The following is a 55572-nucleotide window of genomic DNA, read 5'->3' as shown; positions in this document are numbered from 1 at the left end:
GAGGCGGGCCGCGGCACGCGCTTCGATCTCGAGGTGCCGCTCACGCTCTCCGCGTCCGCGGCGCTCGTGTTCCGGGTCGGGCGCGACGTGATCGCGCTCCCCGCGGAGGCGATCGAGCACGTCGTGCTCGTGGCCCCGGGCGACCTCGGCACCGTCGCCGGGCGCACCACGGCGCGGATCGCCGGCGAGCACGTGCCCTACGTTCCGCTCGCGCGGCTCCTGCGCATGCCGGAGAGCGCGGGCCCGCCGGCGCGCCAGCGCGTGGCGCTCGTGCTCATGCACGGCGGCGCGCGCGTCGCCGTCGGGGTGGACGAGCTCGTCGGCCAGCAGGAGCTCGTGATCTCGTCGCTCGGCGCGCGGGTCGCGGCAGTGCAGCACCTCGCCGGCGCGGGGGTGCTCGACGACGGCCGCGTGGTGGGGGTCCTCTCCGCGGCGGAGCTCGTCCGGCGCGCGCAGCCGGGCACGGCCCCGGGCCGCGGCGAGGGCGCGCGGCGCGTGGTCGTCGCCGACGACTCGCTCACCACCCGCTCCGCGATGAAGGCGCTCCTCGAGATGGCGGGGTACGCGGTGATCCCGGCCGCCGACGGCGAGGAGGCGCTCCAGATCCTGCGCGAGTCGGGCGCCGACCTCGTCGTCTCCGACGTGCAGATGCCCCGGCTCGACGGCTTCGCGCTCACTCGCAAGGTGAAGGCCGACCCGCGCCTGCGCCGCACCCCCGTCGTCCTCGTCACCTCGCTCGAGGCGGCCGAGGATCGAGCCGCCGGCCTCGCCGCCGGCGCGGACGGCTACCTCGTGAAGCGCGAGGTCGAGCGCGGCCAGCTCCTCGACCTCGTGCGCCAGCTCCTGCCCCACGCATGATCCGCTGCCTGCTGGTGGACGACTCCCGGTCGTTCCGGGCCCTCCTGCGCGCGCTCCTCGAGCGGGCCGGCATCGCGGTGGTCGGCGAGGCCGCCGACGGCGACGCGGCGGTCGCGCAGGTGACGGCGCTCCGCCCGGACGTCGTGACGATGGACGTGCGGATGCCCGGCAAGGACGGCCTCGTCGCCATCGAGGAGATCATGCGGGTCGCGCCGACGCCGATCGTGGTCGTCTCGGCGGAGGCCGGTCCGGAGCGGCAGGAGCTCGCCTTCTGGGCGCTCGAGCTCGGGGCGGTGGAGGTGCTCGCGAAGCCTCGCGCGACGGACGCGGCGCGCTTCGCGCGCGAGGCCGACGCGATCCGCGACGCGGTCCGCGCGGTCGCGGGGCTCAGGCTCGTCACCCGCCACCGGCGGCTCCCGCTCCGCCCCCGCGCGGCGGCCGCACAGGTCCAGGCGCCGCGCATCGCGGCCGGCGCGTCGAGCGGGGCCGGCGCCGTCGGCGCGGTCGGCGCGAGCGCGCCGCGCGTCCTCGGCATCGCCGCCTCGACCGGCGGGCCGGCAGCGCTGGCGCGCATCCTGCGCGCGCTCCCGCGCGAGTTCCCGGCGCCCATCCTGGTGGTGCAGCACATCGCGCCCGGCTTCGAGGCCGGCCTCGTCCACTGGCTCGGGACCGAGACGCGCCTCGCGGTTAAGCTCGCGGCGGACGGCGAGCTGCTCCGCCCGGGCACGGTCTACTTCGGCGCCGAGGGCCGTCACCTCACCGCGCGCGGCGACCGCGTGCGGCTCGTGGACGGGCCGCCGGTGCGCGGCTTCCGCCCGTCCGGCACGACGCTGCTCGAGTCGCTCGCGCGCGAGTACGGCGGCGCCGCGGCGGGGCTCGTCCTGTCCGGGATGGGCGACGACGGCGCCGACGGCCTCAGGGCCGTGCGCGAGCGCGGCGGCTGGACGGCGGCGCAGGGGCGGGCCTCCGCGGTGGTGTTCGGCATGCCCGGCGCGGCGATCGAGCGGGGCGCCGCCGCCCACACGATCGAGCTCGACGACATCGCCCCGGCGCTGCTCAGGCTCGCCCGCGCGCCTGCCGCCGCGCCCCGCGCGTGATGGCGGGCGCACCCGATCCGCGGTGTACGTTCGCAGGGAGATGTGGTTCGACGCGCTCCTGCACGCGCGCGCGCTCCGGGCGCGCGACCTCGACGACCTCGCCTTCTTCGGGGTGACGGGCGCCCTCGTCCCATCCGACGACACCGTGGTGCCGGCCACCGCCCGCGCGATCCGCGCCGGCTGGGACGAGACCGCCGCCGCCGCGCGCCGCCTGCGCCGCGCCGGCCTCGATGGCCACGCTGCCGTCGGGATCCACCCGCGGCGCATCCCGCTGCGCGGGCTCGAGGCGCTCCTCGCCGATCTCCCCGTCGCGCTCGACCGGCCCGAGGTGACGGCGATCGGCGCCGTCGGCCTCGCGGAGGGCGGGGAGCTCGAGGAGCGCGTCCTCGTCCGGCAGCTCGAGCTCGCCCGCGAGCTGCGCCGCCCGGTGCTCGTCGCGACGCCCTCGCGGGCGAAGGAGCGGATCACCCGCCGCCTGCTCACGCTCCTCAACGAGGCGGCGCTCGACCCGGGGCGCGTGCTCGTGACCGGGGCCGACGGGCGCACGGTGCGCGCGGTGCGCGCCTGCGGATACCTCGCCGGCCTGTCGCTCTCCGCGGCGGACGGCGCCGGGCAGGGGTCCATCGCCGAGGCGGTCCGGCTCGTGCGCGCGCTCGGGCCGGAGGGGCTGGTGCTCGGCTCCGACGCCGGGATCGCCGGGGCCGATCTGCTCGCGCTGCCGCGCGCCGCGGATCGGCTCGCCAAGGCCGGGCTCTCGGACGCGGTGGTGCGGCGGGTGTGCGGGGAGAACGCGCGCGCGTTCCTGGGGCTCGCGGGCGCCGCCCGGCGGCGGGCGTCTTCGCGGCGGCGCGCGGGGCGGGGCGGACGCTAAACGCGGCGGCTTCGGCGCGAGGCCGTGCGGCGGGCGGGCTGCGCGGCGGCATCGCGGCGCCAGTGGCCGCTCCGGCCGCCCTTCTTCTCGACGAGCTCGAGCCCCTCGATGCGCATGCCCTTCTCGTACCGCTTCAGCATGTCGTAGATGGTGAGGCACGCCGCGGCGACCGCCGCGAGCGCCTCCATCTCGACGCCGGTCCGGTCCACCGTGCGCACCGTGGCGGTCACCGCGACGCCGCGCGCGCCCGGCTCCGCCTCGACGTCGACGCCCGAGAGCGCGATCGGGTGGCAGAGCGGGACGAGGTCGGGCGTCTTCTTCGCGGCCATGACGCCGGCGAGCCGCGCCGCCGCGAGCACGTCGCCCTTCTCGACCTCGCCGCGGCCGATGCGGGCGACCGTCTCCGCCGACATCGCCACGAACCCGCGCGCGACCGCGACGCGCTCCGTCTTCGGCTTCGCGCCGACGTCGATCATCTTCATCGGTGCTAGTCCCAGTTCTCGGTCGCGTGCTCGCCGAGGAACCGCTCCGCGTCGATGGCGGCCATGCAGCCCGACCCGGCCGCGCTGATCGCCTGCCGGTAGCTCGGGTCTGCGACGTCGCCCGCCGCGAAGACGCCCTTCACGCTCGTCGCGGTCGAGGGGGACTTCACCTCGAGGTAGCCCACGTCGTTCATGGCGAGCTGGCCGCGGAAGACCTGGGTGTTCGGCTCGTGGCCGATCCCCATGAAGACGCCCTTCACCGGCAGCTCCCGTGTCGAGCCGTCCTTCGTCGAGCGCAGCCGGACCCCGCTGACGGCCTTCGCGTCGCCCAGGATCTCGTCGATGACGGAGTCGAGCACGAGCTCGATCTTCGGGTTCTTCTGCGCGCGGTCCTGCATGATCTTGGAGGCGCGCAGCTCGCCGCGGCGGTGGACCACGTGGACCTTCGTCGCGTACTTCGTGAGGAAGATGGCCTCCTCCATGGCGGTGTCGCCGCCGCCGACCACCGCCACCTCGACCCCGCGGAAGAAGAAGCCGTCGCAGGTCGCGCACGCCGAGACGCCGCGCCCCTGGTAGGCCTTCTCGGTGGGGATCCCGAGCCACTTGGCGGTGGCGCCGGTGGCGATCACCACCGCGTCCGCGGTGAAGAGCCGGTCGTCCTGCCAGATCTGGAACGGGCGACGCGAGAAATCGACGCGGGTCACCTCGCCCATCTCGAAGCGCGTCCCGAAGCGCTCCGCCTGCTTCTTCATGAGCTCCATGAGCTCGGGGCCGAGGATGCCCTCGGGGAAGCCGGGAAAGTTCTCGACCTCGCTCGTGATGGTGAGCTGGCCGCCTGGCTGCATCCCCTCGAAGAGGAGCGGGTTCAGGTTGGCGCGCGCGGCGTAGAGCGCGGCCGTGTAGCCGGCCGGTCCGCTGCCGATGATGACGAGCCTCTCGTGCTGGGCCATGGGTTCCCTCGCTTGGGCGGACGGTTGTTTATCCCCTGAGAGCCCGGGTGTCATGGGGAAGGTTCCGTGCGGCGGGCGGCCCGCGCCATGCCGTCAGGGCGCGGCCGAGCGCCGCGCCCAGAGAAAGATCCGGCGGTACGTGTAGAGGAAGGGCCGCTCGTCGGGGAGCGTCGCGAGGAGGCGCGCCCGGTAGCGCTCGAGGAAGCGGGCGTACGCCTCCGGCGAGAGGCGGCGCTCGTAGTCGGTGAGCAGCGTCCCGCGCACCCACTCCACCACCGCGCCGGGCTCGGGGAGCGCGTGGCCGTAGATCTCCACCCGCACGCGCCGCGACGGGAGCCCGAGCGACCAGAGGAGCCGCGCGTAGGCCTCGGGCGCGAGCACCGGGCTCTCGCGCACGAATCCGCCGAGCAGGGCGGCGAGGTCCGGCTCGCGGGCGACCGCGCGGGCGACCGCGCGGGCGATCGCGTGCGACGGGTGCTCCTCGTTGGCGGGGATCTGGATCGCGAGCTGGCCGCCGGGCGCGAGGAGCGACGCGAGGCGCGCGAGGAGCGCCTCGTGATCCGGGACCCAGTGGAGCGCGGCGTTGGAGAGGACGAGGTCGTACGGTCCGCCGTCCACCTCCGCGAGATCGCCCTGGCGAAACGCCACGCCGCCGCCCGCGCTCGCCGCGGCGCGCTCGAGCATCGCGGCGGAGGCGTCCACGCCCACCGTCTCGCGCGCGCCGAGCCGCTCGTGCGCGAGGCGGGTGAGCTCGCCCGTCCCGCAGCCGAGATCGACCACGCGCATGCCCGCTCGCGGCTCGACGAGCGCGAGGAGATCGAGGAACGGCGCGCGCCGCTCGTCGGCGAATCGCGCGTAGCGATCGGGGTCCCAGACGTCTCGGTCCGCGGCGGGCAAATGCGTTGACCTCCCGGGCGTTTTGGCGGAATCTCGCCCGGTTCGAGAGTATCCCCCGAAAGCCTTTTTCGCCCGGAGTCTCCGCCCCATGAAGAGCCGTCACCTCGTCGTCGCCGCGCTCGCGCTCGCGCTCGCGGCGTGCCAGTCCCCCCGCCCGGCGCAGCAGGCGTCGAACGGTCAGGCGCAGAAGCAGGACCCGAGCGCGCCCGTCGCCAAGATCGGCAGCCAGACGATCACCGCCGGCGAGCTCGACGAGCTCGTGAAGCGCGACCTCTCCCAGCTCGAGCAGCAGTACCAGGAGCAGAGGTACCAGCTCCGCCGCCAGGCGCTCGAGGCGATGATCCGCAAGCGGATCGTGGAGGAGAAGGCCAAGGCCCAGAACGTCTCGCCGGAGGAGATGGTCCAGAAGGACATCGGCGCGAAGGTCGCCGAGCCCACCGACGAGGAGATGCGCGCGCTGTACGACCGCGCCAAGGCCGGCGGCCAGCAGCTCCCGCCGTTCGACCAGGTGAAGCCGGACATCGCGCGCTTCATCAAGAACCAGAAGGCGCAGGGGCTCCTCGCCGACTACTACGAGCAGCTCAAGAAGGACGCGAAGGTGGAGGTGCTCCTGCCCGCGTACGAGCCGCCGAAGGTCCAGGTCGCGGCGACCGGCCCGGCCAAGGGCCCGCAGGGCGCGCCGATCACGATCGTGGAGTTCTCCGACTTCGAGTGCCCGTTCTGCGTGCGCGCCGAGGGCACCGTGAAGCAGGTGCTCGCCGCCTACCCGGACAAGGTCCGGCTCGTGTACCGCGACTTCCCGCTCCCGATGCACGCGCGCGCGCCGAAGGCGGCCGAGGCGGCCCACTGCGCCGAGGACCAGGGGAAGTACTGGGAGATGCACGAGAAGCTGTTCGGCTCGAACAACAAGATCGACGTCCCCGACCTCAAGAAGTACGCGGGCGAGCTCAAGCTCGATCAGGCGAAGTTCGACAAGTGCCTCGACTCCGGCGAGAAGGCGAACGTCGTCGAGGGTCACAAGAAGGCGGGCGAGGAGGCGGGCGTCTCCGGTACGCCGGCGTTCTTCATCAACGGCCGCATGATCAGCGGCGCCCAGCCGATGGACGCGTTCAAGAAGATCATCGACGAGGAGCTCGCCAGCGCGGGCAAGAAGTAGCCCCCGCCGAGCCCATCCCTCGGTTTGCACCGCAGGCGGCCGTGCCCTAGATAGAGGGCCGGCCGCCTCGCCTTTTCGGGGCGGAGAGAGAGGACCTCGAGGCATGGGCGGATACGGTCAGGGCGCTTCGGCGACGCTGGGCGAGCGGCGGAGGACGCGGGGCATCCGGGTCGGCAGCGTGCCGATCGGCGGCGGCGCCCCCATCGCCGTCCAGTCGATGACGACCACCCAGACCGCCGACGCCGCGGCGACGCTCGCGCAGATCCGCGCGCTCGCCGAGGCGGGCGCGGACGTGGTCCGCCTCGCGGTGCCGGACAAGGACGCGGCGAGCGCGCTCGCCGCGATCGTGCGCGCCTCGCCGGTGCCGCTCGTCGCCGACATCCACTTCGACTACCGGCTCGCCCTCGCCGCGCTCGAGGCGGGCATGCAGGGCATCCGCCTCAACCCCGGCAACATCGGCGCGCGCGAGCGCGTGCGGGAGGTCGTGAAGGCGGCGCGCGAGCGGCTCGTGCCCATCCGCATCGGCGTGAACGCGGGCTCGCTCGAGAAGGACATCGTCGACAAGCACGGCTGGCCCACCGCGGAGGGCATGGTCGAGAGCGCCGAGCGCCACATCCGCTTCCTCGAGGACGAGGGCTACCGGGAGATCAAGGTCTCGCTGAAGGCGCACGACGTGGCGATGACGGTGCAGGCGAACCGGCTGTTCTCGCAGCGGTTCGACTACCCGCTCCACCTCGGCGTCACCGAGGCCGGCACGCTCCTCGCCGGCACGGTGAAGAGCGCCGCGGGGCTCGGCATCCTGCTCGGGGAGGGGATCGGCGACACCATCCGCGTCTCGCTCACCGCCGATCCGGTCGAGGAGGTGCGCGTCGCGCGCATGCTGCTCAAGTCGCTCGGCCTCAAGTTCGGCGGCGCGACGATGACCTCCTGCCCCACCTGCGGCCGCTGCTCGGTCGACATGATCCCCATCGCGGAGCGCGTCGAGAAGCGGCTCGGGACCTTGAAGGGCGAGGTGGCGGTCGCGGTGATGGGCTGCGAGGTGAACGGGCCAGGCGAGGCGGCCGCCGCCGACGTCGGCGTCGCCTACGGTCACAACGGCGTGGGGCTCCTCTTCCGCGAGGGCAAGATCGTGAAGCGGATGAAGGCGGAGGAGCTCGAGGACGCGGTGGTCGCCGAGGCGATCGCGATCGCCTCGAGCCGGAGTCAGGGGTAACGGGGGCTGCGCCCCCGCCTCGCCGACGGCTGGCCGCCGCCGCCCATCGCGGCGACGTACACCGCGAGCGCGCGCCGCTCGTCGTCCGTGCCGTGGAACGCCGGCATCGCCGCGGTGACCTGCGGCAGCCTGCCGATGACCTCGTAGGCGCGCTCCGGCGTCCAGCCCGCGACGCGGCGCGCGAGCGGGATGTCGGCGTGGCAGTGCAGGCACCGCTCGCGGAACACCCGCTCTCCGCGGGCGAGCGCCTCGGGAGTCGCGGCGAGCGGGGTCTCTGTGCGGGGGAGGAGCCGCGCGACGCCGAGCGCGGCCGCGGCGCCGAGGGCGCCGAGCGCGAAGAGGGAGCGGCGGGCGCGCGGGCTCACGGACGTCCTCTATCGCGACGATCCCCGGGGCGCCAAGCGCCGGCGCGCGCCCCGTGTTCATGGCGCCCGCCGATGGCCGCGAGGCGCTGCGAGGCCAGCGCCGGGCGGTGTATAACCCCCGGACCATGCCCGTCGTCAGACTCAGCCAGGCGTTCGTCCCCACCCTGAAGGAAGCGCCCGCCGACGCCCAGGTCGCGAGCCACAAGCTCCTCGTCCGCGCCGGCTTCATCCGCCAGCTCGGGGCAGGGATCTACGACTACCTCCCGCTCGCGAAGCGCACGCTCACCAAGATCGAGGCGATCGTCCGTGAGGAGATGGACGCGATCGGCGGCCAGGAGTTCTTCCTGCCGGCGCTCCACCCCGCCGAGATCTGGAAGGAGTCGGGCCGCTGGGAGGTCATGGGCGACAACATGTTCCGGCTCAAGGACCGGAAGGGCGGCGACTACTGCCTCGGCATGACGCACGAGGAGATCTTCACCGCCGTCGCCCGCGACGAGCTGCGCTCGTACCGCCAGCTCCCGCAGGTCTGGTACCAGATCCAGACCAAGTTCCGCGACGAGCCGCGCCCGAAGTCCGGCCTCCTCCGCGTCCGCCAGTTCACGATGAAGGACGCCTACTCGTTCGACGTGGACCGCGCCGGGCTCGACAAGAGCTACGAGGACCAGCGCCGCGCGTACGAGCGGATCTTCACGCGCTGCGGCCTCGACTTCGTCGCGGTGCAGGCGCACTCCGGCGCGATGGGCGGCAGCGAGTCGTCCGAGTTCATGGTCCGCACCGACGCCGGCGAGGACCTCGTCGCCGCCTGCCCGAAGTGCCGCTACGCGGCCAACACCGAGACCGCCTCCTCCCGCCTCCCCGCCGAGCAGGACGGCGCGGGGCTCGCGAAGCCGGAGAAGTTCGCGACGCCGGGCGTCGTGACGATCGAGTCGCTCGCGGCCCCCCCGTACGGCGTCGCGGCGAAGCGCCAGCTCAAGACGCTCGTGTACGTCGGCGACGAGAAGCTCTACGTCGCGGTGGTGCGCGGCGACCAGGAGCTCAACGAGGCGAAGCTCCAGACCGCCACCGGCGCGCAGGTGCTCCGCCCGGCGCACGCCGAGGAGATCCCGCCGCTCATGGGCGCGCGCGCCGGCTCGCTCGGCGCGGTCGGCTTCTCCAAGGTCCACGTGTTCGTCGATCCCTCGCTCGCCGACCGCAAGGACATGGTCACCGGCGCGAACGAGGACGGCTTCCACCTCCGCGGCGTGGACGTGCGCCGGGACGTGCTCACCGGCCCGCACGCGAAGCTCGCGGAGCTGCGCACGGTGCGCGCGGGCGAGGGCTGCCCCCGCTGCGACGGCACGCTCGACGTGTTCAAGGCGCTCGAGATCGGCCACATCTTCAAGCTCGGCACCAAGTACTCTGAGTCGATGAAGGCGACGGTGCTCGACGCGGACGGCAAGGCGGTGCCCATCGTGATGGGCAGCTACGGCATCGGCGTGGAGCGGATCATGGCCGCCGCGATCGAGCTGCACCACGACGAGAACGGCATCCGCTGGCCGCTCTCCATCGCGCCGTTCCAGGCGACGGTGCTCACCCTCGGGCCGGAGCCGGAGCTGAAGCAGGCCGCGGACGAGATCGTGAAGGCGCTCTCGGACGCCGGCCTCGAGGTGCTCCACGACGACCGCGAGGAGCGCGCCGGCGTGAAGTTCAAGGACGCGGACCTGGTGGGCATCCCGCTCCGGATCGCGGTGGGCAAGAAGGGGCTCGCCGAGGGCAAGGTGGAGTGGAAGCTCCGCGGCGACAAGACGGTGGAGCTCGTGCCCGTGGGCGAGGTGGCGCGCCGCGCCGTGGAGCGCGTGCGGGCCGGGAGCTAGGCCGACCGTGCGCGCGCGGCTCACGGTCGGGCGCGAAGGGGAGGTCCTCGTGCCCCCGCGCGAGGCGGAAGCGCTCGGCCTCGCCGGCGGCGGAGAGGTGGACCTCGTCTCCGCGCGCGGGGCGTTCGCGCTGCTCGTGCCGGCCCGTGCGGACGCGCCGCGCGCCTGGTTCGCGGGCTCGCTCGGCGCGCTCAACGTGCCCGAGGTGATCCAGTTCGTCTTCACCTCGCTCAAGACGGGCGTGCTCTTGCTCGCCTTCGGCGAGGACTCGGCGCGCGCCGCCCCCGACTCGCCCGCTCGGCTGCGCCGCAAGAGCATCTACTTCCGCGACGGCCAGGTCGTGTTCGCGTCGTCGAGCGATCCCGCCGACCGGCTCGGCGCGATGCTCCGGCGCGAGGGGCTCGTCGCGGACGAGGAGCTCGAGCGCTGCGCCCGGCACGCGCGCGGGGGGCGCCCGCTCGGGCAGGTGCTCGTGGACGAGGGCGCGCTCGGCGCGGGCCAGCTCTACGAGGCCGTGACGCGCCAGGTCCGCGAGATCGTCCTCGGCGCGTTCGTCGAGACGACCGGCGAGTTCGCCTTCCTCGAGGGCCCGGTGGACGACGCGACCGCGGTGAAGCTCCCGGAGCGCACGCGGGAGCTCCTCCTCGCGGGCATGAAGCGGCTCGAGGAGGCGGAGGCCGCGCGCGCGGCCACGACGCCCGGGCCGGGCGAGCCGGAGGTCACGATCGAGATCGCGCCGCCCGAGCCCGCCGCGCCCGCGCGCGCGAGCGGTCCGTTCGAGACGTACCGGCGCATCTTCCTGCGCGTGCACCGCGCGCTCAGCGAGGCCGCTCACCCCGAGCGTAGCGCCGATGCGCCGGCGTCGGCGCCGAGTCGAGGGGCCGACGCGACCGCGCGGCTCAACGGCTACCTCGAGCAGCTCCCGGAGAAGCGCCGGGCGCCGTTCGAGGGCGTCCGCGTGACCGAGGACGGCGACCTCGACGTCGCCCAGGTGCTCGGCAACGTGAGCGCCGCCGGCGCGTTCCGCGGCGCGGCGGCGCGGGCGCGCGCGCTCGAGGCGCTCGACGAGCTGCTCGCGTTCGCGCTGTTCGAGGCGAAGAGCCGGCTGCCGCGCGAGCAGGCCGAGGCGCTCCTGCGCGAGGTCGGTCGGATGCAGGTGGGGAAGGCGTAGACGAAGGACGAGGCTCCGGCTCCGCCGCGCGCGAGGGGCGGCGGTCGGGGTCGGGGTCGCTCTCGCGGTGAGGAGCCATCACATGCAGCCGAAGGATCGCATCTGCGCCGCCATCGACTTCCCGTCCTGGGCCGCCGCCGAGCCGTTCGCGCGCGCGGTCGCGCCGGAGGTCGGCATGCTCAAGGTCGGCCTCGAGCTGTTCGTCGCCGAGGGGCCGCCGGTGGTGCGCGCCGCGGCGGCGCTCGGGAAGCCGGTGTTCCTCGACCTGAAGCTCCACGACATCGCGAACACCGTCGAGGGCGCCGCGCGCTCCGCCGCGGCGAGCGGCGCGTCGCTCCTCACCGTGCACGCCTCCGGCGGCGCCGAGATGGTCCGCGCCGCCGTGCGCGGCGCCGGCCCCGGGGTGCGGGTGCTCGCGGTGACCGTGCTCACGAGCCTCGACGCCGCGGCGCTCGGCGCGATCGGCCTCGCCGGCCCGCCCGAGGACGCGGTCGTGCGGCTCGCGAAGCTCGCGGTCGGCGCCGGCGCGGGGGGCATCGTCTGCTCGCCGCACGAGGTCGCCGCGGTGCGCGCCGCGGTCGGACTCGGCCCGCTCCTCGTCATCCCCGGCGTCCGCCCCGCGGGCGCGGCGAAGGGCGACCAGGCCCGCGTCGCGACGCCCGCCGAGGCGGTGCGCGCCGGCGCGGACGTGCTCGTCATCGGGCGCCCGCTGCGCGAGGGGGGCGATCCGGCCGCGGCGGCGAGGGCGATCGCGGGAGCGCTCTAGCGGGCGTTTCGAGTCGGGGCGCGTCCGAGGCAGGCCACGGTCGCAGGTTCAAATCGCGCCCTCGCAACATCCGGAGCCCCGGTCGCCGCATGGTGACCGGGGCTTCGCGTCTCGGGCGGATCGGGATCACCTCTTCAGGCGCCTGATCTTCTCTCCCGAGAGCGGGCCCCCCAGCGCAGCACTGATGTAGCAGACGTCGAAGCCACCGGCCGTCAGCGGAAGCACGCTCCAGCCCATCGCCGCGAGACCGAGCGCGTGATTCCGGTAAACGAGCCCCACGGCGAGAAACCCCAGGCCGGCGACAAACCTGAAGACGCGCCCCGGCGTGCTGTTGATGAACTGCGAGAATGCTGAGCGGTTGAACGGTTCGTGAAGGCTCATGAGGTCCTCCTGTCGCGGACCCGGCGAGCGGTGACCGCAGGCGCATGTCTACCGTCGGGTCGCATCGCGGGCGGGCCCTCGATCGGGGCTCGCTGGCGGGTCTGCCCGAAGCGAGGTGCCTGGAGCCTAGGCAAGAAGAATGTGCTGTCGAGAGAGCGGTTCGTTGAGGGCAGATGCACGCCCCCGCAACATCCGAGGCCCCGGCCGCCATGAGGTGACCGGGGCCTCTGCGTTTTGGGGCTGCGCGGGCGCCGCGAGCGGCCATCTCGAATCGGCGGACATGGTTACGCGCGCGCGTTGGCGTGAGGGCCTGGGTTCAAGGCAGGTGATGGGAATTCCGCCGTCAGGCCGGCCACGTCGCGCACCCGAGGTTGTTGCGCGGACCACTGATCTCCGCACGTTTTCGGTTCCCGGCTGCCGCTCGGCCCTTTCCTTCTTGTCCGCTGCAATTACTCTGGGTCGGGGATGCTGTGGTCGGGCCGGTGCCCGAGTGGGAGCGCGGGACGAACGGCGCTTGGCCCCAGGTCATCTGATCGTCGTCCGTCCTTCCTCATCGAATTTTGCTGCTTCGGCGGGCGAGACGGTTCCGAGCCTCGTCAGGAGTGAGGCCGCAGCGTCCGCCTTCCCCGAGGCGCGGTAGGCACGAATCAGGCTCGCCATGACCCAAGGTTGGTCGGGCCGGAGCTGGAGGCTCATGTCATAGGCCTCGATGGCCAAGTCGTACTGCCCGCGGGCGTGAGCTCTGTAGCCCATGGTTGACCACCAGGTGGCCGACCATGGGCAGACGAAGCTGACGCCGAGTGCCAGCAGGATCAGTAGGATCGCCCCGGCCTTCGCCAAGCGGGGCCTCCTTCCCATCACTACGGCTCCCGCAGCCACTGCTCCGAACAGGAGGCCGCCCAGGTGAGCCCCGTTCCCCACCTCGCGCGTCAGGACAATCCAGCATCCGACGAACCATGAGGCGAAGAGGATTCCGGTCTTCGGCGTGAAGATCGATCTCAGCTCGGCGCTCTTGCCCCTCGCCAGCCACCCGAATCCGAACACGGCGAATGTCATTCCGGAAGCGCCCACTCCGACGTTGTCGAAGATGGCCAACTGAAAGGACGAGCTCACGAACGCGGACGTGAGTAGGAGCAGCCCCATCATGAGTGGCCCGAATGCCGCCTCAATCGGCCGCCCGAGCGTCCAAAGCCAGTAGACGTTCAGCGCCAAGTGCCACAGGCCTTGATGGATGAAGGCTGAAACGAGCAGGACCCAAGCCGCTCCGGACCAAACCTGGAACGCGTCGCCTCGGTAACCCCATGACGCGAAAGGCGCCTCGTTTGGCGTGACGGAGATCACTGCGAACAGAGCCACCATCGCGGCGCAGGCCGTGGCTGTGGCCCACGGCACTCGGCGCCTTGAGACCGGTTCCGTCGCAGGTGGTGGACGCGGGGTGCTCCCGCTGACCGGAGCAGTGGCTTCGGGAGCCTCTTGTCTCATGTCGTTCGTCCCCGGCCTCCCGCCGATGGAGTCGCCGCCCACGCTATAGCGCACCGAGCGCGGACGCGAGTCCTACCGTGTCGGCGAGCGAGAACACCCCAGCGCCCCACAGCACCCCGCTAACGCGGGGGCAGTCGCTTCCGTGGAAGAAGCAGTAGACGGCGACGAGACTCACAGCGCTGATCAGTTCCCATGAGCCCCGTATCCGCAGCGCCTCTCATGCAGGGCTAGAACCTTGCGCAACAGCAGCAGCCGCCGGACCGCTGCGGTCGTGACCATCGAGGCATCGGACAGTAGCCATCGGCCTCGTTAATCAGGAACGAACATGACAACTCCCAGAACCTACAGTGCCAGTTGCCATTGTGGTGCCATCCGTTTCACGTTCACTTGCGAGGAGATCACGAGCGGCCGAAGATGCAACTGCTCCATCTGCATCCGCAAAGGAACCGTCATGTCCTCGAACTACTTCAGCCCATCGGATGTCGAGGTGGAAGGTCAAGAGCACCTGGCCCTGTACCAGTTCGGGGACAAGAACGTGAACCACTTCTTCTGCCACACGTGCGGTATATCTCCGTTCAGCACGGTGGCCTCCGTGCCACCCGACTATCAAGGACCCGCAAGACCGGGGGACTATCGCGTCAACCTCGGCTGCGTTCATGACCTTGATGTGCTCTCCCTAGATATCCAGGTCATCAATGGGAAGGCACTCTAGGGCGATGATAGAGCCTCTTGAGATAGCGCTCCCAGCACCACAAGCGTATGAGACGAAAGCCCCGTCATTCCCCATTTACGGGCGCTTGGAATATCGGCGGGCCAATCCCGTCAAACTGGACCAGCACGCCCCCGCAACTTCACATGGAGTCACCAGCCCCTTCCCTTTACGGCAGCGGGGCTTGTGTTTGGTGTGTCCGGCATGGGCGTGAGGTGGAGGTGAAAGTCCTCCAGGGATCCCGGTCGCAGGGACCCCGAGCGAACCGCAAGGCGCCGACCGCCAGAGCGCTGAAGGAAGCGGGGAGCGAATCCGCGAGCCGACGAACAGTAACCGGATTACGAGGCGGCGCCGTCCAGGGCGAGCGGGCCAATGACCGCGAACGACGCTGGCTGCCTCAACGACTCGAACCGGCGGATCCGGACCCGCACGCCCGGTGGTGCAGGAGGGGAGTAGCCGGGATCACCGGCTCCCCCCATCCCGATCAGGAGACGGGGCGGGCTTCGCAAGCTACCGCTCAGCGCGAAGCTCTGATTCCGTCGAGCGTCACCTCGACCAGCCTCCGCACGGCGCTTCGGGTCGGCAGGCAGCCGGCGGCCGTGAGCGCGTGAACGCAGTACATGGCCAGCTCGCCCGGCGGGACATCGTGACGAATCTCACCCGTCTCCACGCACTCGACGAGGAGGCCCTGCAGCAGCTCTCTCAGCTGCTGCTCCGCTCGGGAGACGTGCTCGCCGCGATGCAGGAGCGCCGCGAGCTCGGTGCGCTGACGCTCGTGGCAAATGATCCCGAACGACTCGAGCACCGCTCGGAGCCGCTCGCCAGGCGCTCCGTCACCGCTCCGCACGGAGGCGAGCCTCTCGAGATGGGCGGCGACGTGCCGCTCATGCCACGCGACGAGGATTCCCTCGACGTCCGGATAGTACTTGTACAGGGTCGCGCGTCCGATGCCGGTCTCCTCGGCGATCTGGGACATGGTCACCGAGCGAACCCCGTGCTTGGCCACGAGCGCGGCGGTGGTGTCCAGGATCGCGTCCCCGACCTCACGACGGTGCTCCTCGATCGTGTCGCTCCAGAGCTTCGGCACGACGCCAGTATACCCCAGACGGCAATCGATACACGGTGACTTGACCAAGACATGCTGTATCGATAACGTGCCTGCACTGGAGGCACGCGATGATGCGTACGTACTCGCACGCCGCGACGTGCAGGGCGCGGGATAGAAGCGGGGGGAGGAGGTCCGCTCGTGGCCGCGCATCGTGACCCTTTCCCGGCCGAAGCCGCGAGTCCGTTCGGGACGCATGACGAGAGGCGGGAGGAGCGCTTGCGGACGGATTGCGTGCGCGTCGACTGGTCTGAGCCGCAGGGACGTGTGCGAGCGGGGCCGCTCGCCGTCCGGGTTCTCGGCAGTGGCACCCCGACGCTCCTGCTCCACGGACTTCTGGGATCGAATCGGTACTGGGGCGGCGCCTTCGACCGGCTCGCGGACGGAGGGACCTTGCTCGTCCCGGACCTGCTCGGTTTCGGCGCATCGCCGCGGCCGCTCTCCGGGTATGGGCCGGAAGAGCATGGGCGCGCCGTGATCGCGTCGCTGCGTGATCTGAACGTCCGGGAGCCATCGCTGGTCGTGGGCCACTCCCTCGGGGCGTTGGTCGCGATCTGGCTGGCGTGCAACCATCCGGAGCGGGTGAGGGGCGTGATCGCGTTCGCGCCGCCCCTCTTCCGTGACGCTCGGCATATGCGCCGGCAGATCGCCAAGCAGGGCGTGCTCCAGCGGGTGTTCGGGCTTCAGAATCCAGCGGCGACCTGGCTCGCCAGGCTGGCGTGCCGCAACCTCTGCTCTGCGCGCCCGCGGCTGGCGACGCGCCTCTACTCCGCGCTCCGCCCCGCCCTGCCGACCCCGGTACTGGAAGACGCGACGCGACATTCGTGGATCTCGTACTCGGAGACCGTGACGCGGGTGATCCTCGCTGCAGATGGGGCGAAGTGGGTGGCAGCGGCACTCCCGCCGATCGTCATCGTGGCGGGAACCCAGGACCGGTACCTGGATGTCGAGTTCCTTCGCGAGCTGGTCGATGGACGTCCGCATCACCGCCTGGAGGTCTGGGATGGCGAGGGACACGATCTCCCCCTCACTCGGCCAGATCGATGTCTCGACCTGATCGAGCGCTGGCGTCGCGTCGCGGCGCGAAGCTGAGCGCCCGGCGAGGAGACCGACGTCGGCGCGCTGCCGTTCGGGGCCCGGTCTGCGCGACGCTTCTGCTCATGGACGGCGCAGCTACGACGCGGTGGCGGCCGAGACACGCGACGGATCGCCGCCGCGCCCGCTCGGCGGCGCGAGTGGGCGACCATCGTCCGAACGCTCGGCCGTAGGGCCGGCAGCGGCGCTCGCGGGTCGACGTCCCGGCGGCCGGCGAGCGCGCGACGCAGGAGCTACATGGCCGGCATGAGCTGGCGGTTCGGAGTGTACGAGCTCGACGTGCCGCGACGCGAGCTGCGAGTCGCCGGGGAACCTCGGCCGCTCCAGCCGCAGGTCTTCGCGGTGTTCGCGTATCTCGTCCGGAACCGCCATCGCGTCGTCCCCAAGGAGGAGATCCTGCGGGAGCTCTGGCCGGACGCGGTCGTCACGGACGCGTCGCTGCAGCGCGCGGTGAGCCTCGCGCGCCGCGCGCTCCGTCCGGCGGATCGCGGGCTGCTGCGCACGCACGCGAGGCAGGGATACCGGTTCGTGGGCGAGCTCGCTGAGGTCGAGCCGGACCCGGCGGACGCGGCGGCCGACGCGCCCCCGAGGTACGTCCGCAGCGGCGATGTCCACGTCGCGTACCGCACCGTCGGGTGGGGGCCGCTCGACGTCGTCCTGGTGCTCGGGTGGTCGCTCGGCATGCGCGCGGCGCTCGAGCTGCGTGGGGTCTCCGAGATCGTCCGCGCGCTCTCCGCGCGCGCCCGGGTGCTCCTGTTCGACAAGCGCGGGACGGGCGCGAGCGATCGCGTGAAGGCGCTGCCGCAGCTGCCGCAGCGGGTGGAGGACCTCGACGCCGTCCTCGACGCGGTGCGATCCCCCGGGGCGGTGCTGGTCGGGTTCTCCGAGGGAGGTCCGCTGGCGCTCACCTTTGCCGTGACGCGCCCGCTGCGCGTGCGCGGCCTCGCGCTCGTCGGCGCCTTTGCCCGCATGTTGGCCGCGCCGGACCACCCTGCCGGCTGGAGCGAGGTCGAGGTCACGACGCTGCGCGAGTACATCGCGCGCGGCTGGGGCTCCGGCGCGACGCTGCGCGCGCTCGTCCCCGCCCGCCACCTCACCCCGCCGCTCCACGCCTGGGCGGCCCGGGCCGAGCAGGAGGGCGCGAGCCCCGGCGCGGCGCTCGAGCTGCTGGGGATGAACCTTGGGATCGACGTCCGGCCGCTGCTGCCGCGCGTGCGGACCCCCACCGTCGTGCTGCACGCGACCGGCGACCGCGTCGTGCGCGTCGGCAACGGGCGCGCGCTCGCCGCCGCGATCCCGGGCGCGCGCCTCGTCGAGCTTCCCGGCGAGGACCACGCGTTCCTGTTCGGCGGTCGTCCGACCCTCGAGCGTGAGCTCGTGGCGCTCCTCGAGCGCGCGGCCGCGCGGCCCGGTGCGGCGGTCACCTGACCGCGACCGCCGCGATCTGCGACCGGACGGGCAGGAAAGCCGTGCGCAGCGTGAACGGCGTGATCTCGACGGCGGCGAATCCGGCTTCCCGCAAGAGCCCGGCGACGTCGCGGTGCGTGTCGCACCCCTCGAAGAACCACCGCCACGGTCGCTTCACGAGCCGCTGCACGCGCGAGATCCGGCTCCCCTCCGGCGCCGCGACGTGCTCGACGCACCAGAAGCGGCCACCAGGTCGGAGCACGCGCCGGACCTCCGCGAGCGCGCGCGCCGGATCAGTCACGGTGCAGAGCACGAGGCTCGAGATCACCGCGTCGACGCTCCCGTCCGCCAGCGGCAAGCGCTCCGCGACCGTGGCGAGGACGTTCACCGTGACGCCGTGCCGAGCGGCCGCCGCCCGCAGGCTCGCGTGCATGTGGACGTTGGGCTCGACCGCGATCACGTGCGTTCCCGGCTGGAGGTAGCGAAAGTTGGCGCCGTCCCCGGCCCCGATCTCGAGGATCGTGCGCGGCAGGCCTCCGAAGAGCTCGCGCTTGACGTGCCGGTACTTCCGGTGGACATAGCCGTCCATCGCGCGGAAGAACCACGCGTTGATTCGGGCGCGGATGGGGTGGTCGAGGAACTCGCTCGCGCTCATCGTGTCCGTCAGGTGCAGGTACATATCCGTCCTCCTCGTGCGCACGTCGGCGTCACGGGCGAGAACGTACGGAGGGCGTCCCGCTCACGTCCTGACCGAACCCTGATCTCGCGCGAGCCCGCCCTTCCTGACCGTTTCCTGGTCCCGCGCCGCTCAAATAGCCGTAGCGACCGCAGTGGACCTACGAGCCCGTCGCGGAGAACACCGAACGGCTGCGCGCGACAGCCCCTGTTAAACTTGCAGCGTGTTCATCGTGATTCAAGGTCAGCCCCGCAACGGCGACACGAGGGTCCTCGACTCCGCTGCGGGCCACCAGAGGACGTTCGACGCGCTCGCGGCGTTCCTCTCCAGCCCCACGCCTTCCATCGAGATCGATAATGGCGGCACGTGTCATCTCTGCCCCGACTACCCGGCGCTGCGAGCGTTCCGCATGGTGAAGACGAGCGACAAGCTGCGGACGGAGGAACTGCCGGACGGCGTGCTTCAGGTGTCCGGCCGCCCAGAGCTGCTTGCCCGCTACATCGAGGCGTTCCGGTTCGCGCCAGGCGCGGAGGACCACCGGCACCCCGAGCAGCGGCTGGCGCTCACCGGCGAGCTCGATCCACGCTCCGCGAGCATCATCATCGAGGCGGACGACTACGCGGCCGACCCGGAACGCTGGGCGGCCGACAACCGCGAGTGACCACCGCGTGCGACCGTTCGTCATCGAGGAGATCTTCTGGAGCTCCGCCACGCACGCGTTCCTTCGCGCCATCGGCGTGTCGCGTCGGAACGTCTACCGCGTGATGGTCCGGGCGGAGCCCGTGTGGCTCAGGGACGTGGAAAGCGGACGGCGAACGGCAGCGGGTTTGTTCGCGACCAGAGTCGTGATCGCGAGCTCCGAGGCGCGAGCCAGAGACGCAGCTGTCGCGCTCGTGCGAGAGGCCGTGCTTCCAATCTCCGGGAACCCGAAGGAGACGCCTGTTCTCTTCGAAGTCGAAGAGGCCGAAGTTGTGCGAGGCGTCGTGTGGCGTCAGCCACGCGGCTTCACCTTGTGGGAGGAGAACTGAGGACGCGGCGGCCTCGGCATGAAGAACGACGGCCGTCGCGCGGCCGTGACGGGTGAACGGCGTAACTCTCGGCTTGGGACTTCACCGCCGCGGCCTCCCTGCCGGTGCGCGCGCGCCGCGCTGGGCGACGCGCCGTGCGATCCCGTCGAGGACGAACCCGAGCCCACTCCCCGGCGCCGGAGGGCGGTCGCGCAGGCGCAGCGCGTCGAGCGCCGCGGTCAGCTCCGGGAACCGCTCGGCGCGCACACGGAGCAACGCGCGGGTCTCCGCGTTCCACCGTTCTCCCGTGAGCCCAGGGCTCCCCTTGGGCGGCGCGAGCGAGAACTGCGCGATGCTCCGGACCTGTGCCAGGACGGCGAGGCACGCGGCGTGCCGCTCCGCGGGGTCGAGCGGCGTCGCCGATAGCGCGGAGAGCCCCGTCTCCAGCCACCCGAGCTCGTAGGGTCCCATCAAACGGAGACGACCGGTCGCCGTGAGCGCCCAGGGATGGCGCTGGAAGGTCCCCAGGAGGTTGGCAGCCCACTCCTCGAGCGCGCTCCTCCAGCGTTCCGGTGCCGCGAGCGCCGGGGGCTCGCCGATGGCCGCCTCGATCATGAGCGCGACGAGCTCCGCCTTGCCCGGAACGTGGCGGTAGAGCGACATCGTCGTGAAGCCGAGCCGCTCCGCGACGCGCTCCATCGAGACCGCCTCGAGCCCCTCGGCGTCGGCGAGGGCGATCGCCGCGGCCACGATGCGCTCCCAACTCAACGCAGGCCGCGGCCCGCGGCGGGCCCGTTCCCGCGTGTTCCACAACAGCGCGACGCTTCGCGCGTCGTCCCGCGACCCGCTCGGCTTCTCCGCCACGATCGCCTCTCCTGAGACTGTTTACCTCGTACGCGTAACAGTGTACCAGATACACAGTCATCAGCCAAAGGAGCCGAACACGTGATGGCAGCCGTCCTGACCACCCTCGCCGCGGCCGCGGCCGCCGCGCTCGGCGCCCTCGCCGCCCGCGACCTTCGGCGGCGTCGCCTCGCGCGGGCCCTCGCGATCGCCACCCCCCGCGCCGTCCTCGAGGAGGGCTTCGTCCCGCTGGGCGGCGTCACGCAGTGGGTCGGCATCCGCGGCGAGGATCGCGCGAACCCGGTCCTGCTCGTCGTGCACGGAGGACCGGGCGCGCCGTGCTCGATCTTCACGCCGCGCCTACGCGCCTGGGAGCGCCACTTCACCGTCGTCCAGTGGGACCAGCGCGGGGCCGGAAAGACGCTGGGCCGGCACGGCCGCCGCGGCGGCCTGCCGCTCACGTTCGATCGCCTCGCCGAGGATGGGATCGCCCTGGCGGAGCATCTGCGCGAGCGCCTTGGACGCGAGCGCATCGTCCTGCTCTCGAGCTCGATGGGAACCGCGATCGGGCTGCGGATGGTGAAGCGGCGGCCCGATCTGTTCTCCGCGTGGGTCGGGACCGATCTCAACGTGAACGTGGTGCGCAACGAGCGGCTTTCTTATCCGGCGACGCTCGCCGCGCTGCGGGCGACGGGGCGCCACCGCCGGGCGGCAGCGCTGGCGAGGATCGGAGGCGATCCCGCCCGCTGGGACCTCGCCGCATGGACGCTCGCGGTCCGGTCGACCGCGAGCACCGCTACGGTCGGTCCGACCCCGACCGCGCTGGTGCTACCGCTCCTCCTCCTGTCGCCGGGTCACGAGCTGCGGGATGTCGTCGACTTCCTGACCGGGATGCGCCTCTCCGCGGAGCGCCTCTACGGCGAGATCGCGGCGCACGACGCGTGGCGGCTCGGACCGCGCCTCGATGTCCCGTTCTTCGTCTTCCAGGGAGACTCGGACGTGCTCACGCTTCCTGCGCTCGCGAGGGAGTACTTCGAGCACGTCCAGGCGCCGGTGAAGCGGTTCACGCTCGTGCGCGGCGCAGGCCATTTCGCCGCGTTCACCCGCCCGGAGGAGGTCCTCGCTGAGCTCCTCATACACGTCCGGCCTCTTGACGGCGCGGCGCAGTAAGCGCGGGCTCGGCCCGAGAGTAACGCGCTCGGCCGGAGGAGGCCTTCAACCCGTCTCCACTTGTCGCCGGCGGCGATCCGCGGCTCGAGCTGGAAGTGCGGCTCACTGGCGGGCGGAACTCGCCGCCGCGCGCGGCGGCGAACTCAGTCCTCTCTAGCCCTTCCTCGCCGCCGTGCTGAGGGCGTCGCCCACTGCCTTGATCGTCGTGGAAACCGCGCTGCAGAGAGCGCTACCGCCCGCGACCAGGACGAGATCCTCGTCGCGGAGGGTGACGAACGGGTTCTCGCGGTCGTGAGCGACGACAACGACAGGTTTGCGAGCCGCAGGATCCTTGCATGCCATGGGTGCCTCCGTGTGCCGACGGCGAGCTTCAGGAGTGGTGCGCGCTCGTCCGTGTAACGGAGAGACTGGGCGCGGCCGCCGGGCTGACATCCCATTCGGGAGGTTCGACGCCGCGGCAACGACGGCGCGCCCTGCAGCGGGGGTTCCGCCTGCCCTCTCGTCACCCGCCGGTAAAGGACCACCCTGTTCCGTTCCGGAAACTCACGGACGCTGGGGGGCGGGGGTATGGGTCGAGTCCTGCGGATCGTAGCGGCGTCGTTCGTGCTGTCGATGGGGACGGTGAGCGTCGCACCGTCGCCCGAAGTTGCCCAGACGCGGACTAGACTGCGGGTCTACCATTCTGCCCCTTCACGGGAGGATCGCATGGCGCAGCAGAGTCCTCGTCTCATCGCGACCATCATCTGGGCGGCGCTTCTCGGGGGCCCGACGATGTTCCTCGGCGTCGCGATGTACCTCGTCTTCGGGCTCCGGGGTGGCGCCGGGGTGGCGGCGCCGCTCGACGTCGAGCCGGCGCTCATCGGGGCCTCGCTGGCCCTCTCCGTGGTCACCGTGGCCCTGTCGTGGCTCTGGGCCGTCCGGATGGCGCCGCCCGCGCAGGGCGGCGTCGCCCTTCGAGGCGGCGGCGCGATTCCTCCAGGCCCGGAGGCGGACGCCGTCACGCGGCTCATCGTGGCGTGCGCCCTCTGCGAGAGCGGTGCGCTCGCCGCCGTCGTCGCGTTCCTGCTGACCGGGAACGCGCTCGCGCTTGCGCCGTACGCGCTCTCTTGGCTCGCCCTCGCGGCACACTTCCCCGGCGACCGCCACTGGGCGCAGCTCACCGGCCTGACCGCCGGCGCGGCGCGGAACCGGATGATCCGCGGCTGAGCCGAGGCGCCCGAGCCCTTCCCTCGCGGTGATCGCGCTCCACGAACGGAGGTGCGCCAGGAGCAGCACCTTCCACCGCGCCACAGCGGGTGAACCCAGCGGTGCACTCGCCTGGAACCAAGCGAACGCAGAGCGAGCAACGCACAGCGCCCACCTGGTCCGCTCCGCACTGGGCGACCCCGCATCGCCGCTCGTGCGTGTCGAGCGCCTGTGGCGAACTACGCTCGCCGGGCCCGCCGGTCGGTGGTGGTCGTCCGATGCTCGACAGCGAGGCTCGCCGAAACGCCAGTGCAGCCATCGAGTGCTGCGAGGAGGGGACGATGAAGAAGCTGGTCGTTGTTGCATGTGTCGCGCTCGGGGCGAGTCTCGCCGCGACGACTGCGAATGCAGAAGAGGGATGTAGCCCTATCGGCAGCTGGTACGGGTATTACGCGCCGGGCGACACCAACCTCATTGGCCCCAGGTGGATCAGCACGATCAGCGGTGCGTCCAACAGCTCCGGGGCGCTGACTCTGGAACTGAATGGCGGGTACGACTACACGTTGACCACCGACGGCGTGCCTTGGTTCCCAACGGCGGTCGCAGGGACCCTGATCAGGGGCACGTGGAAAAGGATTGGTGGTAACAAGTTTGCGACCTCATCGCTCGCCATGGTTCGCGATGAGGGCGGAAACACGGTCTACATCGATGTACGGCACCGATACATTGATCGACGATTGCAACACGGTGGCGGTGAACGTTACGCTGGAGATCCTGGACCCCGTCACCTTCGAGTCGCTGACCGGTCCAATGCCACAGAAGGTTCACTACGGGCATCGCATCGTGGTGGAGCCGTAGGGGGTCTCTCGCAAGCCCCGCGCCTTCGCGAGAGTGTCGGCGCGGGGTTCTGCTCGAGCTCGCGGCAGGTGTTTGGAGCCGGAAGTCGTCATCTAAAGCGCGTCGATCACTTCAACCAAGAATTGCGACGGTTGAAGAAGGCTGATCGCACACGCGCGGCCACTTGGCCGCCAGCGGGCCGCGAGCCGGGTATCACACGCGTCACGGGGGCCAGTGTGAGCGGCTCCGAGCTAGTGCTGCGACAGGAGCCCCCTCGGATCGTCGAGCAGGGCGACACCGCCGCTCGAGATTTCAAGACGGCCCGCCAGCGTGTAGACCCAGCGGTTCTCCGTCGCCCTGACCAGCGCGGAGCCGCGCGATTCCGTTGTACGGTCGGATCATGAGCCCGGGCTTGGAAGTCGTCTTGTGGTGGGAGCGGCGCCGGATCCCGTTCAACCTGGCCGTGCTGGCAGCCGGGATCGTGTCAGGTCTGGCTGTTCTGCTCATCGGCGGCCGCCTGGTTCACCCGGGGGAGGACGTCATCGAGCCCGTCGCCGTCTTCGCCGGCATCGCGGTGTACGCGTTCGTCGCGAACGCCTGCTACTGCTTGGGCTGGGTCACCGAGCTGCTGTGGAGCGGCGGAGACACTTCTCGCACCGCTCCGCTCAGGAGGCGCGTGTTTCGCGTCGGTATCGGGTTCTCGGTCGGCGTGACGCTCTTGCCCGCGGTGCTGGTGCCGGCCATGTGGGCGATCTTCGGGTTCCAGCACGGGCCGTAACGGGACCCCGCTTTTCACGAGGCTCCGGGACGTGGGATGGGCACCGTTACGCGGCGCCCCTATAATCCTGTCGATGCGTCGTGAAGAAGCGATCGCGGCCCTGCGCGCCTACTTGCCGGAAATCCGGCGCGCGTTCGGCGTACGTCGTATCGCCCTGTTCGGGTCCACCGCGCGCGGCGACGCTCGAGAGGACAGTGACCTCGACATCCTCGTGGACTTCGAGAAGGACCCGACGTTCCTCTCGTTCATGGGGCTCAAGGCGTTCCTCGAGGACCACCTCGGCCACAAGGTCGACCTCGTCACGCCCGATGCCCTGAAGCCGCGGATGCGCCCCATCGTCGAGCGCGAGGCGGTCGATGTCGCCCAAGGCTGAGCGCGACTGGCGCCTCTACGCTGACGACATCATCGAGGCCTGCGGGAAGGTTCGCCGCTTCGTGGCCGGGATGACCTACGACGCGTTCGCGGCGGACGAGCGCACGCGCGACGCGGTGATCCGAAACATCGAGATCATCGGCGAGGCTGCGGGGAAGCTGCCGAAGGACGTCACGGCGAGGGCGCCGCAGATCCCGTGGCGCCTGATCTGCGACATGCGGAACGTGCTCGCGCACGCGTACTTCGGCGTCTCGCTGAGGGTCGTCTGGGACACCGCGACGACGCAGATCGAACAGCTCGAGAAGGCCGCCCGAGCGCTGCTCGAGTAACGTGGAGTAACTAGCGGTGAAACGTCACCGGCGACGTTGCTGCCCGTCACGCAGGCGGCGGCGTCGGTGCGTATCGCGCCGCGGCGGGTTCCACGAGGGGGCTGACGCGCTGGATCGCGCGCGGAGACGACAACTCGGCGGGGCCTCCCTCGGCCGCTCGTCTCCGGTGGAGTCGCCGGACGCCTGTGCGCCTGGTCGCGGGCAAATGGACGACGCTGCTGACGCCGGAGCCTATTCGAGGCGCGCTCGCGGTCCAGGCATGAGCGTACCCTGGTCCCATCCACGAGCTCGAGACACGCGTCGTCGAGTGGGTGGTCGACGGCAGGATGTGCAGCGCGCCCGAAGGCGCGACCATCCTCGGGGCATGCCGCGCGGCGGGGATCGAGGTCCCGACGCTGTGCCATCTCGACGGCGTGACGCCTGCCGCGAGCTGCCGCGTATGCCTGGTGGACGTGCGCGGTCTCCCTCGGCCGGTGCCGGCATGCGCCACGCGCATCTCGCCGGGGATGCAGGTCTCCACCGCGACGCCGGAGCTCCGGAGCCATCGGCGCGCCGTGGTCGAGATGCTGTTCGCGGGTGGCAATCACGTGTGCGCCTTCTGCCCGGCGAGCGGGCGCTGCGAGCTGCAGGAGCTCGCGCGCCGCCTCGGCCTCGACCACGTGACGCTCGGAGTCCCTCGCCGCGCGGCGCCCGTCGACGCCTCGCACCCGCGGTTCGCGCTGGATCCCGGCCGCTGCGTGCTGTGCACGCGGTGCGTCCGCGTGTGTGCCGAGGTGGAGCGCGCCGCCACGCTCTGGGTCGTGGGCCGTGGTCGGCACGCGCACGTCGTCACCGACGGATCGAGCGGGTGGGGAGCGAGCCCGACCTGTACCGGGTGTGCACGGTGCGTCGCGGCGTGTCCCACCGGGGCAATCTTCGAGAAGGCGCGCGCCGCGCAGGGCCTGTCGGGCCGCCCAGGCGTCCGCGAGCCGCCGCCGTTGGGGCTCACGACGGCGAGCTCGGGACCCTTCGCGCGGCCGCAAGCGGCGGGCGCCGAGCTGCGCCTCGCGACGATCCAGCTCGGCGGGTGCTTCGGGTGCCACATGTCACTGCTCGACGCGGACGAGGCGCTGCTCGGCCTCGCGCCACGCACTCGGCTCGTCGCTTCGCCGTTCGCGGACGGCGACGCGTTCCCCGAGACGGTCGACGTGTGCCTCGTGGAGGGCGCGTGCTCGACGGACGAGGACGTCCGGCGGCTGCGGATCGCGCGGGCGCGATCGCGCGTCCTCGTCGCGCTCGGCGACTGCGCGGGCTGGGGGAACGTGACCGCGATGCGCGACGCCGACGGAGGGGCCGCGCGCGTCGAGCGGCTCGGCTGGGGCGCGAGGGCGCGCGACCCGGCGCTTCCGCCGCTCCTCGAACGCGTGTTGCCGGTGCCAGAGGTCGTCGCGGTGGACGTGTTCCTGCCGGGCTGTCCACCCGGGGCGGGCGACGTTCTCCGCGCCGTGACGGCGCTCTCGGAGGGCCGCACTCCGGCCGCGTCCGGGGCCGCGTTCGGGTGAGCCATGGCGCGCCGGGTGCTCGTCGACGTGGTGTCGAGGATCGAGGGCCGCGCGCGCATCACTCTCCGTGTCGATCGGGAGGGGAGAGCGATCGACGCGCGCGTCGAGGGGCTGGAGCTCCGGGGGTTCGAGTCCATCTGCGTCGGCCGACCGATCGGCGAGATGCCCGCGCTCACGGCGAGAATCTGCGGGATCTGCCCGGTCTCGCACTCGCTCGCGGCGGCGAGGGCGGGCGACGCGATCGCCGGAGCAGAGCCGCCACCGCCGGCGCTCGCACTGCGTCGGCTCGTGTCGCTCGGCTCGCTCGTGCAGTCGCACGCGACGTCGTTCTTCTTCCTCGCTGCGCCGGACCTGGCGCTCGACCCGGATGCCCCCGACGATGCGCGCAACCCGTTCGCCCTCGCGCGGTCGGCGCCGGCTCTCCTCGCGGATGGCGTGCTCCTCCGCGGGTTCGGCGGCCAGCTCGTCGAGAAGGTCGCGGGGCGGCGGGTGCACCCGGCCTTCGCGGTGCCGGGCGGAGTCACCCACGCGCTCGACCCCCGCGTCCGGGACGACCTCTCGGGCTCGCTGGAGAGCGCGATGGCAGCCGCCGAGCGGACGGTCTCGTGGTGGCTCGACCTCGGCGTGCCGCGCGCTCCGCCCGGTCGCGAGTGGCTGCTCGCGCACGTGGGTCCCGGCGGTGAGCTCCTCGGCGATCGAATGCTGCGCGTCGTGGCTCCGAGCGGCGCCCTGGTGGAGGACGCGATCGGGGCGGGCGAGGCCCTGGGGCGGATCGTCGAGCGGGCCGTGCCTTTCAACCGCGCGAAGCTGTGCGCGTGGCGCGACACGAATGGGAGCACGCACGCGTACGCCGTGGGACCCGTGGCGCGGCTCACGGCGTCAGCGCGATGCCGCACGCCGCGCGCAGCTCGCGCGCTCGCCACGATCGGCGGTCCGGGCTCCGCGATGGATCCTCACGCGGCTCGGCTGGTGGAGATGCTGGCCGCCCTCGAGGAAGTGGGCGAGCTCCTGCAGGATCCGCTCATCGCATCGCCCGACGTGCTGACGCCGGCGGGTGTCTGGCGCCGGGAGGGAGTCGGCGCGTGCGAGGCGCCGCGCGGCGCGCTCTTCCACGAATATCGCGTCGATCGGGACGGGCTCGTCACGGCCGCGAGAATCGTCGCGCCGACCGGACAGAACGCGCGCGCCATGAACGCCGCGGTCCGGGAGATCGCGCGCGAGGCGGGGAGCGGCCGCGAGATCACGCCGACGCTCCGGCGCCGCGTCCAGGCGGCGGTCCGCCGGTTCGACCCGTGCATGTCGTGTGCGACGCACAGCGCGGGGCGAGAGCCCGCGGCGCTGCGACTCGTCGGACCGCGTGGAGAGGTCCTCGACGAGTGGCCACGCCAGACGGACGAGTGCCGCGACGGCGACGTCACGCGGAACGCACCCTAGATCGGGTTCATCGGTGAGTCGCACGGGCGACTGCGCACCGGCCTCGGCGCCGAACGCCGCCTCCGATCTTCGCGGGGTCCTCCCGCGGGGCGGCGGTTATGGGTACCCCCGCGGAGGAGACTCGTGATGATCGGCCCGAAGATGCAGGAAGCTTTGAACCGGCATGTGCACGCGGAGATGTACTCGGCGTACCTCTACCTCGCGATGTCCGCCTGGTGCGAAGCGAACACGTGGAAAGGGTTTGCGAGATGGCTCCGTATCCAGCATGACGAGGAGCTGTCGCACGCGCGCAGGAGCCTCGACTTCCTCCTGTTGCGCGGGGGCGATGCCCGGCTGGCCGCCCTCGACGCGCCCCCTCCTGCATGGACGACCGTGAACGACGTGTTCGAGAAGGTCCTCGAGCACGAGCGGAAGATCTCGGCCCTGGTGCACGAGCTCCACGCCTCCGCGATCCAGGAGCGGGACACCGCCTCGCAGGTGTTCCTGCAGTGGTTCGTCTCCGAGCAGGTGGAGGAGGAAGCGCGAGCCGAGGAGATCGTCGAGAAGCTCCGCATGGTCGGCGACCGCCCCGGCGCTGCGCTCTATCTGGACAAGGAGTACGGCAAGCGCGGCAGGACCCCATAGACGGCCGGACGGACATGGACGGTTCGGGTGAGCGCCTGTCGCCTCGCCCGCGCCGACGAAGGCCACGGTTGGAGCGTCGCCTCGCCGCGAAGGCCGCCCGGCGAGGGGCCCCGCATGCCGACGACGGCGACCTGGCCGAGCAGCGAAGATGAACGAGCCCGTGAACGGGCGACGAACGTTCGCCTGCGTCGCGCTGACCGCTCCGGGCGATGGGAGGGACGATGCGCGGATCGGCTGCGAGCCGCGGTTCCCACCCGCGGGTGTCCGGACAGGTCGCACCGGGCTTCGAGGAGGTGCGCGTCGAGTTCGAGCGCAACTTCGTGGAGCGCGGCGAGATCGGCGCGGCGGTGTCGGCGTACTGGCGCGGCGAGAAGGTGGTCGACCTGTGGGGCGGCCGCCGCTCGCCGGAGGGCGATGCGCCCTGGGAGGAGGACACGATGGTCGTCGTGTTCTCGACCACGAAGGGCATCTCCGCGATGACGCTCGCGGTCGTGAACGCGCGCGGCTGGATCGACTACGACGCCCCTGTGGCCCGCTACTGGCCCGAGTTCGCGCAGCGTGGCAAGGAAGCCATCACGGTCCGGCAGCTCCTTGGGCACCAGGCGGGGCTCGTGTGGCTCGATGAGCCGCTGACGATCGACGCGATGCGCGACCTCGACGGCGTCGCCCGCGTCCTCGCGCGGCAGAAGCCAGCCTGGGCGCCCGGCACGCGGCACGGCTATCACGCGATGACCATCGGGCTCTACATGCAGGAGCTCGCTCGACGCGTCGATCCTGCGCATCGGACGCTGGGCCGCTTCTTCCGCGAAGAGATCGCGGCGCCGCTCGGGCTCGACTTCTACATCGGGCTGCCGCCCGACATACCGGCCCGGCGACTCGCGACCGTCATGCACTTCTCGGCGGGCCGCGCGCTGCGCGCCCTCGGGTATGCACCGCGCGCCATGCTTCTCGCGGTGCTCTGGCCCCGGTCGTTGCTGCGCAGGTCGATGCTGGCGTTCTCGGACGTCGACTGGAACGACCGGCGCGCACTCGAGGTAGAGGTGCCCGCAGGAAATGGGGTCGGCACTGCGCGCGCGATCGCGCGGTTGTACTCGGTCTTTGCCGAGGGAGGAGCGGAGCTCGGCGTCGGACCGGAGACCATCGCGAGGATCACGGCGCCGCCGACCGCGCAAGGCGCGAAGGACGTCGTCCTGCGCTTGCCGAGCTACTACTCGCTCGGTTTCCTCCGGCCGGGGCCGGAGCCGTCCTTCGGCTCGAGCCCGCGGGCGTTCGGCACGCCCGGCGCAGGTGGCTCGTTCGCGTTCGCGGACCCGGACGCGCGGGTCGGCTACGCCTACGTCATGAACAAGATGGACTTCTACCTGTTCGACGATCCGCGGGAGAAGGCGCTCCGCGACGCCGTCTACCGCGCGATCGCGACGCTCCTTCGACCGAGCTCACCCCCCAGCGAGCGGGGGCGGCGCGAGGTGCAGCCCTGACGCGCGGAGCGTACTCGCCGGGTGTGGCCTCGATCTGAGCACACCAGAGGCGAACATCGGCGGGCGGCGGGTCAGCCGGCCCGCCGGAGTAGTCAGCCTCTTCATCCGATGTTACTCTCCGGAAAAGTCACGGAGGGAACATGCGCCGCCTGAAGACTCCGGCTGCTATGGCTCTGTTGCTCATGGTCGTTGGCTGCGGTGGAGACGACGGCGCTGCTGCTCCCGCCGAACCGCCGACCGTTCAGTTCGAGGGCCTGGTGGTCAGTGGTGGACTGGACCCAGCGCTGATCACAGCGTGGAATGACGCTCGTGATTACCCCGACGCAGGGCTGGCCTATTCGTTCAAGGTGAGCACGTCGGGTCTTCGGGAGGGAGCCAGGCTGGAGCTGGTCATGGCCCGGAATGAGGGGCTCTTCGTCAACGGAGAGCCCGTGACGAGATGGACCTATCGGGTTCAGACCACTACCGTCTCGTCCACCGGCGTCTCCGTGTTTCCGCCGCCCGGTGTCGATGTGGGCAACTGGTCCAGCGACGACAGCGCAGTCCCGGCCGACCTGCTCTGCGGGGAGACGTTGGTCATGGTGTGGGCGCGCGACGCGAGCGGCACGACCGTCGTTGCCTCCACCTACGTGCTGCTGGTGTCGGACTGCACCCCCGGAGCGTGACGGGCGCGATCAGCACGTCTCTCGAGCGCGACCGTCTCGGCGTCTCTGGCCCACCTGCGAGGGCCACGCATGCCCGCCGCGGCAGCCGGCCGCCCGATCGCTTCCCTCGCGCAGCGGGGCTGTAACCAAAGCGAGCCCGGTCCGTATCGCGCGTAGCGAGGACCGAATGCCCGTCACGGACCAGGCCGATCCCAGGGTGGAGATCACGGAGGCGAACGACGCGATCGTGGGGCGGAGCCCCGCGCTCCGGCGCGCGCTGCAGAGCGTGGCGCAGGTCGCGGCCACCGACGCGACGGTGCTCCTCCTGGGCGAGACCGGCACCGGGAAGGAGCTCTTCGCGCGGGCGATCCACGATCGGAGTCGCCGCCGGGATCGGCCGCTCGTCAAGGTGAACTGCGCGGCGATGCCGGCCACGCTCATCGAGAGTGAGCTCTTCGGGCACGAGCGCGGCGCGTTCACCGGGGCGACGCAGCGGCGCGAAGGCCGGTTTGCCCTGGCCGACGGGGGGACGATCTTCCTCGACGAGATCGGCGAGCTGCCGCTCGAGCTTCAGGGGAAGCTCCTGCGCGTGCTGCAGGAGGGTGAGTTCGAGCCCGTCGGTGGATCTCGAACGCGGAAGGTCGACGTGCGCGTGATCGCCGCGACGAACCGTGACGTGCAGCAGGGGGTGCGCCGCGGGGAGTTCCGCGAGGACCTTTTCTACCGTCTGAGCGTGTTCCCGCTCAGGCTCCCGCCGCTGCGCGAGCGCGGCGATGACGTCGTGCTGATCGCCACGGCCATGGCGGAGAGCCTCGCCCGCCGCCTCGGCAGGGCGGTTGCGCCGCCCGGCCCGGCCGACGCCGCGGCGCTCCGGGGATACTCGTGGCCCGGGAACGTCCGGGAGCTGCGGAACGCGGTCGAGCGCGCGATCATCACCTCATCGGACGGGTTTCTGCACCTCGACCGCGTGCTGCCCACGCCCGCGCTCCCGTTCGCGACGGCGTCCGCGGGACCGGTCGCGGCCCGGCGCGTCGACGGTGAGATCCTCACGGCGCGGCGCCTGCGCCAGCTCGAGCGGGACAACATGATCGCGGCGCTGGAGCGGGCCGGGTGGCGGGTGGGCGGGGTGCGCGGCGCCGCCGCGCTCCTCGACGTCAGCCCGTCGACGTTCAAGTCACGGATGAAGGCGCTCGAGATCCGTCGCCCGGTCCTGGGTGAAGCCGCGTGACGGGGAGGCAATACGGCGGCGAGGTACACGGCGAGCCGTAGTCGAGCGCCCTGCGGTACGGGCGGGACCTTCCGCTTTCAGCCGGTCGGCCGGCGGCTCGATTCCGCTGAGCGCGTCCGCTCGCACGGCGTGGTCGCCCGCGTGCCCAGCCGTGCCGTCTACTGCTGCGACCGCAGCCCGAACGGATGACAGGTGCCGCTCCGCTCCACCTCGCGTCCCGCCTGTAACCGGAAGGGCCCGCGTGCGTATTGCGTGCGACGAGGCGTCCATGCAGGCAGTGATGGGTCAGGTCGCGCTCATGATGGACGGCAGAAGCGACGTCGGCGCCGCAGGCGCGTCGCGCGCCGACCGCGCCATGGACCGGTATGCCAGTGGTGAGGACGCGGCGTTCGCCGAGGTCTACGACGAGCTGGCGCCACGCCTGCACCGCTTCGCCCTGCGATGGACCCGCAGCCGCAGCGCGGCGGAGGACGCGGTGCAGCAGACGCTCCTCCAGATCCACGCCGCCCGCCATCGCTTCGTGCGCGGCGGCGCGGTCGTTCCCTGGGCCTACGCCATCGCGCGCCGCCTGCTCATCGACCTCGGCCGCCGCGGGGTGCGTGAGGTGCTGCGGGCTGACGACGTCCGCGATCCGGAGGAGCCGTCGGCGGCCCCGTCGCCGGAGGAGGCTCTCCACCACAGGCGCGTCGCGGCCGAGGCGCGGCGCAACCTGGCCTCGTTGCCGTCAGGCTGGCGCGAGGCCTTCGAGCTGGTGAAGTTCGAGGGGCTCTCGGTGGCGGAGACCGCCGAGGTGCTCGGGATCACCCGCGGGATGGTGAAGATCCGCGCGCACCGCGCCACCGCGGCTCTCCGGGAGGAGGCGGCCCGGCGGCTCCATGGCTCCTTGGAGTCGGCGACTCGCCCCGCTCCCCGGTCGCCGCGCGACATCAGCGAGGGAGGAACGCCGACATGATGCCCCCCGAGTCCCTGAAGATGCGCGTCCTGGAGGCGGTCAGGCAACACCCGATGCCGCGCCGGACGAACACGCTCCCGTTCACCATCGGGCTCGCCGCCTTCGCTGCCGTGGCCATGTCCGGCGTGTTGCTGTGGGTCCCGTCCCTCTTCGGCGAGGTCGCGGGGCCGGCTCACGCCGCCGGACGGCCGGCCGTGAGCGGAGCCTGGATCCTGTCCGGCACCATGGCCCTGGCCCTCGCCGCCACGTGGCTCGTGCTCCCGTCGCGGCGCTCGATGCTCTCGCCGCCGCGCGGACTGCTGCTGGCCGTCGCCATCGGCGTGCCGCTTCTTGTCGGGGCGTGGCTGGTGCTCTGGCACGGCACCTATGCCGATCCGTTCACCCGCACCGGGTGGCGCTGCTTTGCGCTCACCGCCCTGACCGCCCCCTGGCCCTTCGCGACCCTGGCCTACGCCAGTCGGCGCCTGGAGCCGCGGCACCCCGGGACGACCGGCGCCGCCCTCGGTTCCGTGGCCGGCGCCTGGGCGGCGGTGATGGTCGAGCTCTGGTGCCCGCTGGCGGCGGGGTCGCACGTTCTCCTGGGACACGTCCTGCCCCTCCTCCTCCTCGCGCTGGCGGGCTCGGCGTTCGGCCTCCGGCTGTTCCGGCTGCGGCGGGTGTAGGCAGCGAGACCGACTGGCGCGCCGAGCAGGATCCCCGCGCGGACGTGGCGAGCTCCTGCTAGGCGCCCAGCGTCGCCCCGAGCCGCTCGAGGACCGTGGGCCAGCCGCCCCTCATCCCTTCCCACGCTGCGCGGCCCATGGGCGAGTCGAGATCGAACCCCTCGTGCGTGAGGGACAGGCGCGTTCCCTTTCCCTCGGCGGAGAGCCGCCACGTGACGATCGTGTCGAGGGAGCCCGACGCGAACCGGTAGCTGAAGAGGCGCTCGTGCTCGACCGCGATCACCTCGCACGGCTGCTTCCCGAACTTCCCCATGTCGAGCGTGAAGCGGTGGCCGACCACGGGGCGTACGTCGCCGGCGGCCCACCACCGTGCGTGGAGCTCGGGGTCGGTGAGCGCGCGCCAGACCGCCGACAACGGTCGAGGCGACGGCCGGCGCGTTCCTGGACCTGGATCTCGCCTCCGTCAATCGCCTGCCGCTCGAGGTGATCGCGGGCTCAGCGCGAGCGCCTCTCGCGCGAGGCCAGCGGAGGGACGGGGAGGGCGAGGGGGCCGGCCGCCCTGCCGTAGACGAGACGGTACGCGCCGTAGCTTCCGAGGACGCGCTTCACGTAGTCGCGCGTCTCCGAGATGGGGATCTCCTCGACCCACTCGTCGATCGCTTCGTCGGGACGCGCCCGCACCCACCGCCACACCGCGACCGGTCCGGCGTTGTAGGCCGCCACCGCGCGCACCGTCGAGCCTTCGAACTCCGAGAGCAGCTCGGCGAGGTACGCGGCCCCGAGGCGGATGTTGAGCGCCGGCCGGTGAAGCATGCGCGGATTCACGCGGCCGAGCTTCAGCCCCCGCGCGACGTCCTGAGCGGTTCGCGGCATGAGCTGCGTGAGGCCGAGCGCCCCCGTCGTCGAGCGAGCCGAGGGATTGAAGCGGCTCTCCTCCCGCATCAATGCCTGAAGGAGGTCCGGATCGAGGCTCGAGGCCCTCGCCCACTGCTCGACCATGTTCCGGAAGGCCAGCGGGTACGTCGCGCGCCAGACGTCCACGGTCCGGTCATCGATCCCGCCGGCGAGCGTGGCCCCGAGGGTGGTGCGCGCGACGTACGCGGCAGCTCCCGTCCTCCCGCCTCGCTGGAGGACTTCCACGAGAAGGCGCGCCGGGTCTTCGGGCAGGCCGCGCCGGTCGATGGCGAGCAGCTCGGCCGCGGCGTCCGGCAGCTGCATCCGCAGAAGCTCCACGCCCGCGAGGAACCGCGGGTCGTCGCCGAGCGGACCGGCCTCCAGCGGCCAGAGGGGCGCCGCTCCACCGGATGCGACGCCGAACGATGCCACCTGCACCACGCCCTCGGGGAGGCACCCCCGGGCGAGCAACCCGTACCATTCCGCCGGATGATCCGAGGCCAGCGCGGCGAACGCGGTCGCGGCCGACGCATCGCCCTTCTCCGCGAGCGCCCGGGCTCGCCAGTAGCGCGACCGGAGGCGCTGGTCGCGTCCCAGGCCGGGCAGACGGTCGAGTCGGTCGAGCGCGGCGAGCGCCTCCTTGTGCGCGCCGGACGTCCGGTGCTGCCACGCGAGCTGGAAGAGCGCCTCGGGGGCGAAGTTGCCCGTGGCGTACCGGGTGGCCACCTGCTCGAGTCGATCCAGCGCAGCAGCCCGGTTCCCGCTGCGCAGGTCGAGCTCGGCGGCGAAGAACAGCGCGTCGTCGGCGAACGGGTGGCTGGGATACTCGCGCGCCAGCGCCTCGTACGTGCGCACCGCGTCTTGCCTGGACACCGACTGCGAATACCCGAGGACGTACATCGCCTGAGGGCGGAGCTCGGAGAGCTTGCACGCCTCGACCATGGGTGCGAGGGCGGCGGCGGCCTGGCGATGCTGCCGCTCCTTGCGGAGCGCGTTGCCGATCACGAACGAAGCGGCGCAGGCATCCTCGTCGGGCAGCGCGGTCTTCACCTGCCGCGCCAGCCGCAAGGCCTCGACGTTGTCGTTGAACGCGAGGAACGATTCGGCTCGCCGCAGACGCCACCTGTTCGGGACGGGGAGCTCCTTCAGGCGCTCCCAGACGACCTTCGCCTCGCGCGAGAGCGGGCTCGTCGCCCAGAGCTCGAGCATGGCGCGGTGCTCGCAGCGGTAGTCGCCCTTCCTCTGGCACAGCCGCGCGGCGGCGAGCAGCGCCTTTCGCCGGACGGCGTCGTTGCGCGGAATGGCCGGCAGCTCGCGCAGCGGACCGAGGGCGTCGAGCGCTCCGTCGAGGTCGAGTCCACGCTCGAGCACCCGGGACTGCCCCAGGCGTGCTTCGGCGTAGAGCGTCGAGCCCGGGCTCACCTGCGCGTACGCGTCGGCGGCGGCGCGGCGCTTCCGCAGCCGCTCCAGGGCCCGCGCCGCGTGGAAGAGGCAGTGGTCCCGCATCCGCGGGTAGTCGCCGGCCAGCGCTCGAAACTCCTGGGCCGCCGAGGTGGGGTCGTCCTGCAGTGCGGACAACGCGCGCAGGTAACGCACCGGCGGCTGTTCTCCGCGCAGCCTCGCGCGCGCTCGCGCATGGCGGCCCCGGTCGAAGAGCGCCTTGGCCTCGGCGAGCTCTCCCGAGCCGAAGTAAGGCGCCAGGTCGGCGTCCGTATAACGGTGGGTGACCGCCTGCTGCGGACGGGAGGTGCTCTCCAGCAGGTCCTCGAGCTGACTCTCGGCGACGGGAGCGTCGCCCTCGGCTTCCTGCGCGGGGGCTGCGGTCGCCCACATCGCGCCGACGAGCACGGCCAGCCAGCGATGCCCGGATCGCGGGGCGACGCGGCGCGATCCGGTATGCCTCATCACTCCATGCACGGGTGATGGTCAGTGTACCGATCGAAGCGCGCGCGTCACTCCCACAGTCCGCGCAGAGCGCGGCCACGCGCGTACATCTGGCAGCGCCATGGTGAGGACGAGAGGCGGCGCGAGCGCTAGGGGGTGACGCGCACCGCATCCGTTCCGTGGAAGCGCGCCCGGCCAGCGTCAGGCCAGCCACGACGCCTCGGTGTCTGCGGCGGTCAACTGAGGTGCCCGCCGGTGACGGCAAGCGCCCCGATCGTAGCCGGCGGTCGAAGCATTGCCGTTCGGTACCGAGGACCGCCCTCTTCACTTCTTCCGTGTCTTCTTGACGACAATCTTTGGGAGTCGATTCAAATTGCAGATCCGGGCGCTATATAGTGAAGCCTTAGGCGATCACGCGGGAGTCGACGCTTGGCGGCTGAGCCCGTTGCCCCAGGCTGCGGTGAGGGTGTGGCCGTATGACTCACGCGCGAGAGGGCGTGCTGTCGGCCACATCGAGGGTGCAACGCTCCCGTGCTGGTAGGATGCCGTCGTGAGATGTCGCCCGGCCACGTGGCGTTCGAGAACCGCAGGGGGATTCGTGGCCGGCCTGCTCGCCGTCATCGCGGCGTGCGACGCTCGACCCGATCGATCGCTTCCGCCGTGTGCCTCTCCGACCGATTGCGGGCCTCCTCCGTGTGGCGGGTGGGGCTTCACCGTGCCACGCCCCGCCGGCTACGACGTCTTGGCGTATGCAGAGGAGTTCGACGGTCCGGATTTCCCCGCGCAGCTCAGCCGCGTCGGCGGCATCGGCTTCGCGGCGCCCTACGACTCGGTCGCCGAGCTGCAGCGCTTCGAGCCCGGCCGCGCCGAGCTCGTCCGAGGTCTCATCGGAATCGAGGGGTCCAGCGTCGGTGCCCTGGCGCTCCGCGCGACGTGGGACGTGGCCGCGGGCGAGTACCTGTCAGGCGAGGTCGTGTCGTCGGCGAGCCACTGCCCAATGCAGAACAGCACCGTCCCCGCACCCTGCGCTGGAACGCGCTGGGGGTCCGGCGTCCGCTTCGCGTCGACGCCGGCGCAGGGCGTCTACCTCGAGGTTTGCGCCAGGCTGCCCCTCGTCGGCGGCAACTGGCCCGCGGTGTGGATGCTGCGAGACGAGGGTGCAGGGTTCGCTCCGCCGGAGTTCGATCTCGTGGAGGCGTTCCCGGGCCGCCCGCTCCCCTTCTGCCAGACCGAGCACGTGGTAGACGCGAGCCACGAGGAGTGCGTGCAGCTCGTCCCCGACCGGTTCTACGCATATGCAGTGCTTTGGGACCCAGCGCACGGCACGGTCGAGTTCTTCATCAACGGCGTGGCTACGTACGCGCCGCAGGCGATCCCGGACTTCTCCGCAGCGTGGGCAAACGACGCGAGCGGGGGAGGGTATCCCGCCTACTTCGTCCTGACGCACGCGCTCTCGAACGAGATTGCCGGCGCATTTCCGACCATGTCGGGCAGCGCGACGACGTACGTCGACTACGTCCGCGTGTACACGAACGGCCCCGCCGACGTCATCCCGTGACGATGCGTGTGGAGAGGCGAGTGTTGACGGCGCGTACCGCATCGTCCCCGCGTTCCCTTCCGACGACATCGTCGGCCAGGCGGTGCAGATCGCGTTCGTCGTGGACGCGGCCCCGCGCCTCGCGCCGACGCCCTTGCCCTGCCGGCCGGCCCGACGCTCACGCCGGTGCCGCGCGCAGGGCGTGGCACGCGGCGGCGTGGACCGCAGCGCGATCCGGCCTAGTGGATCCGCAGCGCGAGCTTGCCGAGGTGGTGCTGCCCGAGCTCCCGGTGAGCCCGAGCCGCGTCATCCAGCGCGTACATCCGCCCGACCTCGACGTGGAACGGGGCGGCGGCGATGAGCCGGTTGAGCCGCTCGAACGCGTCGGGGCTCGGCTCGCCGTCGTACGCGAGGAGCGTCACGCCCTCGGGCGCGGCGGGCACCGGCTCGACGCCGTTCGGATGCGCGATGCGGCCGCCTCGTCGCATCGCTGCGAGCGCGGGGTCGAGGCTCTTGCCGTGGACCAGCACGAGCGCGGCGTCCAGCCCGCCGGGGGCGAAGTCGCGAGCCGCGCGCGCCACGTCGTCGCGCTTGCCATCGACGGCCGCATCCGCGCCGAGCTTCCGGACCAGCTCGACCCCGTCCCGTCCCGAGGCCACCCCGAGCACTCGCGCGCCCATCCGCTTCGCGAGCTGCACCGCGAGGTGACCGATCCCGCCGCTCGCGCCGTAGACCATCAGCGACTGTCCGGCCGACAGGTGGAGCTGATCGTCCAGGCCGCGCAGCGCGGTCACGCCGTCGGCGCCGAGCGCGCCCGCCTCCTCCTCGCTCAGGCCCGCGGGGATGGCGGCGACCGCGTCCTCGTCCTGCGCGACGTACTCCGCGTAGAACCCACCCTGCATGGAATACGCATAGACGCGATCGCCGACGTGAAAGCGCCGCACGCCTTCACCCACCGCCACCACCTCGCCCGCTCCGTCGTTGCCGATCACCCGGGGAAACCCGCTCGGACCGAGCTCGACCTCGCCGGACCGGACGTACCGATCCCACTCACCGATCCCGGAGGAGGCGAGCCGGATGAGGACCTGCTTCGCCCCCGGCTGCGGTACCGGAAGCGTCTCGGTGTGGAGGACCTCGGGCCCTCCGTACCGGTCGAATGCCGCCGCCTTCATCTGCGCAGGAATGGCCGCTTGCATGGCGCCTCCTCTCAGGGGTCCGGGCACGGCGATAAGCGCGGCCGCCTCTCGGCGCACGGCTCCCCGCTCGGGGCGAGCGGGGGACCGGGGATCGCCTCGTCTCTCGCCTGGACAGCCTTCATCCGACGAGGTGTAGTACTGCGCGTGTACGGCCGCCCTGGCGTTCGGCCGTTCGCGGCCGCGGCGGAGGCGGCCCGCCATGCGCATCGCGCTCCTCACCGCCGGCTCGCGCGGCGACGTCCAGCCGTACCTCGCGCTCGCGCGCGCGCTCCAGCGGGCCGGCCATGCCTGCACCCTCGTCACCCAGCGGGTGTTCGCCCCGCTCGCGGACGCGTACGGCGTCCGCTTCCACGCGGCCGGCGGTGACGACTGGCCCACTCCGGAGAGCGTCCAGGAGATGGTGCGCAGGGGCGAGCTCGAGGAGCTCGTGGGGAAGAAGAGCGGCCTCGCCCAGCTGTCCGCCGTCAGCGAGCTCTTCGCGCGGCACGTGACGCGGCTCACGGCCGACGCGCTGCCGGCCTGCGAGGGCGTCGACGCGGTGGGGTTCGCGCCGATGGCGGCCGTCGCGGGGCACTCCATCGCCGAGAAGCTCGGCGTCCCGTTCGTCCCGGCGCTGCTCGCGCCGGCCTTCGCGACCCGCGAGCTCCCGAGCATCCTCTTCCCCCCGCGCGCGAGCTGGATCCCCGGCTACAACCGCCTGAGCCACTGGGCGACGGAGCGACTCATGTGGCGCGTCAACCGCGAGAGCTCGATCCGGCTCCGGCGCGACGTCCTGGGGCTGCCGCCCTACGCGAGCTCCGCCTTCGAGATCATGCGGCGCGCGGAGCCCCCCGTGCTCATCGGGGTGAGCCCGCACGCCGTGGCGCGGCCGCGGGACTGGGCCCCGTACCTGCACCTGACCGGCTACTGGTTCCTCGACGAGCCATCCGGGTGGACCCCGCCGCCCGTGCTCTCGCAGTTCCTCGCGTCCGGCTCGCCGCCGGTCTGCGTCGGCTTCGGCAGCATGGTGAGCGCGGACCCCGCCGGCGACGTCAGGATGATCACCGCCGCGCTCGAGCGCGTCGGGCGACGCGGGATCCTCCTGTCTGGCTGGGCCGGCCTGCACGAGCACGCAGCGGACCTCCCGTCGAGCATCCTTCCGCTCGACTCCGTCCCTCACTCCTGGCTCTTCCCGCGCGTCGCCGCGGTCGTCCACCACGGCGGCGCGGGGACCACCGCGGCCGCCCTCCGCGCCGGAGTCCCGCAGGTCGTCGTGCCGTTCATCACCGATCAGCCGTTCTGGGGCGACCGCGTGCGCCGCCTCGGCGTCGGGCCGCCGCCCATCCCACGGACGCGGCTCACGGCGGAGCGGCTCGCCGGGGCGATCTCGCGGGCGGTCGAGTCCGAGGCGATGGCCGCGCGCGCCGGGATTCTCGGCGAGAAGGTCCGCGGCGAGGACGGCGCGAGCGTCGCGGCCGAGATCCTCGAGCGGGAGCTCTGGGCCAAGCGGCGAGCGAGCGCGGGCCGATGCGGGGCCGCCTAGCGTCGAGGCCTGGCGACGAGGCTTGCCGGGGGGCGCGTGGCGGAGCCGCGTCGTACCAGGTCCCGCGCCACACGCGTGCGGCGAGGCGCGACCGCGTCGCCTGTCTTCTCATCAGGGCGGGCCCGATGCGATGCTGCGAGCGATGCCCTCCGTCGAGCCCGGTCACGTCGCCGCCGCGTTCCTGGCTTCGCTCGTCGCCGCCGCGATCAACTCCGTCGCGGGCGGAGGGACGCTCATCTCGTTCCCCGTCCTCGTCGCGCTCGGGCTCCCGTCGGTCGTGGCGAACGCGACCAGCACCGTCGGGATCTGGCCCGGGACCCTGGGCAGCATCTGGGGCTTCCGCCGGGAGCTGGCGCGGGCGGACCCCGTCATGCGCTGGCTGGTGATCCCCTGCTTCGTCGGCGGCGCGGCCGGGGCGCTGCTCCTCCGGCAAACGTCGTCGGCGACGTTCGACCGCATCGTGCCGTTCCTCGTGCTGTTCGCGTCGATCCTGTTCGCGATCCGCGGCAAGGCGCAGGAGTGGCTGCGGACGAAGGGCGGGCAGGAGCACCGCACGCGCGCCTGGCTCGCCGGCGCCGCCGTCGCGACGCTCGCGGTTGGGGTCTACGGCGGCTATTTCGGCGCGGGCATGAGCATCATGATGCTCTCGATGCTCGGCATCGTCGGGATGAGCGACATCCTCGAGATGAACGCGCTCACGAGCCTCTTCTCGCTGTGCGTGAACGGCGTCGCGATCGCGCTCTTCATCGCGGCGAAGCTCGTCTACTGGCCCTTCGTCCTCGCGATGGCGGTGGGCGCGCTCGTGGGCGGGTACGGCGCGGCGGGGATCGCGCGCAGGATCGGGCGCCAGGCGGTGAGCCGCCTCGTCATCGTCGTGGGCTTCACCGTCAGCGTCGTCTTCTTCGTCCGGGAGTTCACGTAGCCCGCGTCGCCCTCACCGGACCCGCAACGGGCTCGCGGTCCGCGCAGCCATGCTCGCGTCCGCCCGAGCCAGGACCGGCACGCCGGCCTCGACCCCACGCCCTCAATGAGACGTGATCTGCTCGACGCGGATCGCGACGACCACGCCTCGCTCGAGCTCGACGCGGACGCTCCGTGCGCGCCATGGGCCCGGCTCGGCGTCATCGCGGCTCGCCTTCGGTACCTCGATGACGGACTCGTAGACGGCGTGCCGGCCCGCCGCTCTCGTGGCCCTCCCGAGGAGCCGCCGCACGTCGTCCATGCGCATGCCGAGCCTCAGCCCGCCGCCGGTCGTCGTTGCGCGAGACAGCGACGCGAGCCGAGCGCACCGCGGGCGCCGGCCGGCAGGGACGACGTAGTCCGGCTCGTCTGAGTACGCCGCGCGCGACTCCCTCGCGACGAGCTCGTAATGAGTGACCGTGCTCCCACCGCCCATCTCGCTGTTCGAGACGAGAGCGAGCACGGTCCCGTCGACGCCGACGTAGCACGCGGCCGTCGCGCTGGCGGCGGCGTCGCCGCCGTTGTGACGGGTCTCGGTCGGCCCGAGGAGGCGCTCCGCGTCGGCGAAGGTCGTGCGTTCCAGCACGACGGCGAGGACACGCGTATGCACCTCGAGGCGGTCCGCGGGTGCCGCGCCCGCTCGGTCGCTCACCGCGACGGCGACGACGAGGGCTGCGGTCCTCAAGGCACCGTTCGCGAGCAGCGCCATCGGGTGACGGTACCACGCGCGGCGCGCTGGCCGGTGACCTCGCGAGCCGCGCCCGCTTCTGCTTCGCGCCCAGCGCTCCGAGCCGCTCGAGGATCGCGGGCCAGCCGCGCGCGCCCACCCAGCGGCGCGCCCGTTCAAGCGCGCCCTCGTGGAGGACGGCATCCCGTTCACGTCCTTCGCCGTCGCGGACGTGCGCGCCGAGTACGAGCGGCTCGTCTCGAAGGGTGTCCGGTTCACCCAGCCGCCCACCGAGATGGGACCGGTGACCACCGCCGTCCTCGACGACACCTGCGGAAACCTCATCCAGATCCTCACCAAGAAGTAGCGCCGGCTTCGACTCGACGCCGAAGGGCTGCGACGAGCCCAAGCAGGTTCGTCGATGCCGCGCCCTGCGTAGCCCGCGTCGCCCGTTGGGTGTTCGGCCGGAAGGACGTGGTGACGGTCGGTCGCGGTCCGTGACGCGGCGGAGAGGCGGGTGGATGTGGGTTCGCGTGTGACGCGCCCTCCGCGCGCCTTTCCGATGCCGCCTCTCGGATTTCCGCGGCGAGCTCGGGATCGGCGGGGCCCAAGTACGCGCGATCACCGGCGCCCTGGGTGCGGCATGCCCCATGCTCCGCCGACAAGCTGCCGCGCAGCCGAGGGAATCGCCCCTCGGCACGGACCCGGCTGGAGGAACGAGCACAGATCGGCCCGCGGTCGCGCACTCGGCAATTCCGCTGCCGGAACGCAACGGAAGTGCCGCGCTCGCGACTTCCCCTGTCATCGGCCGCCGCGCACGAACGACGAGCGGCGGCCCAACACAGCGAAGGAAATCGAATGAACCGGACCCTCAACAGGCTCGCGGTGGGCGCAGCCATGCTCGCGCTCATCCTGAGTGGCTGCGGCGGCAACGCCAGCACCGCCCCCGACGCGCAGGTGTCGGCGGCGGTGCGGGCGTCCGCGCACGAGATGGAGCCCGAGGCCGACGCCGACGAGGTCGTGCCGCGCTTCAGGGCGCTCCTGACCCAGCTGCGCGACCTCCCCGCGCTGGCGCCGCTCTTCGATCAGTACCAGGTGCCGGACCCCATCGTGATGGACGACGACGATGCAGCCGGCGGGCTCATCGAGCTGCTCCATGCCGTGAAGGTCACCCTCTCGAGCGGCACGATCACCATCACGAACCGTGAAACAGGCGGCATCATCTTCACCGCCCCGCGCTCGGACCTCGCGTCCGGCGAGTTTCACCCCGAGAACCTGCCCACCGGGACGGTCCCCCCGCCGGCGCAGTGCACGTACACCTACTCGGAGTGGGGCGCGTGCCAGTCGGACGGGACGCAGACCCGGACCGTCGTGTCGGCGAGCCCCTCCAGCTGCACCGGGACGCCGATCTTGTCGCAGCCCTGCACGTCCACGCCTCCGCCGCCGCCTCCTCCGGTGACGACCTGCACGTCGTTCACGTACTCGGGGTGGGGCGCCTGCCAGCCGGACAGCACGCAGACGCGCACGGTCCTCTCCTCGTCGCCCGCGGGCTGCACGGGCGGCGCGCCGGTGACCTCGCAGGCTTGCGTGTACACGCCTCCGGTGACGACCTGCACGTCGTTCACGTACTCGGGGTGGGGCGCCTGCCAGCCGGACAGCACGCAGTCGCGCACGGTCCTCTCCTCGTTGCCCGCGGGCTGCACGGGCGGCGCGCCGGTGACCTCGCAGGCTTGCGTGTACACGCCGCCGGTGACGACCTGCACATCGTTCACGTACTCGGCCTGGGGCGCCTGCCAGCCGGACAACACGCAGTCGCGCACGGTGCTCTCTTCCGCGCCGGCGGGCTGCACGGGCGGCACCCCCGTCCTCACGCAGGCGTGCGTCTACAGCCCGCCGCCCGACGGCGCCGCGCTCTACGGGCAGTACTGCGCGGGCTGCCACGGGCCGCTCGCGACGAGCAACCTGAAGGGCAGGAACATGTCCGTCGCGTCGATCAAGAGCCGCAACATGACGCAGGGGCTGAACGACGCTCAGCTCCAGGCGATCGTCGACGTGGTCGGACCGTAGTCCTGGGATGACGGCGATCCGGGGCGCGCTGGCATTCCAGGCGCCCCGGATCCGCCGGCAGCGTGCTCTCGAGCGTCCGGGGTGAGGGCACAGGCGCAGGTCTACGCCGGGCCGTCGCGTAACCGTGACGCCGCGGTTCACCGCAGCGGCACCACCGCCCGCACCCGTGGACCTCGTGATCCGCGACGAGACGCCCGCTGACGTGCCGGCGATCCACGCGCTGAACGCCGCCCGCCTGGAGCCCGGGACCGGCTGCGGTCGCGACCGCCGCGAGGACCGCACCCTGAGGGTCATCGATTCCTTGTCGGCATCCATGGGCAGGCGAAGCGCGACGTCATCCCACGTCGGCTCACCTCTCGCACCGTTTCTCACGCCCGCGCGCGGTGAGGCGCACCCCGCCAGGCTCGTCGTAGGCTAGGCTCGACGCCCAACGCCCAACGCCCGTCAGTGGGCGCGCCGGTCGCTACTGCACCGGCGCGGATCCGAGAGGATTGCATGAACAAGTTCGCGCTCGCAGCCGTGGCCGCCTCCACCGTGTTCGCAGGCCTCGTCCTCGGCGCTGGGCGCGCGCACGCATACTCGGGCTACTACACGGACCGCACGATCCTCGGCGTCGGGAAGTCCTGCGCCGACTGTCACGGCGCGACCTCGACGTGCAACGGCTGCCACGCGCACGGCACGCACGGCACGAACGCGAAGGACAGCATCAACATCGTCGCGACCACGGACAAGAGCACGTACGCGCCCGGCGAGACGGTGACGGTCACCGTCAACGGCGGGTACCGCAACGGCTGGCTCCGCGTCGCGCTCTTCGACCAGAGCGGGACGCGTCTCGCGACCGCGAGCAACGCGCAGTACCCCGTGGCGCTCACCGCGCCCGCGCCGACGACGGGGGGCACGGTGAGCTGGCGCGCGGCCTGGTACGGCAATCAGTACGACATCGGCTTCCCGAGCATCGCGTCGGGGACGTTCGGCAGCGGCAGCTCGGCGACGATCCAGCCCGGCTTCTTCACCCCCGACTCGACGCCCGGCGCGCCGCACGGCTGGCAGGCGGTGGCGGTCCCGGCGTTCACCGTGCAGGCGCCTGCGGCGCCCGCGATCTCGCTCTCCCCCACCTCGCTCGCGTTCGGCACCGTCACGGTCGGCGCCTCGAGCACGCTCACCACCCAGGTCCGGAACACCGGCAACGCGGCGCTCAGCGTCACCGGCATCGCCCCCTGCGCGGGCACGCCTGCGGTGTTCGGCTGGTCGCCCACGACCCCGATCTCCGTCGCGGCGGGCTCGAGCGCAAACGTGAACGTGACGTTCACGCCCACGAGCGCCGGTGCGCTCCCCGCCGGAGCCTGCCTCGTCTTCTCGAGCAACGACCCGGCGAAGCCCACGGTGAACCTGGGGGTGAATGGCAGCGGCGCGGCCGCGCCCGCCCCGGCGATCGCGCTCAACCCGACGTCGCTCGCGTTCGGCACCGTGACCGTCGGAACCTCGAAGGCGCTCGCCACGCAGATCCAGAACACCGGCAACGCGCCCCTGAACGTCACCGGCGTCGCGCCCTGCCCCGGGACGCCCGCGGTGTTCACGTGGACGCCGGCGACGCCCATCGCGGTCGCCGCTGGCGGGAGCACGAGCCTCACGGTCACCTTCGCCCCGACGACCGCCGCGGCGCTCCCGGCGGGCGCCTGCCTCGCGGTCACCAGCGACGATCCCGCCCGGCCGACGGTGAACCTCGGCGTGAGCGGCACGGGCGCCGCCGCGCCGGCGCCGGGCATCGTCCTCAGCCCGACCTCGCTGGCCTTCGGGACGGTGACGGTGGGGACGTCGAAGACGCTCGCGGCCCAGGTCCAGAACACCGGGAACGCGCCGCTGAACGTGACCGGGATCGCCTCGTGCGCCGGCACGCCGGCCGTGTTCGCGTGGACGCCCGTCGCGCCATTCACCGTCCCCGCAGGCGGCGCGACGGCGCTGAACGTCACGTTCACGCCGACCAGCACCGGTTCGCTGCCCGCCGGAGCGTGCCTCGCCATCGCGAGCGACGACCCGGCGCACGCGAGCGTGAACCTCGGGGTGACCGGGACGGCCGCGGCCACGCCGGCGCCGGCCATCGCGCTCAGCCCCACCGCGCTCGCGTTCGGCACGGTGACGGTGGGCACGTCGAAGTCGCTCACGACGCAGATTCAGAACACCGGCAACGCACCGCTGAACGTGACGGGCGTCGCGCCCTGCGCGGGCACGCCCGCGGTCTTCACCTGGGCACCCGCGACGCCCGTCGCCGTGGCGGCCGGCGCCAGCACGACTCTGACCGTGACCTTCGGCCCGACGAGCGCGGGCGCGCTCCCGAGCGGCGCCTGCCTCGCCGTCTCGAGCGACGACCCCGCGCGCCCGACGGTGGACCTCAACGTCAGCGGCGCGGGGGCCACGGTGACCGCCCCGGCGATCGCGCTCGACCCGACGTCGCTCGCGTTCGGCAGCGTGACGGTGGGCACGACGAAGACGCTCTCCACCACCCTCCGGAACACCGGGAACGCCCCGCTGAACGTGACGTCCATCGCGCGGTGCAACAAGACGTCCGCCGCGATCACGTGGTCGCCCGCCGCGCCGCTCACGATCGAGGCGGGCGCGAGCACGACCCTCGACGTGACCTTCGCCCCGACCAGCGCCGGCGCGCTCGCGAACAACGCCTGCCTCGCCGTGTCGAGCGACGATCCCGCGAACCCGACGGTCGCCCTCGGCCTGAGCGGGACCGGCACGACGCAGGCTACGCCCGCCATCGCGCTCAGCCCCGCCTCCGTCGTCTTCGGGAGCGTGACCGTCGGCGCCTCGAGGACGGTCGCCGTCCAGGTGCAGAACACCGGGACCGCCACGCTGGACGTGATCTCGATCGCGCGCTGCGCCGGCACGTCCGCCGACGTCACGTGGACGCTCTCGACGCCGGCGTCGGTCGCGCCCGGCGGGAGCGCGACGTTCGACGTGACCTACGCGCCGGCGGCGGAAGGCTCGCTGCCGGCCGGGGCGTGCCTCGCCATCGCGAGCAACGATCCCGTCGCCTCCACCGTGAACCTCGGCCTTGCCGGGACCGGGGCGACGACGCCCGTGCCATCGATCGCGCTCGCGCCGGCCACGGTCGACTTCGGCGCCGTCACCGTGGGCACCTCGAAGACGCTCTCCGTGAAGACCGAGAACACGGGTAACGGGGCGCTCACGGTGAGCTCGGTGTCGCTCTGTGCCGGGACGCCGGCAGTGCTCACCTGGACGCCCGCGGCCCTGTCCGCCATCGCCGGAGGCGCGAGCGCGACGCTCGACGTGACGTACGCCCCGACCTCGGCGGGCGCCCTCCCGGCCGGCGCGTGCCTCGTGCTCGCGAGCGACGACCCTGCGCAACCGACGATCACGCTCGCGGTGAGCGGCTCCGGCGCCGCCCCCGCGCCGGGGCAGAGCCGCGGCGGGTGCGGCTGCAACACCGGCGGCCCCGCGGACGGCGTCCTCGCCGGGGTGGTGCTGCTGCTGCTGGTCGCGTTCCGCGCGCGCGGCGCCGCTGCCCACTGCGTCGCCGGTCACGGCGCACCGGACGAGCGGGCAGGGTAGCGGGGGCGTACGCCCGGGCGGCGGGCCGACTCGACGGCGCGTGACCAGCGACGCGTGGTCACGCGTGGGCGAGGACGCGTGCGGCCTGAACGTGCAGCGTGGCATCGATCCCGACGCACCTCGCCTGTCCCCTTCAGGTGGACAGCTCGGGAGTGCACCGGGGACGCTCCGGATCGGCGAGCAGTCGCGCGGTGGGGCGGCGACGCGGAGTCGGCGTCGATCCGGCCGGCGCGCGATCGCTCCGGCGCTGAGCACGCAGCTCGGCGGCGGCGTCGATGAGCGCGCGGGCCCCGGCCCCGAGCGCCGCGACCGGCATCGTGATGATGCCGGCGATGGGGACGATGATCGCTACGGCGGCGAGGATGCCGGCCGCCGCGAAGACCTGACCGAGAGATGCCGGGCCCTGCACGAACCTGTTCGACGTTTGCACGTGTCCTCCTGAGTTGAGGAGGCGAGCGTGCCCTCGACGGCCGACTTGCGCGACACGCAAGAACGGATGGTCCATCAGCGGCGGTTATGCCTGGCCGACGAGGAGTCGACCCCGAGTGATACAGGATCCGGCCGTCGCCAGCCGTATCGCTCCGACGACCTCCACCGGCTCACGTACGCGCACGGCGAGGCCGCGTCGCGGAGGCACACCATCGGCTTGCCAGGCGACGGCAGATCGCCTGCGGCGACCTGCTGCTACCACCCGACCACCTCGGCTCGACGACCTGGGTCGCCGCGGCGTTGCAGCGCGCAGATCCCGTGAGCGAGGGGAGTTGCCCGATCTCGACGGCAGGATCCGACGGGTCTACTCACCGGCGCGCGACAACGACGTGATGATGTGGAAGGTCATGTGCGAGGGCGTCCAGCGCATGCCTCGGATCCGCCCTTCCTCGGCGATTCTGTCCAGCTCGCTTGCCGGCGCCTGGACGGGACACGCGCTGCGGCCGCGAGGTCCATGGGAGCGGACGGATCCTCGGCGCTCACTCCTCGCGGCCCCCTGCCCGTGTGCCGCGGAGGGCGCGAACCGCGGGCCGTCCAGGCTCGGCGGATCGCGTGCGGCGGGATGCCTGCCCCGAGCCGGTCAACGGATCGTCAGCGCACGAGGACCGCGCGGCGGGCCGCCTGTGCGTGCCCGGGTCGCGCAGGTGAGCCGTCCACACCTTGCGTGAAAAGTGGGTGATGGCGGAGCGGGCTGCGCGCGCGGGAGTAGCGTCATCGTGCGCCCGCTCACGGGCGCGCGGAGGAACGGCGTATGGCGCTCGCTCGTCGTCGACCCTCGGTGCTTTCCCTGTCAGTCATCCTCGCTTCCGTGCTGGCGGCGATCGCCCTCGCGGCGTCCTGCGGGGGCGGCTCGAACGGCAAGTCCTCCGAGATCGCGGCGGACGTGGCCTGCGCCGAGGGCCAGACGAACTGCGGCGGAGCCTGCGTAGACACAGGGAACGACGCGAGCCACTGCGGCGCCTGCGGCCACGCCTGCTCCTCGGGTACCGTCTGCTCGCACCGTCAGTGCGCGGCGTCGTGCCGGGAGGGTGAGACGACGTGTGGCGGAGGCTGCGTAGTTCTGGCGACGAGCACGGTGGACTGCGGCGGGTGCGATCGTCGCTGCGCGTCAGGCCAGGAATGCCGCGAGGGGGCCTGCGTGGCGGCCGGCTGCGGCGGCGGAACCACGAGCTGCGGAGGCGCCTGCGTCGATCTCTCGTCGAGCGCGACGAGCTGCGGCGCGTGCGGCCGGGCGTGCCCCACCGGCCAGGTGTGCTCCCACGGAGAGTGCCACCCCGCCTGCGAGGACGGCGCCACGAGCTGCGGCGGCGCGTGCGTCGTGCTGGGCTCGAGCCACGATCACTGCGGGCGCTGCGAGACGGCCTGCGCATCGGGCCAGGTCTGTTCGAACGGCGCGTGCGTGGCAGGGTGCGCGCAGGGGCTCACGACCTGCGGCGGCGCGTGCGTCGACACGCGGACCGACGCGACCCACTGCGGCGCCTGCGGCCGTCCGTGCGGAGCGGGCCGGACCTGCCAGGATGGAACCTGCAGCGGCGCGCCCACATGCCCCGTCAACGCGACCGCCTGCGGCGACGACTGCGCCTATCTGCAGTCCGACTACTTCAACTGCGGGAGCTGCGGGCACGTCTGCGGGACCGGCGAGAAGTGCGAGGAGGCGCAGTGCAAGCAGGTGTGCCCCGCGGACCGCCCCTGGGACTGCGGCGGGACGTGCGTCGACCTGAATGTCGATCCGAAGAACTGCGGCAACTGCGGCGCGAACTGCGCGAGCGGCCAGACGTGCAGCGGCGGCGCCTGCGGGGGTGGCCCGCGCACGTGCCCCGTCAACGCGACCGCCTGCGGCGAAGCCTGCGCCTATCTCCAGACCGACTACTTCAACTGCGGGAGCTGCGGCCACGTCTGCGGGACCGGCGAGAAGTGCGAGGGCGCGCAGTGCAAGCAGGTGTGCCCCACGGACCGTCCCTGGGATTGCGGCGGGACCTGCGTGAACCTGGAGTCGGATGCCCGGAACTGCGGCACCTGCGGCAACGCCTGCGCGGCCGGCCAGGTCTGCAGCGGCGGGGTGTGCGCCGGGGGCGGGCCGACCTGTCCGGTGAACGCGACCGCCTGCGGCAACGCCTGCGTCTACCTGCAGTCGGACTACTTCAACTGCGGCGCCTGCGGCAACGTCTGCGGCGCGGGCGAGAAGTGCATCTCCGCGTCGTGCAACCAGGTCTGCCCGGCGGCTCATCCCTGGGATTGCAGCGGGACGTGCGTCGACCTGATGGTCGACGCGAGCAACTGCGGCACCTGCGGCACCGCCTGCGCCTCGGGCCAGACGTGTACGAACGGGAGCTGCGGCGGCGGCACGCCGGCCTGTCCCATCGGCGCGACCGCCTGCGGGAACGCCTGCGTCTACCTCCAGACCGACTATTTCAACTGCGGCACCTGCGGCCATGTCTGCGGCGCCGGGCAGAAGTGCATCGGCGCGAGCTGCGCGCAGGTGTGCCCGGTGGATCACCCCTGGGAATGCGGCGGCGCCTGCGTCGACCTGCGCGACGACCCGAAGAACTGCGGGACCTGCGGGACCGCCTGCGCCGCCGGGCAGACCTGCCACGACGGCGTCTGCAGGACCTGACGCGGGGACGCCGCGACGCGCGGGGGCGAGCTACTTCGGTGCGCCCGCCTTCCGCACGATCGGCGGCCTCGCCTTCACGACGCGCTCCGCCTTCGTGGGCTCGGCGGGCGCCTGCGCGAGCTTCACGTGGGGGAGCGGCTTGCCCTTCGCGAAGGCGGCGTTCTCGCCGTAGCGCGCGACGATCCGCTTCTTCGTGTCGAGCCCGGTCGCCTCGATGACGAAGGTCGGGACGCGCCGGGCGCGGTGGTCCGCGACCCAGCGCGTGATGGCGCCGGCGCGCGGCACCGCGACGTTCCGGCGCGCGATGCGCCTCGGCGCGGCGGGGGCCTTCGCGTGCACGCGCGCCGCGACGGCGGAGTCTATGGCGCGCCGGAGGGCCGGGAGCGCGCGGGTGATCGCTGCCTGGACCGCCGCCTCGATGGCCTCGTTGAAGGACTGCTTCGCCGGTCTCGCCGCCATGTCGCTCCTCGCGCAGCCGAAGAGGCGTGCGGTCATGGACAGATATGCCGTTCGATGCGGGATGACAACGGACTTCCGGCGAACGCCGACTCCGCGCGGCACCTCGTCGCGCGGTCAGCGCCCGGCGCGACGGAGGAGCACGTAGATGGCCCCCGCCCCGCCGTCCACGGGCCGGGCGGTCGCGAACGCGAGCACGTGGCGCGCGAAGCGGCCGGTCGCGAGCCAGGTCTTGAGCGCGTCCTTGAGGACCGGGAGCTGGTCCTTGGAGTGGAGGCCGCGGCCGTGCACGATGAGCACGCAGCGCTTCCCCGCCTGGCGAGAGCGGCGCAGGAAGTCCTCGACCGTGCCCTTCGCCTCGTCGCGCGTCATGCCGTGGAGGTCCACGTGGCCCTGCACGGCGAACTCGCCGCGGCGGAGCTTGCGCGCGAGGTTCGCGTCGAGGCCGGACATCCGGCCCTCGATGAACTCGTCGGTGTCGGCGAGATCGAACGGCGCGTCGCCGGAGACGAGCGCGCGCAGCTCGTCGATCGCGTCGAGGTCGGGGTGCCAGAACGTCCCCGCCGCGGGCGGCGGGGGCGGGGGCGCCGCGACGCCGTGCCCGGGGTCGAGCGGGCGCACGCCCGAGAGCGCGCGCTCCCACATCTCCTCCTCCGTGGCCTCGGGGGGCGGCCGGGGCGGGGGAGGCGGTGGCGGCGCCGGCCGCGGCGCGGGGTGCGCCGCCTTCGCGAGCTCCTTCAGCTTGCCGAAGGGGTTGTTGAAAGGCTTCTTGCCCACCGGACGACTATAACTGCGGGTAGCGTGGACATCGAGGTTCAGTGCCCCTACTGCGGCGAGTGGGTCGTCGTGTTCGTCGATCCGGGCGGCGGCGAGGAGCAGACGTACGTGGAGGACTGCCCCGTGTGCTGCCGGCCATGGACCGTGCACGCGCGCGAGGAGGAGCCCGGCGGGTTCGCGGTCGGTCTCGCGCGGCTGGACGACTGACCCCGAACGTGGGATGGGCACGCGCGGAATTCACACTCCCGCAACACGTACCTGTCACAATGATGGGCCGCGCGGCACCCTGCCCCGGCACAGATCGGAAGGCGCCATGTCGATCGTCTCCGTCGAGCACGTCTCCAAGGACTACATGCTGGGGAAGACCGTCGTGCCGGCGCTGCGCGACGTGTCGCTCGCGGTCGGCAAGGGCGAGTTCCTCTCCATCGCCGGCCCGTCCGGCAGCGGCAAGACGACGCTCCTCAACCTCGTCGGCTGCGTCGACACCCCGACCGCGGGGCGCGTCATCGTCGCCGGCCAGGACACCGCCCGCCTCTCCGAGCGCGCGCTCACGGAGCTCCGGCTCCGCACCATCGGCTTCATCTTTCAGAGCTTCAACCTCGTCTCGGTCCTCTCGGTCTTCCAGAACGTCGAGTTCCCCCTGCTCCTGCAGGGCGGGCAGACGCGCAAGGAGCGGGCGGAGCGGGTGCTCGCGCTCCTCGACGCGGTCGGGATCGCGGAGCACGCGCGCCACCGCCCGAGCGAGCTCTCGGGCGGGCAGCGGCAGCGCGTCGCCATCGCCCGCGCGCTCGTGACTCGCCCCGCGCTCGTGCTCGCCGACGAGCCGACCGCGAACCTCGACTCCGAGACCGGCGGCAACATCATCGATCTCATGAAGGAGATGAACCGCCGCGATGGCACCACGTTCATCTTCTCGACGCACGATCCCAAGGTGATGGCGCACGCGAGCGCGCTCGTCCGGATCGAGGACGGGCGCATCGCGAGCCGCGAGGACCTCGACGCCGCCAGGCTTGCGGGAGGGCGCTGATGGCCCCGCGGCGTGACGCGGCGCGGGTGCTCCTGCGCATCGCCTTCCGGAACCTCCTCGCGAGCCCGGTGCGCACCGGCATCCTCGGCGCGATCGTGCTCGTCGGTGCGCTCATCGTGGTGGTGGGCTCGTCGGTGCTCGACTCGATCGATCGGGGCATGCGCACCTCGATCCAGGGGAGCCTGGGCGGCCACCTCCAGGTCTACGAGGCGCGCTCGGAGGGGGCGCTCGAGCTCTACGGCGGGCTGCGCGGCGAGTCGCTGCTCGAGCCGATCGAGGACTTCTCGAAGGTGAAGGCGGTGCTCGAGCAGGTGCCGAACGTGAAGCAGGTCGTGCCGATGGGGATCGACCAGGCGATGGTCGCGACCGGCAACGCGTTCGACCTCGCCCTCGAGCGGCTGCGGGGCGACGTGCGGCGGCTGGAGGCGGGCGAGGACGGCCCCGAGCTCCGCCGCGACTACGCCGCCCACGCGGCGCACGTGCGCCGGATGGTCCAGCTCCTGCGCGACGAGATCGCGCAGGCGCGCGAGATCTCGGATCCGGAGGGGCGCGAGGCGGCCGAGCGGAAGAGCGAGTGGGAGGCGCTGCAGCGCGCCGCCACCGACGCGTTCTGGCGCGATCTCGACCGCGACCGCTACGGCAGCCTGGAGTTCCTCGAGAACCGCGTGGCGCCCCTCGCGATGGACACCGCGTTCACGTTCCTGCGCTACGTGGGGACGGACGTGGACGCGTTCTTCCGCGCCTTCCCGCTCGCGGAGGTGGTGAAGGGGGAGCGGATCCCGACCGGCCAGCGCGGCGTCCTCGTCGGCAAGCAGTACGCCGAGGAGTGGCTGAAGCTCAAGAACGCGCGGCGGCTCGACCAGATCAAGGACGCGCGCGACCGGCGCGGGAAGCGGATCGCGGACGACGAGGAGCTGCAGCGCTGGGTGCGCGAGAACCGGGCCGGCATCCGGGAGATCCTGCTGCAGCTCGATCCCATCCGCGCGGACGCGCTCGCGCAGGAGCTCCGCCCGGCGCTCGGCGCGCCCGCCGCCGAGCCGCTCGAGGCGCTCCTCGGGCGGCTGTTCGCGGCCACCGACGAGAGCTTCGACGGGCAGTACCGGATCTTCTACGACGTCGTGGCGCCGAAGCTGCGCCTCTACCAGATCGACGTCGGCGACACGATCACCATCAAGGCGCCCTCGAAGAGCGGCTACTTCAGCTCGGTGAACGTGAAGGTCTACGGGTTCCTGCAGTTCAAGGGGATCGAGCGCTCCGGCATCGCCGGCATGATGAGCGTCCTCGACCTCATGAGCTTCCGCGACCTGTACGGCTATCTCACCGCCGAGAAGGCGGCGGAGATCCGGGCCCTCCAGAAGTCGATGGGGGCGCGCGAGATCGACCGCGAGCGGGCGGAGGCGGAGCTGTTCGGTGCCGCCGACGGCGCGCTCGTGGGGGAGGCGCGCGTCGCCGAGATCGACGAGGGTGCGCTCGTGAAGCGGCGCGAGGAGGAGCGGGCGAGCGCGGCCGACCTCGCGGCGCACGTCTACTCGCAGGAGGAGCTCGAGCACGGGGTGGCGCTCAACGCGGCGCTCATCCTCGACGACCCGCGCCTGCTCCGCCGCACCGAGGGGGACGTGCGCAAGGCCATCGCGGACGCGGGGCTGGGGCTCAAGGTCGTGGACTGGCAGGAGGCGGCCGGCCTCGTCGGGCAGTTCGTGACGCTGCTCCGGGTCGTGCTCTTCACCGCGGTCGTCATCTTCTTCGCCATCGCGCTCGTCATCATCAACAACGCGATGGTCATGGCGACCTTGCAGCGGGTGAAGGAGATCGGGACGATGCGGGCGATCGGGACGCAGCGCCGCTTCGTCGTGACGATGCTCCTCGTGGAGATCGCGACGGTCGGGCTCGTGTTCGGGCTCGCCGGCGCCGCGCTCGGCGCCGGGGTGGTCTGGGGCATCCGGGTGGCGGGCGGGATCCCCGCGGTGACGGACCTTCTCTACTTCGTCTTCTCGGGGCCGGCGCTCTTCCCGCGCCTCGGGGCGCTCGCGGTCGGGGGCTCGCTCGCGGTGGTGCTCCTCGTGGCGATCCTCTCCGCGCTCTACCCGGCGCTCATCGCGATGCGCGTCACGCCCGTCGAGGCGATGGCCACGGAGGACTAGCGTGATCGGCGTCGACCTCATGATCGCGGGCCGGAACCTCGCGCGCCACACCCGGCGGAACCTGTTCCTCGGCGGCGCCCTCGCGGCCGTCACCGCGCTCCTCGTCCTCCTCGGCGCGCTCACCGCCGGCATGGAGTCGGCGAT

The 55572-nt window shown here is 72.3% G+C and carries 55 protein-coding genes (2 of these 55 running past the window's edge); 38 read left to right on the top strand and 17 right to left on the bottom strand.

The window, feature by feature from the left end:
• The 3 genes from MNY62_RS07750 to MNY62_RS07740 all read left to right on the top strand — a co-directional run.
• The coding region annotated (locus MNY62_RS07750) for a hybrid sensor histidine kinase/response regulator (RefSeq protein ID WP_242343555.1) crosses the window boundary (this coding region is incomplete at its 5' end): on the top strand, nucleotides 1-858 show 858 of its 1882 nt. Its footprint begins 1024 nt before the window's first position.
• Nucleotides 855-1955 (top strand): chemotaxis-specific protein-glutamate methyltransferase CheB, encoded by a 1101-nt coding sequence (gene cheB, locus MNY62_RS07745; protein WP_242343554.1) that lies wholly within the window; start codon nucleotides 855-857, stop codon nucleotides 1953-1955. The genes MNY62_RS07750 and cheB, both read left to right, overlap by 4 nt.
• A gap of 40 nt (nucleotides 1956-1995) precedes the next feature.
• Nucleotides 1996-2826 (top strand): TatD family hydrolase, encoded by an 831-nt coding sequence (locus MNY62_RS07740; protein ID WP_242343553.1) that lies wholly within the window; start codon nucleotides 1996-1998, stop codon nucleotides 2824-2826.
• Here the strand turns inward: MNY62_RS07740 and moaC are convergent.
• From moaC to MNY62_RS07725, 3 genes are all read right to left on the bottom strand, one after another.
• Entirely contained in the window at nucleotides 2823-3308 is a 486-nt protein-coding gene (moaC, locus tag MNY62_RS07735) for a cyclic pyranopterin monophosphate synthase MoaC (protein ID WP_242343552.1), read from the bottom strand. The two genes, MNY62_RS07740 and moaC, sit on opposite strands and share 4 nt — an antisense overlap.
• 5 nt (nucleotides 3309-3313) lie before the next feature.
• A complete protein-coding gene (gene trxB / locus MNY62_RS07730) occupies nucleotides 3314-4258 on the bottom strand; it encodes a thioredoxin-disulfide reductase (protein ID WP_242343551.1) in 945 nt (314 codons plus the stop codon).
• Between the two features lie 93 nt (nucleotides 4259-4351).
• The gene (locus MNY62_RS07725; RefSeq protein ID WP_242343550.1) at nucleotides 4352-5155 is read right to left on the bottom strand and encodes a methyltransferase domain-containing protein; all 804 of its coding nucleotides are present in this window, start codon (nucleotides 5153-5155) and stop codon (nucleotides 4352-4354) included.
• Nucleotides 5156-5243: 88 nt separating this feature from the next.
• On the opposite strand from MNY62_RS07725, the gene MNY62_RS07720 reads away from it, so the two are divergent.
• Together MNY62_RS07720 and ispG are read left to right on the top strand one after the other, a co-directional pair.
• Complete coding sequence (locus tag MNY62_RS07720; RefSeq protein ID WP_242343549.1) at nucleotides 5244-6311, top strand: thioredoxin domain-containing protein; 1068 nt, start codon at nucleotides 5244-5246, stop codon at nucleotides 6309-6311.
• 103 nt (nucleotides 6312-6414) lie between these two features.
• On the top strand, nucleotides 6415-7524 hold the full coding sequence (ispG, locus tag MNY62_RS07715) for a flavodoxin-dependent (E)-4-hydroxy-3-methylbut-2-enyl-diphosphate synthase (protein ID WP_242343548.1): 1110 nt from the start codon (nucleotides 6415-6417) through the stop codon (nucleotides 7522-7524).
• Here the strand turns inward: ispG and MNY62_RS07710 are convergent.
• Entirely contained in the window at nucleotides 7515-7889 is a 375-nt protein-coding gene (locus tag MNY62_RS07710; RefSeq protein WP_242343547.1) for a c-type cytochrome, read from the bottom strand. The two genes, ispG and MNY62_RS07710, sit on opposite strands and share 10 nt — an antisense overlap.
• A 125-nt stretch (nucleotides 7890-8014) precedes the next feature.
• Between MNY62_RS07710 and MNY62_RS07705 the strand changes: the two genes are divergently transcribed.
• The 3 genes from MNY62_RS07705 (at nucleotide 8015) to pyrF (ending at nucleotide 11679) form a co-directional block, all read left to right on the top strand.
• On the top strand, nucleotides 8015-9742 hold the full coding sequence (locus MNY62_RS07705) for a proline--tRNA ligase (RefSeq protein ID WP_242343546.1): 1728 nt from the start codon (nucleotides 8015-8017) through the stop codon (nucleotides 9740-9742).
• 7 nt (nucleotides 9743-9749) lie between these two features.
• Nucleotides 9750-10913 carry a DUF4388 domain-containing protein gene (locus MNY62_RS07700; protein WP_242343545.1) on the top strand — a complete coding sequence of 388 codons (1164 nt, stop codon included), beginning with the start codon at nucleotides 9750-9752 and terminating at the stop codon, nucleotides 10911-10913.
• 82 nt (nucleotides 10914-10995) lie between these two features.
• Nucleotides 10996-11679, top strand: a complete 684-nt coding sequence (gene pyrF, locus MNY62_RS07695; RefSeq protein ID WP_242343544.1) for an orotidine-5'-phosphate decarboxylase — start codon at nucleotides 10996-10998, stop codon at nucleotides 11677-11679.
• 126 nt (nucleotides 11680-11805) lie between these two features.
• Here the strand turns inward: pyrF and MNY62_RS07690 are convergent, their stop codons facing one another.
• Entirely contained in the window at nucleotides 11806-12060 is a 255-nt protein-coding gene (locus MNY62_RS07690) for a hypothetical protein (RefSeq protein ID WP_242343543.1), read from the bottom strand.
• A 525-nt stretch (nucleotides 12061-12585) separates the two neighbouring features.
• The gene (locus MNY62_RS07685) at nucleotides 12586-13419 is read right to left on the bottom strand and encodes a rhomboid family intramembrane serine protease (RefSeq protein WP_279426340.1); all 834 of its coding nucleotides are present in this window, start codon (nucleotides 13417-13419) and stop codon (nucleotides 12586-12588) included.
• Nucleotides 13420-13867: 448 nt separating this feature from the next.
• On the opposite strand from MNY62_RS07685, the gene MNY62_RS07680 reads away from it, so the two are divergent.
• Nucleotides 13868-14254: a GFA family protein gene (locus MNY62_RS07680; protein ID WP_279426339.1), complete on the top strand. Its 387-nt coding sequence runs from the start codon at nucleotides 13868-13870 to the stop codon at nucleotides 14252-14254.
• 514 nt (nucleotides 14255-14768) lie between these two features.
• Here the strand turns inward: MNY62_RS07680 and MNY62_RS07675 are convergent.
• Nucleotides 14769-15338, bottom strand: a complete 570-nt coding sequence (locus tag MNY62_RS07675; RefSeq protein WP_242343540.1) for a TetR/AcrR family transcriptional regulator — start codon at nucleotides 15336-15338, stop codon at nucleotides 14769-14771.
• A gap of 159 nt (nucleotides 15339-15497) precedes the next feature.
• Between MNY62_RS07675 and MNY62_RS07670 the strand changes: the two genes are divergently transcribed.
• Both MNY62_RS07670 and MNY62_RS07665 read left to right on the top strand, forming a co-directional pair.
• Entirely contained in the window at nucleotides 15498-16448 is a 951-nt protein-coding gene (locus MNY62_RS07670; RefSeq protein WP_242343539.1) for an alpha/beta fold hydrolase, read from the top strand.
• Nucleotides 16449-16697: 249 nt separating this feature from the next.
• Nucleotides 16698-17879, top strand: a complete 1182-nt coding sequence (locus MNY62_RS07665; RefSeq protein WP_242343538.1) for an alpha/beta fold hydrolase — start codon at nucleotides 16698-16700, stop codon at nucleotides 17877-17879.
• Here MNY62_RS07665 and MNY62_RS07660 read toward each other — a convergent pair.
• A complete protein-coding gene (locus tag MNY62_RS07660) occupies nucleotides 17872-18537 on the bottom strand; it encodes a class I SAM-dependent methyltransferase (protein ID WP_242343537.1) in 666 nt (221 codons plus the stop codon). The two genes, MNY62_RS07665 and MNY62_RS07660, sit on opposite strands and share 8 nt — an antisense overlap.
• A 220-nt stretch (nucleotides 18538-18757) precedes the next feature.
• Between MNY62_RS07660 and MNY62_RS07655 the strand changes: the two genes are divergently transcribed.
• Both MNY62_RS07655 and MNY62_RS07650 read left to right on the top strand, forming a co-directional pair.
• Nucleotides 18758-19195, top strand: a complete 438-nt coding sequence (locus MNY62_RS07655; RefSeq protein ID WP_242343536.1) for a hypothetical protein — start codon at nucleotides 18758-18760, stop codon at nucleotides 19193-19195.
• Between the two features lie 7 nt (nucleotides 19196-19202).
• Entirely contained in the window at nucleotides 19203-19562 is a 360-nt protein-coding gene (locus MNY62_RS07650) for a hypothetical protein (RefSeq protein ID WP_242343535.1), read from the top strand.
• A gap of 81 nt (nucleotides 19563-19643) precedes the next feature.
• On the opposite strand, the gene MNY62_RS07645 is transcribed toward MNY62_RS07650, so the two are convergent.
• On the bottom strand, nucleotides 19644-20291 hold the full coding sequence (locus tag MNY62_RS07645) for a TetR/AcrR family transcriptional regulator (RefSeq protein ID WP_242343533.1): 648 nt from the start codon (nucleotides 20289-20291) through the stop codon (nucleotides 19644-19646).
• Nucleotides 20292-20489: 198 nt separating this feature from the next.
• Between MNY62_RS07645 and MNY62_RS07640 the strand changes: the two genes are divergently transcribed.
• Nucleotides 20490-21554 carry an alpha/beta fold hydrolase gene (locus tag MNY62_RS07640; protein WP_242343532.1) on the top strand — a complete coding sequence of 355 codons (1065 nt, stop codon included), beginning with the start codon at nucleotides 20490-20492 and terminating at the stop codon, nucleotides 21552-21554.
• Nucleotides 21555-21707: 153 nt separating this feature from the next.
• Here MNY62_RS07640 and MNY62_RS07635 read toward each other — a convergent pair whose 3' ends face one another.
• Nucleotides 21708-21896: a hypothetical protein gene (locus MNY62_RS07635; RefSeq protein ID WP_242343531.1), complete on the bottom strand. Its 189-nt coding sequence runs from the start codon at nucleotides 21894-21896 to the stop codon at nucleotides 21708-21710.
• Between the two features lie 363 nt (nucleotides 21897-22259).
• On the opposite strand from MNY62_RS07635, the gene MNY62_RS07630 reads away from it, so the two are divergent.
• The 13 genes from MNY62_RS07630 to MNY62_RS07570 all read left to right on the top strand — a co-directional run bounded on the left by MNY62_RS07630 (nucleotide 22260) and on the right by MNY62_RS07570 (nucleotide 33618).
• On the top strand, nucleotides 22260-22760 hold the full coding sequence (locus tag MNY62_RS07630; protein ID WP_242343530.1) for a hypothetical protein: 501 nt from the start codon (nucleotides 22260-22262) through the stop codon (nucleotides 22758-22760).
• 687 nt (nucleotides 22761-23447) lie between these two features.
• Entirely contained in the window at nucleotides 23448-23597 is a 150-nt protein-coding gene (locus MNY62_RS07625) for a hypothetical protein (protein ID WP_242343529.1), read from the top strand.
• A gap of 379 nt (nucleotides 23598-23976) precedes the next feature.
• Nucleotides 23977-24354: a hypothetical protein gene (locus MNY62_RS07620; RefSeq protein WP_242343528.1), complete on the top strand. Its 378-nt coding sequence runs from the start codon at nucleotides 23977-23979 to the stop codon at nucleotides 24352-24354.
• Nucleotides 24355-24427: 73 nt separating this feature from the next.
• Nucleotides 24428-24727 carry a nucleotidyltransferase family protein gene (locus MNY62_RS07615; protein WP_242343526.1) on the top strand — a complete coding sequence of 100 codons (300 nt, stop codon included), beginning with the start codon at nucleotides 24428-24430 and terminating at the stop codon, nucleotides 24725-24727.
• Nucleotides 24711-25055, top strand: coding sequence for a HepT-like ribonuclease domain-containing protein (locus MNY62_RS07610; protein ID WP_242343525.1), 345 nt, complete (start codon nucleotides 24711-24713; stop codon nucleotides 25053-25055). Before MNY62_RS07615 ends, MNY62_RS07610 begins: the two co-directional genes overlap by 17 nt.
• A 311-nt stretch (nucleotides 25056-25366) precedes the next feature.
• Nucleotides 25367-26596: an NADH-quinone oxidoreductase subunit B family protein gene (locus tag MNY62_RS07605; RefSeq protein ID WP_279426338.1), complete on the top strand. Its 1230-nt coding sequence runs from the start codon at nucleotides 25367-25369 to the stop codon at nucleotides 26594-26596.
• Nucleotides 26597-26599: 3 nt separating this feature from the next.
• Nucleotides 26600-28030 (top strand): Ni/Fe hydrogenase subunit alpha, encoded by a 1431-nt coding sequence (locus MNY62_RS07600; protein ID WP_242343522.1) that lies wholly within the window; start codon nucleotides 26600-26602, stop codon nucleotides 28028-28030.
• A 126-nt stretch (nucleotides 28031-28156) separates the two neighbouring features.
• A complete protein-coding gene (locus MNY62_RS07595; protein WP_242343521.1) occupies nucleotides 28157-28654 on the top strand; it encodes a ferritin in 498 nt (165 codons plus the stop codon).
• Between the two features lie 260 nt (nucleotides 28655-28914).
• Nucleotides 28915-30132, top strand: coding sequence for a serine hydrolase domain-containing protein (locus MNY62_RS07590; RefSeq protein WP_242343520.1), 1218 nt, complete (start codon nucleotides 28915-28917; stop codon nucleotides 30130-30132).
• A 140-nt stretch (nucleotides 30133-30272) separates the two neighbouring features.
• Nucleotides 30273-30797 (top strand): hypothetical protein, encoded by a 525-nt coding sequence (locus MNY62_RS07585; RefSeq protein WP_242343519.1) that lies wholly within the window; start codon nucleotides 30273-30275, stop codon nucleotides 30795-30797.
• 166 nt (nucleotides 30798-30963) lie between these two features.
• Nucleotides 30964-32004 (top strand): sigma-54 interaction domain-containing protein, encoded by a 1041-nt coding sequence (locus MNY62_RS07580; RefSeq protein WP_279426337.1) that lies wholly within the window; start codon nucleotides 30964-30966, stop codon nucleotides 32002-32004.
• Nucleotides 32005-32272: 268 nt separating this feature from the next.
• Nucleotides 32273-32956, top strand: coding sequence for an RNA polymerase sigma factor (locus MNY62_RS07575; protein ID WP_242343517.1), 684 nt, complete (start codon nucleotides 32273-32275; stop codon nucleotides 32954-32956).
• Nucleotides 32953-33618: an NrsF family protein gene (locus MNY62_RS07570; protein WP_242343515.1), complete on the top strand. Its 666-nt coding sequence runs from the start codon at nucleotides 32953-32955 to the stop codon at nucleotides 33616-33618. Before MNY62_RS07575 ends, MNY62_RS07570 begins: the two co-directional genes overlap by 4 nt.
• A 58-nt stretch (nucleotides 33619-33676) precedes the next feature.
• Here the strand turns inward: MNY62_RS07570 and MNY62_RS07565 are convergent, their stop codons facing one another.
• Together MNY62_RS07565 and MNY62_RS07560 are read right to left on the bottom strand one after the other, a co-directional pair.
• Nucleotides 33677-34033, bottom strand: coding sequence for an SRPBCC family protein (locus MNY62_RS07565; RefSeq protein WP_242343514.1), 357 nt, complete (start codon nucleotides 34031-34033; stop codon nucleotides 33677-33679).
• 80 nt (nucleotides 34034-34113) lie between these two features.
• Nucleotides 34114-36417 (bottom strand): transglycosylase SLT domain-containing protein, encoded by a 2304-nt coding sequence (locus MNY62_RS07560; RefSeq protein WP_242343513.1) that lies wholly within the window; start codon nucleotides 36415-36417, stop codon nucleotides 34114-34116.
• A gap of 694 nt (nucleotides 36418-37111) precedes the next feature.
• Here MNY62_RS07560 and MNY62_RS07555 point away from each other — a divergent pair.
• Nucleotides 37112-37954 (top strand): glycoside hydrolase family 16 protein, encoded by an 843-nt coding sequence (locus tag MNY62_RS07555; RefSeq protein ID WP_242343512.1) that lies wholly within the window; start codon nucleotides 37112-37114, stop codon nucleotides 37952-37954.
• 218 nt (nucleotides 37955-38172) lie between these two features.
• Here MNY62_RS07555 and MNY62_RS07550 read toward each other — a convergent pair whose 3' ends face one another.
• Nucleotides 38173-39129: an NADP-dependent oxidoreductase gene (locus MNY62_RS07550; RefSeq protein ID WP_242343511.1), complete on the bottom strand. Its 957-nt coding sequence runs from the start codon at nucleotides 39127-39129 to the stop codon at nucleotides 38173-38175.
• Between the two features lie 199 nt (nucleotides 39130-39328).
• On the opposite strand from MNY62_RS07550, the gene MNY62_RS07545 reads away from it, so the two are divergent.
• Complete coding sequence (locus MNY62_RS07545; protein ID WP_242343510.1) at nucleotides 39329-40651, top strand: glycosyltransferase; 1323 nt, start codon at nucleotides 39329-39331, stop codon at nucleotides 40649-40651.
• Nucleotides 40652-40793: 142 nt separating this feature from the next.
• Nucleotides 40794-41573 carry a sulfite exporter TauE/SafE family protein gene (locus tag MNY62_RS07540; protein WP_242343509.1) on the top strand — a complete coding sequence of 260 codons (780 nt, stop codon included), beginning with the start codon at nucleotides 40794-40796 and terminating at the stop codon, nucleotides 41571-41573.
• Between the two features lie 102 nt (nucleotides 41574-41675).
• On the opposite strand, the gene MNY62_RS07535 is transcribed toward MNY62_RS07540, so the two are convergent.
• Nucleotides 41676-42296: a hypothetical protein gene (locus MNY62_RS07535; RefSeq protein ID WP_242343508.1), complete on the bottom strand. Its 621-nt coding sequence runs from the start codon at nucleotides 42294-42296 to the stop codon at nucleotides 41676-41678.
• A gap of 172 nt (nucleotides 42297-42468) precedes the next feature.
• Between MNY62_RS07535 and MNY62_RS07530 the strand changes: the two genes are divergently transcribed.
• The 3 genes from MNY62_RS07530 (at nucleotide 42469) to MNY62_RS07520 (ending at nucleotide 47924) form a co-directional block, all read left to right on the top strand.
• The gene (locus tag MNY62_RS07530) at nucleotides 42469-42645 is read left to right on the top strand and encodes a VOC family protein (RefSeq protein WP_242343507.1); all 177 of its coding nucleotides are present in this window, start codon (nucleotides 42469-42471) and stop codon (nucleotides 42643-42645) included.
• Between the two features lie 491 nt (nucleotides 42646-43136).
• A complete protein-coding gene (locus MNY62_RS07525; protein WP_242343506.1) occupies nucleotides 43137-44345 on the top strand; it encodes a cytochrome c in 1209 nt (402 codons plus the stop codon).
• A gap of 495 nt (nucleotides 44346-44840) precedes the next feature.
• Entirely contained in the window at nucleotides 44841-47924 is a 3084-nt protein-coding gene (locus MNY62_RS07520; RefSeq protein ID WP_242343505.1) for a choice-of-anchor D domain-containing protein, read from the top strand.
• Between the two features lie 133 nt (nucleotides 47925-48057).
• Here the strand turns inward: MNY62_RS07520 and MNY62_RS07515 are convergent, their stop codons facing one another.
• On the bottom strand, nucleotides 48058-48354 hold the full coding sequence (locus MNY62_RS07515) for a hypothetical protein (protein WP_242343504.1): 297 nt from the start codon (nucleotides 48352-48354) through the stop codon (nucleotides 48058-48060).
• A gap of 1197 nt (nucleotides 48355-49551) precedes the next feature.
• On the opposite strand from MNY62_RS07515, the gene MNY62_RS07510 reads away from it, so the two are divergent.
• The gene (locus MNY62_RS07510) at nucleotides 49552-51027 is read left to right on the top strand and encodes an MXAN_6577-like cysteine-rich protein (RefSeq protein ID WP_242343503.1); all 1476 of its coding nucleotides are present in this window, start codon (nucleotides 49552-49554) and stop codon (nucleotides 51025-51027) included.
• Nucleotides 51028-51057: 30 nt separating this feature from the next.
• Here the strand turns inward: MNY62_RS07510 and MNY62_RS07505 are convergent, their stop codons facing one another.
• The gene (locus tag MNY62_RS07505) at nucleotides 51058-51522 is read right to left on the bottom strand and encodes a hypothetical protein (protein WP_242343502.1); all 465 of its coding nucleotides are present in this window, start codon (nucleotides 51520-51522) and stop codon (nucleotides 51058-51060) included.
• Between the two features lie 78 nt (nucleotides 51523-51600).
• Nucleotides 51601-52260, bottom strand: coding sequence for a Smr/MutS family protein (locus tag MNY62_RS07500; RefSeq protein ID WP_242343500.1), 660 nt, complete (start codon nucleotides 52258-52260; stop codon nucleotides 51601-51603).
• A 24-nt stretch (nucleotides 52261-52284) separates the two neighbouring features.
• On the opposite strand from MNY62_RS07500, the gene MNY62_RS07495 reads away from it, so the two are divergent.
• From MNY62_RS07495 to MNY62_RS07480, 4 genes are all read left to right on the top strand, one after another.
• Complete coding sequence (locus MNY62_RS07495; protein ID WP_242343499.1) at nucleotides 52285-52467, top strand: CPXCG motif-containing cysteine-rich protein; 183 nt, start codon at nucleotides 52285-52287, stop codon at nucleotides 52465-52467.
• A 106-nt stretch (nucleotides 52468-52573) separates the two neighbouring features.
• Complete coding sequence (locus MNY62_RS07490; RefSeq protein WP_242343498.1) at nucleotides 52574-53287, top strand: ABC transporter ATP-binding protein; 714 nt, start codon at nucleotides 52574-52576, stop codon at nucleotides 53285-53287.
• Nucleotides 53287-55428 (top strand): ABC transporter permease, encoded by a 2142-nt coding sequence (locus MNY62_RS07485; protein WP_242343496.1) that lies wholly within the window; start codon nucleotides 53287-53289, stop codon nucleotides 55426-55428. Before MNY62_RS07490 ends, MNY62_RS07485 begins: the two co-directional genes overlap by 1 nt.
• A gap of 1 nt (nucleotide 55429) precedes the next feature.
• Nucleotides 55430-55572, top strand: the start of a protein-coding gene (locus tag MNY62_RS07480) for an ABC transporter permease (RefSeq protein WP_242343495.1). The gene runs 1165 nt beyond the window's last position; the window shows 143 of its 1308 coding nt (coding positions 1-143); the start codon lies at nucleotides 55430-55432; its stop codon lies beyond the right edge, outside the window.

Source organism: Anaeromyxobacter terrae, assembly GCF_022690685.1.
Taxonomy (GTDB): domain Bacteria; phylum Myxococcota; class Myxococcia; order Myxococcales; family Anaeromyxobacteraceae; genus Anaeromyxobacter; species Anaeromyxobacter terrae.
Note: the sequence above shows the minus strand (reverse complement) of the source record. Positions and strands in the feature narration are given on the sequence as shown.

What these genes read in the sequence shown, in the direction of transcription:
- trxB (WP_242343551.1), bottom strand. Translation starts at nt 4,258, where the DNA reads ATGGCCCAGCACGAGAGGCTCGTCATCATCGGCAGCGGACCGGCCGGC.
- pyrF (WP_242343544.1), top strand. Translation starts at nt 10,996, where the DNA reads ATGCAGCCGAAGGATCGCATCTGCGCCGCCATCGACTTCCCGTCCTGG.
- MNY62_RS07585 (WP_242343519.1), top strand. Translation starts at nt 30,273, where the DNA reads ATGCGCCGCCTGAAGACTCCGGCTGCTATGGCTCTGTTGCTCATGGTC.
- MNY62_RS07600 (WP_242343522.1), top strand. Translation starts at nt 26,600, where the DNA reads ATGGCGCGCCGGGTGCTCGTCGACGTGGTGTCGAGGATCGAGGGCCGC.
- MNY62_RS07560 (WP_242343513.1), bottom strand. Translation starts at nt 36,417, where the DNA reads ATGAGGCATACCGGATCGCGCCGCGTCGCCCCGCGATCCGGGCATCGC.
- MNY62_RS07550 (WP_242343511.1), bottom strand. Translation starts at nt 39,129, where the DNA reads ATGCAAGCGGCCATTCCTGCGCAGATGAAGGCGGCGGCATTCGACCGG.
- MNY62_RS07570 (WP_242343515.1), top strand. Translation starts at nt 32,953, where the DNA reads ATGATGCCCCCCGAGTCCCTGAAGATGCGCGTCCTGGAGGCGGTCAGG.
- MNY62_RS07505 (WP_242343502.1), bottom strand. Translation starts at nt 51,522, where the DNA reads ATGACCGCACGCCTCTTCGGCTGCGCGAGGAGCGACATGGCGGCGAGA.
- MNY62_RS07630 (WP_242343530.1), top strand. Translation starts at nt 22,260, where the DNA reads ATGGCGCAGCAGAGTCCTCGTCTCATCGCGACCATCATCTGGGCGGCG.
- MNY62_RS07490 (WP_242343498.1), top strand. Translation starts at nt 52,574, where the DNA reads ATGTCGATCGTCTCCGTCGAGCACGTCTCCAAGGACTACATGCTGGGG.
- MNY62_RS07520 (WP_242343505.1), top strand. Translation starts at nt 44,841, where the DNA reads ATGAACAAGTTCGCGCTCGCAGCCGTGGCCGCCTCCACCGTGTTCGCA.
- MNY62_RS07680 (WP_279426339.1), top strand. Translation starts at nt 13,868, where the DNA reads ATGACAACTCCCAGAACCTACAGTGCCAGTTGCCATTGTGGTGCCATC.
- MNY62_RS07595 (WP_242343521.1), top strand. Translation starts at nt 28,157, where the DNA reads ATGATCGGCCCGAAGATGCAGGAAGCTTTGAACCGGCATGTGCACGCG.
- MNY62_RS07665 (WP_242343538.1), top strand. Translation starts at nt 16,698, where the DNA reads ATGAGCTGGCGGTTCGGAGTGTACGAGCTCGACGTGCCGCGACGCGAG.
- moaC (WP_242343552.1), bottom strand. Translation starts at nt 3,308, where the DNA reads ATGAAGATGATCGACGTCGGCGCGAAGCCGAAGACGGAGCGCGTCGCG.
- MNY62_RS07705 (WP_242343546.1), top strand. Translation starts at nt 8,015, where the DNA reads ATGCCCGTCGTCAGACTCAGCCAGGCGTTCGTCCCCACCCTGAAGGAA.
- cheB (WP_242343554.1), top strand. Translation starts at nt 855, where the DNA reads ATGATCCGCTGCCTGCTGGTGGACGACTCCCGGTCGTTCCGGGCCCTC.
- MNY62_RS07640 (WP_242343532.1), top strand. Translation starts at nt 20,490, where the DNA reads ATGGCAGCCGTCCTGACCACCCTCGCCGCGGCCGCGGCCGCCGCGCTC.
- MNY62_RS07720 (WP_242343549.1), top strand. Translation starts at nt 5,244, where the DNA reads ATGAAGAGCCGTCACCTCGTCGTCGCCGCGCTCGCGCTCGCGCTCGCG.
- MNY62_RS07580 (WP_279426337.1), top strand. Translation starts at nt 30,964, where the DNA reads ATGCCCGTCACGGACCAGGCCGATCCCAGGGTGGAGATCACGGAGGCG.
- MNY62_RS07525 (WP_242343506.1), top strand. Translation starts at nt 43,137, where the DNA reads ATGAACCGGACCCTCAACAGGCTCGCGGTGGGCGCAGCCATGCTCGCG.
- MNY62_RS07485 (WP_242343496.1), top strand. Translation starts at nt 53,287, where the DNA reads ATGGCCCCGCGGCGTGACGCGGCGCGGGTGCTCCTGCGCATCGCCTTC.
- MNY62_RS07540 (WP_242343509.1), top strand. Translation starts at nt 40,794, where the DNA reads ATGCCCTCCGTCGAGCCCGGTCACGTCGCCGCCGCGTTCCTGGCTTCG.
- MNY62_RS07575 (WP_242343517.1), top strand. Translation starts at nt 32,273, where the DNA reads ATGCAGGCAGTGATGGGTCAGGTCGCGCTCATGATGGACGGCAGAAGC.
- ispG (WP_242343548.1), top strand. Translation starts at nt 6,415, where the DNA reads ATGGGCGGATACGGTCAGGGCGCTTCGGCGACGCTGGGCGAGCGGCGG.
- MNY62_RS07685 (WP_279426340.1), bottom strand. Translation starts at nt 13,419, where the DNA reads ATGGTGGCTCTGTTCGCAGTGATCTCCGTCACGCCAAACGAGGCGCCT.
- MNY62_RS07620 (WP_242343528.1), top strand. Translation starts at nt 23,977, where the DNA reads ATGAGCCCGGGCTTGGAAGTCGTCTTGTGGTGGGAGCGGCGCCGGATC.
- MNY62_RS07545 (WP_242343510.1), top strand. Translation starts at nt 39,329, where the DNA reads ATGCGCATCGCGCTCCTCACCGCCGGCTCGCGCGGCGACGTCCAGCCG.
- MNY62_RS07635 (WP_242343531.1), bottom strand. Translation starts at nt 21,896, where the DNA reads ATGGCATGCAAGGATCCTGCGGCTCGCAAACCTGTCGTTGTCGTCGCT.
- MNY62_RS07615 (WP_242343526.1), top strand. Translation starts at nt 24,428, where the DNA reads ATGCGTCGTGAAGAAGCGATCGCGGCCCTGCGCGCCTACTTGCCGGAA.
- MNY62_RS07740 (WP_242343553.1), top strand. Translation starts at nt 1,996, where the DNA reads ATGTGGTTCGACGCGCTCCTGCACGCGCGCGCGCTCCGGGCGCGCGAC.
- MNY62_RS07690 (WP_242343543.1), bottom strand. Translation starts at nt 12,060, where the DNA reads ATGAGCCTTCACGAACCGTTCAACCGCTCAGCATTCTCGCAGTTCATC.
- MNY62_RS07610 (WP_242343525.1), top strand. Translation starts at nt 24,711, where the DNA reads ATGTCGCCCAAGGCTGAGCGCGACTGGCGCCTCTACGCTGACGACATC.
- MNY62_RS07625 (WP_242343529.1), top strand. Translation starts at nt 23,448, where the DNA reads ATGTACGGCACCGATACATTGATCGACGATTGCAACACGGTGGCGGTG.
- MNY62_RS07660 (WP_242343537.1), bottom strand. Translation starts at nt 18,537, where the DNA reads ATGTACCTGCACCTGACGGACACGATGAGCGCGAGCGAGTTCCTCGAC.